This window comes from Streptosporangium sp. NPDC050855 (assembly GCF_044456585.1).
Lineage (GTDB): Bacteria > Actinomycetota > Actinomycetes > Streptosporangiales > Streptosporangiaceae > Streptosporangium > Streptosporangium longisporum.
In genome coordinates this window covers 57672-114963 of sequence record NZ_JBITFY010000024.1, presented here as the reverse complement: position 1 = coordinate 114963, position 57292 = coordinate 57672, and the positions used below count along the sequence as shown (strand labels likewise).

The 57292-nt window shown below is 71.9% G+C and carries 49 protein-coding genes and 2 pseudogenes (1 of these 51 running past the window's edge); 6 read left to right on the top strand and 45 right to left on the bottom strand.

Translation table 11 applies throughout. The annotated features are described in order from the left end of the window. Positions 1–383: 383 nt before the first annotated feature. The 10 genes from tyrS to argC form a co-directional block, all read right to left on the bottom strand. The gene (gene tyrS / locus ACIBCT_RS35010; RefSeq protein WP_399196093.1) at positions 384–1652 is read right to left on the bottom strand and encodes a tyrosine--tRNA ligase; all 1269 of its coding nucleotides are present in this window, start codon (positions 1650–1652) and stop codon (positions 384–386) included. 288 nt (positions 1653–1940) lie between these two features. After that, complete coding sequence (locus tag ACIBCT_RS35005) at positions 1941–2627, bottom strand: DNA-3-methyladenine glycosylase (protein ID WP_399196091.1); 687 nt, start codon at positions 2625–2627, stop codon at positions 1941–1943. Between the two features lie 62 nt (positions 2628–2689). After that, entirely contained in the window at positions 2690–4108 is a 1419-nt protein-coding gene (gene argH / locus ACIBCT_RS35000; protein ID WP_344903569.1) for an argininosuccinate lyase, read from the bottom strand. 41 nt (positions 4109–4149) lie between these two features. Next, on the bottom strand, positions 4150–5349 hold the full coding sequence (locus tag ACIBCT_RS34995) for an argininosuccinate synthase (RefSeq protein ID WP_399196089.1): 1200 nt from the start codon (positions 5347–5349) through the stop codon (positions 4150–4152). Continuing rightward, positions 5342–5926 carry an arginine repressor gene (locus tag ACIBCT_RS34990; protein ID WP_399196087.1) on the bottom strand — a complete coding sequence of 195 codons (585 nt, stop codon included), beginning with the start codon at positions 5924–5926 and terminating at the stop codon, positions 5342–5344. Before ACIBCT_RS34990 ends, ACIBCT_RS34995 begins: the two co-directional genes overlap by 8 nt. Continuing rightward, on the bottom strand, positions 5923–6939 hold the full coding sequence (gene argF, locus ACIBCT_RS34985; protein WP_399196085.1) for an ornithine carbamoyltransferase: 1017 nt from the start codon (positions 6937–6939) through the stop codon (positions 5923–5925). Before argF ends, ACIBCT_RS34990 begins: the two co-directional genes overlap by 4 nt. After that, a complete protein-coding gene (locus ACIBCT_RS34980) occupies positions 6929–8080 on the bottom strand; it encodes an acetylornithine transaminase (RefSeq protein ID WP_399196101.1) in 1152 nt (383 codons plus the stop codon). The genes argF and ACIBCT_RS34980 overlap by 11 nt, the downstream gene beginning before the upstream one ends. 56 nt (positions 8081–8136) lie before the next feature. After that, positions 8137–9099, bottom strand: a complete 963-nt coding sequence (argB, locus tag ACIBCT_RS34975; RefSeq protein WP_399196083.1) for an acetylglutamate kinase — start codon at positions 9097–9099, stop codon at positions 8137–8139. Next, the gene (gene argJ, locus ACIBCT_RS34970) at positions 9096–10250 is read right to left on the bottom strand and encodes a bifunctional glutamate N-acetyltransferase/amino-acid acetyltransferase ArgJ (protein WP_399196081.1); all 1155 of its coding nucleotides are present in this window, start codon (positions 10248–10250) and stop codon (positions 9096–9098) included. The genes argB and argJ overlap by 4 nt, the downstream gene beginning before the upstream one ends. Further along, positions 10247–11269 (bottom strand): N-acetyl-gamma-glutamyl-phosphate reductase, encoded by a 1023-nt coding sequence (argC, locus tag ACIBCT_RS34965; RefSeq protein WP_399196079.1) that lies wholly within the window; start codon positions 11267–11269, stop codon positions 10247–10249. Before argC ends, argJ begins: the two co-directional genes overlap by 4 nt. A 257-nt stretch (positions 11270–11526) precedes the next feature. Between argC and ACIBCT_RS34960 the strand changes: the two genes are divergently transcribed. Together ACIBCT_RS34960 and ACIBCT_RS34955 are read left to right on the top strand one after the other, a co-directional pair. Next, complete coding sequence (locus ACIBCT_RS34960) at positions 11527–13188, top strand: class I adenylate-forming enzyme family protein (protein WP_399196077.1); 1662 nt, start codon at positions 11527–11529, stop codon at positions 13186–13188. A 94-nt stretch (positions 13189–13282) separates the two neighbouring features. After that, positions 13283–14563, top strand: a complete 1281-nt coding sequence (locus ACIBCT_RS34955; protein ID WP_399196075.1) for an MFS transporter — start codon at positions 13283–13285, stop codon at positions 14561–14563. 10 nt (positions 14564–14573) lie between these two features. Here ACIBCT_RS34955 and ACIBCT_RS34950 read toward each other — a convergent pair whose 3' ends face one another. From ACIBCT_RS34950 to ACIBCT_RS34870, 17 genes and pseudogenes are all read right to left on the bottom strand, one after another. Then, on the bottom strand, positions 14574–14819 hold the full coding sequence (locus ACIBCT_RS34950; protein WP_399196073.1) for a hypothetical protein: 246 nt from the start codon (positions 14817–14819) through the stop codon (positions 14574–14576). A gap of 209 nt (positions 14820–15028) precedes the next feature. Further along, positions 15029–17632, bottom strand: coding sequence for a phenylalanine--tRNA ligase subunit beta (locus ACIBCT_RS34945; RefSeq protein ID WP_399196071.1), 2604 nt, complete (start codon positions 17630–17632; stop codon positions 15029–15031). After that, positions 17632–18681, bottom strand: a complete 1050-nt coding sequence (gene pheS / locus ACIBCT_RS34940) for a phenylalanine--tRNA ligase subunit alpha (protein ID WP_399196099.1) — start codon at positions 18679–18681, stop codon at positions 17632–17634. The genes ACIBCT_RS34945 and pheS overlap by 1 nt, the downstream gene beginning before the upstream one ends. Before the next feature lie 121 nt (positions 18682–18802). Further along, complete coding sequence (locus ACIBCT_RS34935) at positions 18803–19840, bottom strand: ATP-binding protein (RefSeq protein ID WP_344904457.1); 1038 nt, start codon at positions 19838–19840, stop codon at positions 18803–18805. A 101-nt stretch (positions 19841–19941) separates the two neighbouring features. Further along, positions 19942–20778, bottom strand: coding sequence for a TrmH family RNA methyltransferase (locus tag ACIBCT_RS34930; RefSeq protein ID WP_399196069.1), 837 nt, complete (start codon positions 20776–20778; stop codon positions 19942–19944). Between the two features lie 85 nt (positions 20779–20863). Continuing rightward, entirely contained in the window at positions 20864–21247 is a 384-nt protein-coding gene (gene rplT / locus ACIBCT_RS34925; protein ID WP_012892552.1) for a 50S ribosomal protein L20, read from the bottom strand. A 24-nt stretch (positions 21248–21271) separates the two neighbouring features. Next, the gene (rpmI, locus tag ACIBCT_RS34920; RefSeq protein ID WP_030920046.1) at positions 21272–21466 is read right to left on the bottom strand and encodes a 50S ribosomal protein L35; all 195 of its coding nucleotides are present in this window, start codon (positions 21464–21466) and stop codon (positions 21272–21274) included. A gap of 298 nt (positions 21467–21764) precedes the next feature. Further along, positions 21765–22277, bottom strand: a pseudogene (gene infC, locus ACIBCT_RS34915) (translation initiation factor IF-3); the annotation flags it as partial. Between the two features lie 394 nt (positions 22278–22671). Beyond that, positions 22672–23496 (bottom strand): shikimate dehydrogenase, encoded by an 825-nt coding sequence (locus tag ACIBCT_RS34910; protein WP_399196097.1) that lies wholly within the window; start codon positions 23494–23496, stop codon positions 22672–22674. After that, entirely contained in the window at positions 23493–24668 is a 1176-nt protein-coding gene (gene mltG / locus ACIBCT_RS34905) for an endolytic transglycosylase MltG (RefSeq protein WP_399196067.1), read from the bottom strand. Before mltG (ACIBCT_RS34905) ends, ACIBCT_RS34910 begins: the two co-directional genes overlap by 4 nt. 163 nt (positions 24669–24831) lie before the next feature. Continuing rightward, positions 24832–25869 (bottom strand): endolytic transglycosylase MltG, encoded by a 1038-nt coding sequence (mltG, locus tag ACIBCT_RS34900; protein WP_399196065.1) that lies wholly within the window; start codon positions 25867–25869, stop codon positions 24832–24834. Positions 25870–26009: 140 nt separating this feature from the next. Next, a pseudogene (ruvX, locus tag ACIBCT_RS34895) lies at positions 26010–26465 on the bottom strand (Holliday junction resolvase RuvX); the annotation flags it as partial. A 49-nt stretch (positions 26466–26514) separates the two neighbouring features. After that, positions 26515–29184 (bottom strand): alanine--tRNA ligase, encoded by a 2670-nt coding sequence (gene alaS, locus ACIBCT_RS34890; RefSeq protein ID WP_399196062.1) that lies wholly within the window; start codon positions 29182–29184, stop codon positions 26515–26517. Between the two features lies 1 nt (position 29185). Beyond that, positions 29186–29452 (bottom strand): hypothetical protein, encoded by a 267-nt coding sequence (locus ACIBCT_RS34885; protein ID WP_344903605.1) that lies wholly within the window; start codon positions 29450–29452, stop codon positions 29186–29188. Continuing rightward, positions 29449–29841: a DUF948 domain-containing protein gene (locus ACIBCT_RS34880; RefSeq protein WP_399196060.1), complete on the bottom strand. Its 393-nt coding sequence runs from the start codon at positions 29839–29841 to the stop codon at positions 29449–29451. Before ACIBCT_RS34880 ends, ACIBCT_RS34885 begins: the two co-directional genes overlap by 4 nt. A 248-nt stretch (positions 29842–30089) precedes the next feature. Beyond that, positions 30090–31400, bottom strand: a complete 1311-nt coding sequence (locus ACIBCT_RS34875; RefSeq protein ID WP_399196058.1) for a replication-associated recombination protein A — start codon at positions 31398–31400, stop codon at positions 30090–30092. 30 nt (positions 31401–31430) lie between these two features. Continuing rightward, positions 31431–31892, bottom strand: a complete 462-nt coding sequence (locus ACIBCT_RS34870) for a hypothetical protein (protein ID WP_399196056.1) — start codon at positions 31890–31892, stop codon at positions 31431–31433. Positions 31893–32091: 199 nt separating this feature from the next. Here ACIBCT_RS34870 and ACIBCT_RS34865 point away from each other — a divergent pair, with 199 nt between their 5' ends. Both ACIBCT_RS34865 and ACIBCT_RS34860 read left to right on the top strand, forming a co-directional pair. Next, on the top strand, positions 32092–32973 hold the full coding sequence (locus ACIBCT_RS34865; RefSeq protein ID WP_399196054.1) for a peptidylprolyl isomerase: 882 nt from the start codon (positions 32092–32094) through the stop codon (positions 32971–32973). Between the two features lie 472 nt (positions 32974–33445). Beyond that, on the top strand, positions 33446–34687 hold the full coding sequence (locus tag ACIBCT_RS34860) for a cytochrome P450 (RefSeq protein ID WP_399196052.1): 1242 nt from the start codon (positions 33446–33448) through the stop codon (positions 34685–34687). Between the two features lie 147 nt (positions 34688–34834). On the opposite strand, the gene aspS is transcribed toward ACIBCT_RS34860, so the two are convergent. Genes aspS through ACIBCT_RS34845 form a run of 3 tightly spaced genes read right to left on the bottom strand, consistent with a single transcriptional unit; the run spans position 34835 to position 38564 of the window. After that, positions 34835–36571 carry an aspartate--tRNA ligase gene (gene aspS, locus ACIBCT_RS34855; RefSeq protein WP_399196050.1) on the bottom strand — a complete coding sequence of 579 codons (1737 nt, stop codon included), beginning with the start codon at positions 36569–36571 and terminating at the stop codon, positions 34835–34837. Then, positions 36568–37833, bottom strand: coding sequence for a histidine--tRNA ligase (gene hisS, locus ACIBCT_RS34850; protein WP_399196048.1), 1266 nt, complete (start codon positions 37831–37833; stop codon positions 36568–36570). Before hisS ends, aspS begins: the two co-directional genes overlap by 4 nt. Before the next feature lie 2 nt (positions 37834–37835). Next, positions 37836–38564: an MBL fold metallo-hydrolase gene (locus tag ACIBCT_RS34845; RefSeq protein WP_399196046.1), complete on the bottom strand. Its 729-nt coding sequence runs from the start codon at positions 38562–38564 to the stop codon at positions 37836–37838. A gap of 147 nt (positions 38565–38711) precedes the next feature. On the opposite strand from ACIBCT_RS34845, the gene ACIBCT_RS34840 reads away from it, so the two are divergent. After that, positions 38712–39575, top strand: a complete 864-nt coding sequence (locus ACIBCT_RS34840) for a peptidylprolyl isomerase (RefSeq protein WP_399196044.1) — start codon at positions 38712–38714, stop codon at positions 39573–39575. Between the two features lie 38 nt (positions 39576–39613). Further along, positions 39614–40864: a DUF349 domain-containing protein gene (locus tag ACIBCT_RS34835; protein ID WP_399196042.1), complete on the top strand. Its 1251-nt coding sequence runs from the start codon at positions 39614–39616 to the stop codon at positions 40862–40864. Positions 40865–41098: 234 nt separating this feature from the next. On the opposite strand, the gene ACIBCT_RS34830 is transcribed toward ACIBCT_RS34835, so the two are convergent. The 15 genes from ACIBCT_RS34830 to ACIBCT_RS34760 form a co-directional block, all read right to left on the bottom strand. Next, complete coding sequence (locus ACIBCT_RS34830; protein ID WP_399196040.1) at positions 41099–43294, bottom strand: RelA/SpoT family protein; 2196 nt, start codon at positions 43292–43294, stop codon at positions 41099–41101. 239 nt (positions 43295–43533) lie between these two features. After that, positions 43534–44052 (bottom strand): adenine phosphoribosyltransferase, encoded by a 519-nt coding sequence (locus ACIBCT_RS34825; protein ID WP_399196039.1) that lies wholly within the window; start codon positions 44050–44052, stop codon positions 43534–43536. 225 nt (positions 44053–44277) lie between these two features. Next, positions 44278–45375: a protein translocase subunit SecF gene (secF, locus tag ACIBCT_RS34820; RefSeq protein WP_399196036.1), complete on the bottom strand. Its 1098-nt coding sequence runs from the start codon at positions 45373–45375 to the stop codon at positions 44278–44280. Continuing rightward, positions 45372–47168 (bottom strand): protein translocase subunit SecD, encoded by a 1797-nt coding sequence (gene secD / locus ACIBCT_RS34815; protein WP_399196034.1) that lies wholly within the window; start codon positions 47166–47168, stop codon positions 45372–45374. Before secD ends, secF begins: the two co-directional genes overlap by 4 nt. 84 nt (positions 47169–47252) lie before the next feature. After that, positions 47253–47633 carry a preprotein translocase subunit YajC gene (yajC, locus tag ACIBCT_RS34810; protein WP_399196032.1) on the bottom strand — a complete coding sequence of 127 codons (381 nt, stop codon included), beginning with the start codon at positions 47631–47633 and terminating at the stop codon, positions 47253–47255. 252 nt (positions 47634–47885) lie between these two features. Beyond that, complete coding sequence (gene ruvB, locus ACIBCT_RS34805; protein WP_399196030.1) at positions 47886–48941, bottom strand: Holliday junction branch migration DNA helicase RuvB; 1056 nt, start codon at positions 48939–48941, stop codon at positions 47886–47888. A gap of 34 nt (positions 48942–48975) precedes the next feature. Further along, positions 48976–49596 (bottom strand): Holliday junction branch migration protein RuvA, encoded by a 621-nt coding sequence (ruvA, locus tag ACIBCT_RS34800; protein WP_399196029.1) that lies wholly within the window; start codon positions 49594–49596, stop codon positions 48976–48978. Continuing rightward, entirely contained in the window at positions 49593–50189 is a 597-nt protein-coding gene (gene ruvC / locus ACIBCT_RS34795; RefSeq protein WP_399196095.1) for a crossover junction endodeoxyribonuclease RuvC, read from the bottom strand. Before ruvC ends, ruvA begins: the two co-directional genes overlap by 4 nt. Before the next feature lie 129 nt (positions 50190–50318). Beyond that, positions 50319–51545, bottom strand: coding sequence for an enhanced intracellular survival protein Eis (gene eis / locus ACIBCT_RS34790; protein WP_399196027.1), 1227 nt, complete (start codon positions 51543–51545; stop codon positions 50319–50321). A 70-nt stretch (positions 51546–51615) separates the two neighbouring features. Then, positions 51616–53031, bottom strand: a complete 1416-nt coding sequence (locus ACIBCT_RS34785) for a cation:proton antiporter (protein ID WP_399196025.1) — start codon at positions 53029–53031, stop codon at positions 51616–51618. Between the two features lie 85 nt (positions 53032–53116). Beyond that, positions 53117–53869 carry a YebC/PmpR family DNA-binding transcriptional regulator gene (locus tag ACIBCT_RS34780; protein ID WP_399196023.1) on the bottom strand — a complete coding sequence of 251 codons (753 nt, stop codon included), beginning with the start codon at positions 53867–53869 and terminating at the stop codon, positions 53117–53119. Positions 53870–53872: 3 nt separating this feature from the next. After that, positions 53873–54463, bottom strand: coding sequence for a pyridoxal 5'-phosphate synthase glutaminase subunit PdxT (gene pdxT, locus ACIBCT_RS34775; RefSeq protein WP_399196022.1), 591 nt, complete (start codon positions 54461–54463; stop codon positions 53873–53875). Between the two features lie 259 nt (positions 54464–54722). Next, complete coding sequence (pdxS, locus tag ACIBCT_RS34770; RefSeq protein WP_399196021.1) at positions 54723–55637, bottom strand: pyridoxal 5'-phosphate synthase lyase subunit PdxS; 915 nt, start codon at positions 55635–55637, stop codon at positions 54723–54725. 153 nt (positions 55638–55790) lie between these two features. Further along, positions 55791–56810 carry a DUF3048 domain-containing protein gene (locus ACIBCT_RS34765; protein WP_399196020.1) on the bottom strand — a complete coding sequence of 340 codons (1020 nt, stop codon included), beginning with the start codon at positions 56808–56810 and terminating at the stop codon, positions 55791–55793. 105 nt (positions 56811–56915) lie between these two features. Beyond that, positions 56916–57292, bottom strand: partial view of a hypothetical protein gene (locus ACIBCT_RS34760; RefSeq protein ID WP_399196018.1) — the 3' portion only. The gene runs 160 nt beyond the window's last position; the window shows 377 of its 537 coding nt (coding positions 161–537); the start codon falls outside the window, past its right edge; the stop codon is at positions 56916–56918.

The window sequence follows — 57292 nt, the reverse complement described above, 5'->3', positions numbered from 1 at the left end:
GCGCCCCTCGGGACATCGTCAAATCAAGAGCCGTGGACAAAACCGCAGGTCAGAGCCCTGCATTGGAAGAACGGGCCACCTTCGCTACCGGAATGTTACGCCGTGGGGCCACCGGCGCCCCGGCCGTGACCGGGGCGTCGGCACATCCTGAACATCTCATCGACCTGGCCGGATCCGATCTACCCGGCGTTGCCGGTGCGACGGCCGGAACCCACGCGGAGACGATGACCGCGTCCGGCGCGAACACGTGGAACACCCGCGCCGGGACCCCTCGGAGAAGACTCCCGGAGCGTCGGGAGCACCCGCGCCGAGACCTCTCGGAGAAGATTCCGGAGCCCCGGGCGGACCCGTGCCGGGAACCCCGGGACTCCGGAACGTCGAGGTCAGGCTCCGACGATCTCGACGCCGCCGACGGAACGCTTGCCCCTGCGCAGTACCAGGAAGCGCCCGTGAAGCAGGTCGTCGGCCGACGGCACGTACGTCTCGTCGGTGACCTTGGCGTTGTTCAGGTAGGCGCCGCCCTCCTTCACCGCCCGGCGCGCCTCGGACTTCGACTTGACCAGGCCGCTCTCGGCGAGCAGGTCGACGAAGGACGCCCCCAGCCCGGCCACCTCGGCACGCGGCACCTCGGCCAGGGCCTCCCCCAGCGTCCGGGCGGGCAGCTCCTCCAGGGACCCCTGGCCGAACAGCGCCGCCGAGGCCGCGATCACCGCGGCGCACTCGTCCGCGCCGTGCAACAGCGTGGTGAACTCCTCGGCGAGCGCTCGCTGGGCCTCGCGGGCGGCCGGCCGCTCGGCCGCGGCCTTCTCCAGCCCTTCGATCTCCTCGCGGGACCTGAAGCTGTAGATCTTGAGGAACTTCACCACGTCCCGGTCGTCCGCGTTCAGCCAGAACTGGTAGAACGCGTACGGCGAGGTCATCTCGGGGTTGAGCCAGACCGCGCCTCCGGCGGTCTTGCCGAACTTGGTGCCGTCGGCCTTGGTGATGAGCGGCACGGTGAGGGCGTGCACGTGGCCGCCCGTCACCCGGCGGATGAGGTCGGTTCCGGCGGTGATGTTGCCCCACTGGTCGCTGCCGCCGATCTGCAGGGTGCAGCCGTGGCGCCGGTTCAGCTCCAGGTAGTCGTTGGCCTGCAGGATCTGGTAGCTGAACTCGGTGTAGCTGAGTCCCTCCCCTCCCAGCCGCGCCGAGACCGACTCGCGGGCGAGCATCCGGTTGACCGGGAAGTGCTTGCCGACGTCGCGCAGGAAGTCGATCGCGGACATGCCCTCGGTCCAGTCGAGGTTGCTGACCAGGATCCCGCGCTTCTCGTCGGAGAAGTCGAGGAACCTCTCCACCTGGACGCGGATCCGCGCGACCCACTCGGCCACCACGTCGGAGGAGTTGAGCGAGCGTTCGGTGCTCCGGCCGCTGGGGTCGCCGATCAGGCCGGTCGCGCCGCCCACCAGCCCGATGGCCCGGTGGCCCGCCCGCTGCAGGCGGGTCAGGGTCAGCAGCGGGACGAGGTTGCCGACGTGCAGTGAGGGGGCGGTGGGGTCGAAGCCGCAATAGACCGTGATCGGACCCTCGGCCATCGCCGCCCGCAGGGCGTCGATGTCGGTGGACTGCGCGATCAGGCCGCGCCAGGCGAGGTCATCCAGAATGTCGGTCACGATCCTTGCTTTCCAATGCTCGAAGGGACTTTCGGGGCTTCGTACACACCCTGCCCGATCACCACCGGGTCGCGCCACCCGGATCCCCCTTCGCGCCCCCAGTCGACCAGCGGGTACGCGGCCTGCGGGACGCGAAAACGGCGCGAAAACGGCGGGGAAGCGGCGGGGACGGGCACGGGACCCGCCCCCGGGACCGGTGGCGGGAGACCCTCCGGCGGCAGAGGGGCCTCCAGGAGACCGGCCGGCGGCAGAGGACCCACCCCAGGAGACCCGCCGACGGCAGAGGACCTACCGGCGGCGCGGGACGTGCGGCCGGTGGGGCGAGACCGTGGGGTCGGCGTCGATCCAGAAGCGCCACGGCGTCTCCTGGGCCGACGACACCCCGGTCCGCGGCCCCGACCTGATCGACGAGGGCACGGCCGGCTCCCCCTCCAGCACCGAGAGCTCAAGGATCTCCGACATCCCCGGGCTGCCCGGGCTCTCCGGAAGCGGCCCCGGGGCGCAGGCGTCGAGGCCGTTGTGCTCGCGGGTGAAGCCGAGCGCCACCGCCAGCCGGGCCGGGCCCTTGGCGAGGTCGTCGTGCTTGACGACGCGGCAGCTCCCGGCGGTGCGTCGGGCCAGGGCCTGCTCGGCGCCGGAGATCACCTCTCCGGCCCGGAGCAGCACGCCGGAGCCGATCCCCTCGGGCAGGCAGGTCAGGTTGGCGCAGAAGTGCATGCCGTACGTGAAGTACACGTACAGGTGGCCCGGCGGGCCGAACATCACCGCGTTGCGCGCCGTCCGGCCGCGGTAGGTGTGCGACGCCGGGTCCTCGCCGGGCACGCCGTACGCCTCGGTCTCGGTGATGCGGAGCGCGACCGGCCCGTGCATCAGCACCCGTCCCAGCAGGTCCGGGGCGACCTGGTGCGCGGGACGGTCGAAGAAGTCCCGTTCCAGCCTCGCCGGAGCGGGTGTGAGGTCCCGTGCCGGCCTCACCGGGGCGGGGGTCCGCCCGCCCCGCTCGTCATCGGGGGTCGGCCGCGTCACCGTCACGGGCCTCAGTTCCCGCTCGCCCAGCTCGCCTGCCCGTCGACGATGTCGCGCAGCGCGATGAGCTGGTCGCGGACCCGGTCGGGCGCGGTGCCGCCGTGCGCCTTGCGGGCCGCCAGGGCGCCGGGCACCGAGAGCACCTCGCGGGAGTCGGGGGTGAAGTGCGGCGAGACCTTGGCCAGCTCGTCGTCGGTGAGCTCGCCGAAGTCCTTGTCGTTGACCTGGCACCAGACGACCAGATGCCCGACCGCCTCGTGGGCCTCGCGGAACGGCACGCCCCTGCGGACCAGCAGCTCGGCCAGGTCGGTGGCCAGCGCGAACCCGTCGGGGGCCGAGGCCTCCAGCTTGGCGGTGTTGACGCGCATGGTCGCCACCAGCCCGGCCATCGCGGGGAGGACGAGCAGCAGGGTGTCGACGGAGTCGAACACCGGCTCCTTGTCCTCCTGCAGGTCGCGGTTGTAGGTCAGCGGCAGGCCCTTGAGCGTGGTCAGCAGTGCCATGAGGTTGCCGATGAGGCGGCCGCTCTTGCCCCGGGCGAGCTCGGCCACGTCGGGGTTCTTCTTCTGCGGCATGATCGACGAGCCGGTGGAGTAGGCGTCGTCCATCTCGATCCAGCGGAACTCCTGCGAGGCCCACAGGACGATCTCCTCGCCCAGCCGGGACAGGTGCACGCCGATCATCGCCGCGTCGAACAGGAACTCGGCGGCGAAGTCGCGGTCGGCGACGGCGTCCATCGAGTTGGGCGCGGCGGAGTCGAAGCCGAGCTCCCCGGCCACGGCCCGCGGGTCCAGCGGCAGGGAGGACCCGGCCAGGGCTCCGGAGCCGAGCGGGGAGACGGCCGCGCGGCGGTCCCAGTCGCGCAGCCGGTCGATGTCGCGGGCGAAGGCGTGCACGTGCGCCAGGAGCTGGTGGCCGAAGGAGACCGGCTGGGCGTGCTGCAGGTGGGTCATGCCGGGCGCTGCGGTCTCGGCATGTTCCTCGGCCTGGCTCATCAGCGCGGTCTCCAGCTCCACCAGCCGGGAGACGATGTGCCTGACGTGGTCGCGGAGGTAGAGGCGCAGATCGGTGGCGACCTGGTCGTTGCGGCTGCGACCGGCCCTGAGCTTGCCGCCGAGCGTGCCGAGGCGTTCCAGCAGCCCGCGCTCCAGCGCGGTGTGGACGTCCTCGTCGGCGACGGTCGGCCGGAACTCGCCCGCCTTGCAGGCTCGCTCCAGGTCGTCCAGGGCGGCGATCATCCGCGCCAGCTCGTCGTCGGTCAGCAGGTTCGCGCGGTGCAGCACCCGTGCGTGCGCGCGCGAGGCCAGCAGGTCGTACGGTACGAGCCGCCAGTCGAAGTGCACGCTCACCGAGAGCCTGGTCAGCGCGTCGGCCGGACCTCCTTCGAACCGGCCGCCCCACAGCCGCATCGGCTTGCCACCATCAGTCACCGTCGTTCTCCCTCCCCATTCAATTCGCGACCCTAGCCCAATCAGGACAGCCGGGCGTCCCGGGCCGAGGCAATCTTGGAGGGCAGGCTCCACAGCTCGACGAAGCCCCGGGCCAGGGACTGGTCGAAGGTGTCGCCGGTGTCGTAGGTGGCGAGGTTGAAGTCGTACAGCGACGCCTCGGAGCGACGGCCGGTGACCGTGGCCCGGCCGCCGTGCAGGACCATCCTGATCTCGCCGGTGACCTGCTGCTGGGCGTCGGCGATGAAGGCGTCCAGGGCCTTCTTGAGCGGGGAGAACCACAGGCCGTCGTAGACGAGCTCGCCCCAGCGCTGGTCGACCGAGCGCTTGAACCGGGCGAGGTCGCGCTCGACGGTGACGTTCTCCAGCTCCATGTGCGCGGTGATCAGCGTGATGGCGCCCGGCGCCTCGTAGACCTCGCGCGACTTGATGCCCACGAGCCGGTCCTCGACCATGTCGAGGCGGCCGACGCCCTGGGCGCCCGCGCGCCGGTTGAGCTCCTCGATGATCTGGAACGGGGTCAGGTGCCGCCCGTCCAGGGCCACCGGGACGCCCTTGACGAAGCTGATGATGACCTCGTCGGCCTCGCGCGGCTGGGCCGGGTCGGCGGTGTAGGCGTAGACGTCCTCGACGGGGCCGTTCCAGATGTCCTCCAGGAAGCCGGTCTCGACGGCCCTGCCCCAGATGTTCTGGTCGATGGAGTACGGGTTCTTCTTGCTGGTCTCGATCGGGAGGTTCTTCTCCTCGGCGTAGGCGATCGCCTTGTCCCGGGTCCAGGCGTAGTCGCGGGCCGGGGCGATGACCTTGAGCTCGGGGAAGAGCGCGGCCAGGCCGGCCTCGAACCGGACCTGGTCGTTGCCCTTGCCGGTGCAGCCGTGCGAGACGTGGGTGCCGCCGAACTCCTTGGCCGCGGCGGCCAGGTGCTTGACGATCAGCGGGCGCGAGAGCGCGGAGACCAGCGGGTAGCGGTCCATGTAGAGGGCGTTGGCCTGCAGGGCGGGCACGCAGAAGTCGGTGGCGAACTCCTCGCGGGCGTCCACCACGACGGACTCCACGGCGCCGCACTCGATGGCCCGCTTGCGGATGGCCTCCATGTCCTCGCCGCCCTGGCCGACGTCGACGGCCACCGCGATGACCTCGGCGCCGGTCTTCTCGGCGAGGAAGGGAATGGCGACGGAAGTGTCGAGGCCGCCGGAGAAGGCGAGTACGACCCGGTCAGTCATGATTGGTATCTCCAGGTTCTTCGTTCGTCACGGGTGTCAGATGCTGCCAGGGACCGCCCGCCTGAGCGGGCTGAATACGTCGGTCGGCGTGCCTGAGCAGCGCCTCGGCGACCGACGCCCCGCCCGTCGGGTCCCGGCTGATGACGAGGATGGTGTCGTCTCCGGCCACGGTGCCGAGGATGGACTCCCAGTCGGCGTGGTCGATGGCGGAGGCGAGGAACTGCGCGGCCCCGGGGGGCGTGCGGACGATGACCAGGTTGGCGGAGGCCTCGGCGGAGACGAGGAGCTCCTCGGCGAGTCTGCCCAGGCGCGCGGCCGGGGACTCTCCGGTGCCGACCCTGGCGCGCCGTATCCGGTCGCCGCCTTCGCCGGGAAGGGCGTAGACCAGGGAGCCGTCCTCGGCGCGCAGCTTGAGGGCGCCGAGTTCGTCCAGGTCGCGGGACAGGGTGGCCTGGGTGACCTCCACCCCGCTCTCCAGCAGCAGCTTGGCCAGCTCGGGCTGGGACCTGATCGGCTGCCGCTGGAGCAGGTCGGCGATGCGCGCCTGGCGGGCGACCTTGGTCATCGGGATCGTCATGCCGGGCCCCCTCCGCGGGAGGAGGCCGGCGAGCCGGTGCCGTGGCCGGTCGTCGCCGTGACCAGCCAGTGCAACAGGGCCTTCTGGGCGTGCAGCCGGTTCTCCGCCTGGTCCCACACCACGCTCCGCGGCCCGTCGAGGACCTCGGCGGTGATCTCCAGGTCGCGGTAGGCGGGCAGGCAGTGCAGCACGACGGCGCCGGGGGCGGCCCGGCCGACGAGCGCGGCGTTGACCTGGTAGGGCGTCAGGTCGGCGATCCGCTGTTCCCTGCCGTCCTGGCCCATCGAGACCCAGGTGTCGGTGGCGAGCACGTCGGCGTCCGCGGCGGCCTGGGCCGGGTCCGCGAGGACGGTGGCCGACCCGCCGGTCGTCTCGGCGATCTCGGCGGCCCGGCGGACGACCTCCGGGTCGGGCAGGTAGCCCTCGGGGGCGGCGATCCGCACGTGCATGCCGGCCAGCGCCCCGCCGAGCAGGTAGGAGTGGGCCATGTTGTTGGCCCCGTCCCCGAAGTAGGCCAGGGTCAGGCCGGCGGTCGTGCCGAAGTGCTCCCTGACGGTCTGCAGGTCGGCGAGGATCTGGCAGGGGTGGAACTCGTCGGTGAGGGCGTTGACCACCGGTACCGAGGAGGCCGAGGCCATGGCCTCGATCCTGTGCTGGCCGGAGGTGCGCCACACGATGGCGGCGACCTGGCGCTCCAGCACCCGGGCGGTGTCCTCGATCGACTCGCCCCGGCCCATCTGGGAGGAGCCCGCGTCGAGGATCAGCGGGAGGCCGCCGAGCTCGCCGATGCCGACCGCGAACGAGATGCGGGTACGGGTGGAGTGCTTGTCGAACAGGACGGCGACGGTCTGCGGGCCGGCGAAGGGCCGGTGGCCGTGGCGGTCCTTCTTCATCGCCGCGGCCAGGTCGAGGACCTGCTCCTGCTCGGCGGGTGAGAGGTCGTCGTCCCGCAGGAAGTGCCTGACGGGCGCCCGCGGGGCCGGGGGCCGCGTGCCGAGGGGGTCACCGGTCATCGGAGGCTCCGTCCAGGATGGCCGGGAGCGCGGCGGTGAAGGCGGCGACGTCGGCCGAGGTGATCACGAGCGGGGGCGCGATCCGTACCGCGTCGGGCTGGAGGGCGTTGACCAGGAACCCGGCCCGCTGCGCGGCGGCCTGGACGGCGGCCGCGCGGTCGGCGGTCAGCACGATCCCGAGCCACAGGCCCCGGCCGCGGACGCCGGCGAGCAGCGGGTGCTCGACGGCGGCGATGCCGCCGGAGAGTTCGGCGCCGACGGCGCGGACGTGCTCCAGCAGGCCGTCGCGGTCGATGGTGTCGAGCACGGCGAGCGCGGCGGCGGCCGCGACGGGGTTGCCGCCGAAGGTGGAGCCGTGGTCGCCCTTGGCGAAGAGGGTCCCGGCCTCGCCCAGGCCGATACAGGCTCCGATCGGCAGCCCGCCGCCGAGGCCCTTGGCCAGGGTGAGCACGTCGGGCAGGACGCCCTCGTGCTGGTGGGCGAACCAGTGGCCGGTACGGCCGATCGCCGACTGGATCTCGTCGGCGACCAGCAGCGCGCCGGTGGCGTCGCAGACGTCCCTGGCGGCGCGGAGGTACCCCTCGGGCGGGGGCACGACCCCGGCCTCGCCCTGGGTGGGTTCGAGGAAGACCGCGGCGCAGCGGTCGTCGACGGCGCTCTTGAGGGCGTCGGCGTCGCCGTAGGGGACGAACGTGACGTCGATCGGGAACGGGCCGAACTGGTCGCGGATGGAGCGCTTGCCGGTCAGCGAGAGCGCGCCGAGGGTGCGGCCGTGGAAGCCGTTCTCGGCGGCCACGAAGCGGGGGCGGCCGGTGGAGCCGCCGTACTTGAGGGCGAGCTTGAGGGCGGCCTCGTTGGCCTCGGTGCCGGAGTTGGACAGGAAGACCCTGGCCGGGGCGCCGAGCAGGCCGAGCAGGCGCTCGGCGAGCAGCACCTCGGGCTCGTGCAGGAAGAGGTTGCTGGTGTGGGCGAGGGTGGCGACCTGGCGGGAGACGGCCTCCACCAGGGCCGGGTGGGCGTGGCCGAGGGAGCTGACCGCGATGCCGCCGATCATGTCGAGGTACTCGTTGCCGTCGACGTCCCAGACCCTCGTGCCCTCGCCGCGGGCCAGTGCCACCGGGGGCACCCCGTAGTTGGGCATGAAGGCGGCCTCGAAGCGCCTGGCGAGCGCCTGTCCTGCGGGATCGTGCTGCGGGCTCACTGGTCGTTCCCCTTCGGCTGGGCGGCGGCCGTCGGCCGCGCCGTGAGCTGGTCGGGTGCGTGCGGCGTCCCGGGGACGTCCGGCAGCACCATGGTTCCGACGCCCTCGTCGGTGAAGATCTCCAGCAGCACCGAGTGGGGCACCCTGCCGTCGAGCACGTGCGCCCGTGGCACGCCGCCCCGGACGGCGGTCAGGCACGCCTCCATCTTGGGGATCATGCCGCTGGACAGGGAGGGCAGGAGCTTCTCCAGCTCGGTGGCGGAGAGCCGTTCGATGATCTCGTCCTCGCCGGCGTCGGGGCGCCAGTCGCGGTACAGGCCCGCGACGTCGGTCAGGACGATGAGCTTGGACGCCCGCAGCGCCACGGCGAGCGCGGCGGCGGCGGTGTCGGCGTTGACGTTGTAGACGGTGCCGTCGTCGCTGCGCGCCACCGAGGAGATCACCGGGATGCGCCCGTCGTCGAGCAGTGCCCGTACCGCGCCGGCCTCGACGCCGACGATCTCGCCGACCTGGCCGATGTCGACGCCGACACCGTCGACGACGGCGTGCTTGCGCACCGCGGTGAACAGGTGGGCGTCCTCCCCGGACATGCCGATCGCGAACGGCCCGTGCCGGTTGATCAGGCCGACCACGTCGCGGTTGACCTGGCCGACGAGGACCATCCTGACGACCTGCATGGCCTCGGGGGTGGTGACCCGCAGGCCGGCGGTGAAGGTGGACTCGATGCCGAGCCGGTCGAGCTGGGCGTTGATCTGCGGGCCCCCGCCGTGCACGATCACCGGCCGCAGGCCGGCGTAGCGCAGGAAGACGACGTCCTCGGCGAACCGCTCGCGCAGTCCCTCGTCGGTCATCGCGTTGCCGCCGTACTTGATGACGACGGTGGTGCCGTGGAAGGTGGCCAGCCACGGCAGGGCCTCGATCAGCGTGGCGGCCTTGGCCAGGGCCTCGGCGCGCCTCATGAGGAGTACGCCGAGTTCTCGTGGACGTACGCGGCGGTGAGGTCGGTGGCGTGGATCGTCGCGGTGTGCGGACCGGCCGACAGGTCGACGGTGATCGTCACGTCGCGCGGGGTGAGGTCGACCTTGGAGCGGTCGTCGCCCACGGCGCCGCCCCGGCAGATCCAGATGCCGTTGACGGCCACGTTGAGCCGGTCGGGCTCGAAGGCGGCGTCGGTGGTGCCGACGGCCGAGAGCACCCGTCCCCAGTTGGGGTCCTCGCCGTGGATGGCGCACTTGAGGAGGTTGGAGCGGGCGACGGAGCGGCCGACGGTCACGGCGTCGTCCTCGGAGGCGGCGCCGACGACCTCGACGGCGATCGCCTTGGAGGCGCCCTCGGCGTCCAGCAGCAGCTGGCGGACGAGGTCGGCGCAGACGGCCAGCAGGACCTGCTCGAACTCGGCCAGGTCGGGGACGGTGCCGCTGGCGCCGCTGGCCAGCAGGAGCACGGTGTCGTTGGTGGACATGCAGCCGTCGGCGTCGAGCCGGTCGAAGGTGACCCGGGTGACCCTGCGCAGCACCTCGTCGAGGAGCTCGGCGGGCAGGTCGGCGTCGGTCGTGATCACCGACAGCATGGTGGCCAGGCCGGGGGCGAGCATGCCGGCGCCCTTGGCCATGCCGCCGACCATGTAGCCGCCCTCGCCCCTGCGGAAGGAGATCTTCGAGACGGTGTCGGTGGTGCGGATGGCGTCGGCCGCGGCCAGTCCGCCGTCCCGGGCGAGCTGGGAGACCGCGAGGTCGACCCCGGCCAGCAGCGGGTCCATCGGCAGCCGCTCGCCGATCAGGCCGGTGGAGCAGACCGCGACCTCGCCGGCGGAGTCGTCCAGGGCCCGCGCGACCTTCTCGGCGGTGGCGTGGGTGTCCTGGAAGCCGAGCGGGCCGGTGCAGGCGTTGGCGCCGCCGGAGTTGAGGACGACCGCGTGCACCCTGCCTCCGGACAGCACCTGCTGTGACCACAGGACCGGGGCGGCCTTCACGCGGTTGACGGTGAAGACGCCCGCGGCGGCGCGGGAGGGGCCGTCGTTGACGATCAGTGCCAGGTCTCGGGCGCCGCCGGCCTTGATTCCGGCGGCGATGCCCGCGGCCCGGAAGCCGAGGGGTGCGGTCACGCTCATGGGGCGACTCCGTTGAGAGGAAGGCCGAGCTCTTCCGGCAGGCCGAGGGCGAGGTTGGCGCTCTGGATCGCGCCTCCGGCCGTGCCCTTGGTCAGGTTGTCGATGGCGATGACGGTGACGACGCGGCCCGCGCGCTCGTCCAGGGCGACCTGGAGGGCGGCGGTGTTGGCTCCGAGGGTCATGGAGGTCGAGGGCCACCGGCCCTCGGGGAGCAGCCGCAGGAACGGCTCGTCCTTGACGGCGGCCTCGTAGGCCTCGCGCAGCCGGGCGGGGGTCAGGCCGGGCCCGGCGGGCGCGCTGCAGGTGGCGAGGATGCCGCGGCTCATCGGCGCGAGCACCGGGGTGAAGGAGACGGTGACCTTCTCCCCCGTCAGCGAGGAGAGGTTCTGCTCCATCTCGGGGGTGTGGCGGTGGACGCCGCCGACGCCGTACGCGCCGGCCGCCCCCATCACCTCGCTGCCCATCAGGTTCGGCTTGGGCGCCCGTCCGGCCCCGCTGGTGCCGCTGGCGGCGACCACCACCACGTCGGGCTCGACGAGGCCGGCGGCGAAGGCGGGGAACATGGCCAGGGTGACGGCGGTGGGGTAGCAGCCGGGGACGGCGATCCGCCGGGCGGCGCGCAGCTCCTCGCGGCGGCCGGGCAGCTCGGGCAGGCCGTAGGGCCAGGTGCCGGCGTGGGTGCCGCCGTAGAAGTGCTCCCAGGCGGCGGGGTCGGAGAGCCGGAAGTCGGCGCCGCAGTCGACGACCAGGGTGGCGTCGCCGAGCGACTCGGCGACGGCGGCCGAGGCGCCGTGCGGCAGGGCCAGGAAGACCAGGTCGTGGCCGGCGAGGTTGCCGGGGGTGGTCTCCAGCAGGATCCGGTCGGCCAGCGGTGCCAGGTGCGGCTGGTGCTCGCCGAGGGCGGTGCCGGCGCTGGAGGCCGCGGTCAGCGCGCCGATCTCGATGCCGGGGTGGGACAGCAGCAGGCGCAGGAGCTCGCCCCCGGCGTAGCCGCTGGCGCCCGCGATCGCCGCTCTCATCCGTCCCCCCGATGACTGCATGTTCATTCAGTGAACCTCATGACCTTACCGTGAAGATTATGCACGCGACGGGATTTCCATGCAAGTCGATAGGAGTCTCGCGGCGCGGCGAATACGGACAGAAGGGACGGAAAGGGAGTTCTCTCATCGCGACATCGGCCGGCAGGGCATTCGGTCGTGTTTCGGCACTGTTGCACGTACCTACCGGTCGGTATCGTGGCGATCGCCGGTCCCTCCTCTCCCGGGAGTACGAACGTATGAGCATCACCCATGACGACGTCCAGGCACGGCTCACCGCTCCCGGGCAGCTCTTCGAGCTGGAGGAGGTCGCGAGCCACGGCGGGACCGTCAAGACCTGGAAGCACGCGCCCAAGGACTTCCGGGCACTGCTGGAGATCAGCCGGCTCCACGGCGACAAGGTCTTCCTCACCTACGAGGACGAGCACGTCACCTACGAGGAGCACTACCGGCGGGCCTGCACCCTGGCCCGGCGCCTGGCCGACGAGTACGGCGTGGCCAAGGGCGACCGGGTGGCCATCGCCATGCGCAACTACCCCGAGTGGGTGATCTCCTTCTCGGCCGTGCTGGCCGCCGGGGCGATCGCCGTGCCGCTCAACGCCTGGTGGACCCCGCAGGAGCTGGAGTACGGCCTGTCCGACTCCGGGGCCAAGGTGCTGATCGCCGACGGCGAGCGAGCGGCCGGTCTGGCCGGCGTGGCGCCCGCGCTGATCGTGACCCGCGGCGAGGCGCCCGAGGGAGCCCGCTCGTTCGCCGACGTGCTGGGCGAGGTGGCGCCGGACGTCACGCCCCCGCCGGTGGAGCTCTCCCCCGAGGACCCGGCCACGATCTTCTACACCTCGGGCACCACGGGCCGACCCAAGGGCGCCCTCGGCAGCCACCGCAACCTCGGCCAGGCCCCCATGACCGTCGCCTACGGGATGTACCGCGTCATGCTCAGGTCGGGCGCGGACCCGGGCGCGGCGGCGGGCCAGCGCCGCGTCACCCTGCTGACCGTGCCGCTGTTCCACGTCACCGGCTGCTTCGCGGTGATGACCACCACCATGTTCACCGGGGGCGGCCTGGTCCTGATGTACAAGTGGGACCCGGGCCGCGCGCTGGAGCTGATCGAGCGCGAGCGGATCACCGGCCTCACCGGCGTGCCGACCAACGTGTGGCAGCTGCTCTCCCACCCCGACCTGGAGAAGTACGACATCTCCAGCCTCAGCGCCCTCGGCTACGGCGGCGCCCCCGCCCCGCCGAAGCTGCTGGAGCGCATCACCGAGCAGCTGCCCAGCCGCGCCCCCTCCAACGGGTACGGCATGACCGAGACCACCGCGCTCGCCATCAGCAACGCCGGCGCGGACTACCTGGCCAAGCCCGACAGCATCGGCCTGCCGATGGCCGTGGTCGAGGTGAAGATCGCCGATCCGCTCCGCGCCGAGCTGCCGCCCGGCGCGGTCGGCGAGCTCTGCATGCGCGGCCCCAATGTCATCCTGGGCTACTGGAACCGCCCCGAGGCCACCGCGGAGACCTTCGTCGACGGCTGGCTGCACACCGGCGATCTGGCCAGGATGGACGAGGAGGGCTTCGTCTTCATCGTGGACCGGGCCAAGGACATGGTCATCCGCGGCGGCGAGAACGTCTACTGCGCCGAGGTGGAGGCCGCCCTGTTCGAGCATCCCGCGGTACAGGACGCCGCGGTGATCGGCATCCCCCACGAGGAGCTGGGCGAGGAGGTCGGCGCGGTGGTGCGGCTGTCGTCGCCGGTGCCGGCCGAGGAGCTGCAGGCGTTCCTGCGCGAGCGGATCGCGCCGTTCAAGGTGCCGGTCACGTTCTGGACGCGCGAGACCGAACTGCCCCGCAACCCCGGGGGCAAGATCCTCAAGACCAGCCTGCGCAGGGAGGTGCTGGGAACCTGAGCGGGACCCGGCCGTGAGCAGGCCGTAAATCGATTGCCTTCGGATCGTCCAGCGTCGAGACTGGCTGTCCGTGTCGGAAAATCCTGATCGGTCGATGAGAACGCTCCTGCGCCGGCTGTCGATGGACCTCAGCCCGCTGCGCGACTCCCGCGACTTCCGGCTGCTCTTCGGATCCGGCGTGATCACGATGTTCGGGACCTTCCTGACCCTGGTCGCGGTCCCGCTGCAGATGAAGGAGCTCACCGGCTCCTACCTCGCGGTCGGCCTGGTCAGCGTGGCCGAGTTCGTCCCGATGGTGGTCTGCGGCCTGTGGGGCGGGGCGATCGCCGACGCGCTCGACCGGCGCAAGATCATCATCTACACCGAGGTGGGACTCTGCCTCACGGTCCTCGTCCTCACCGTCAACGCGCTGCTGCCCGATCCGCAGGTCTGGGTGCTGTACGTGGTGGGCGCCCTGTCCGCGGGGCTGGGCAGCCTGCAGCGGCCCAGCCTGGAGTCGCTGCTGCCGCGCGTGGTCAGGCACGACCAGCTGACCGCGGCGGCCGCCCTGTCGGCCTTCCGGTGGAACCTGGGCGCCATCGTCGCCCCGGCCCTCAGCGGCCTCATCGCGTCCTGGTTCGGCGTCGCGGTGGCGTACGGGATCAACGTGGTGACCTTCCTGGCGTCCCTGGTCCTGCTCTGGGCGGTACGGGCCCAGCCCCGGTCCGAACAGGCTCCCCCGGCGTCGCTGAGCGCGCTGGTGGACGGGGTCCGCTACGCGGTGCGCCGCCCCGACCTGATGGGCACCTACCTGGTCGACATCGCCGCGATGATCTTCGCCTTCTCCACCGCGCTCTACCCGTTCCTCGCCGACGAGGTCGGCGCCCCCAACGCGCTGGGGCTCTTCTTCTCCGCCTCGGCCGTCGGCTCGCTGATCGCCTCGGTGACCTCCGGCTGGACCCGGCACGTGCACCGGCACGGCCTCGGCGTGATCATCGCGGCGGCCGTGTGGGGGGTCGCGGTGGCGCTGGCGGCGCTGATGCCGACCGTCTGGGGCATCTTCGCCTTCCTGGCGCTGGCCGGGGCCGCCGACATGATCAGCGGTGTGTTCCGCTCCACCATCTGGAACCAGACCATCCCCGACGAGTTCCGCGGCCGCCTGGCCGGCATCGAGCTGCTCTCCTACATGAGCGGCCCGATGCTCGGCAACGCCAGGGCGGGCCTGATGGCCAACCTGGGCGGGACCCGTTTCTCGCTGGGCGTCGGCGGCCTGCTCTGCGTGGGGGCGGTGGCCGCGATGGCCGCGCTGCTCCCCGCCTTCCGCCGCTACGACGCCCGCACCGACGAGTACGCGCTCAGGGAACGCGCCCGTCGCGAGAAGACCGCTCCCGCCTGACCCGCCTGACTCATCCGGTCTCGCGCCAGCCCTCGTACTCCTCGGCCAGCGCGTCCAGGCGGGTCACGCCCTCCGGCGGCAGTGTCCCGGAGGGGTCCTCGACCACCACGAGCCACTGGGCGTCCTCGGCGTCGTCCTCGCCCGCGAGGGTCTCCCTGACCACCGCGGGCACGCCCAGCGCCGGGAACTCCCCGGCCACGACCTCGGCGACCTCCTCGGCGTCGTCGCGCCCGGCGAACACCAGCAGGTGCCTCATCGTCCCCTCCCTGGTCCTTCGCGGGGCGGGAACGGCTTCCCGCCCCGGGTGAGCGGCCCGCGGGTACGTCGTCGTCGCCTCCCGGGGAAGGCCCACCGGGAACGCGGGACCCCGGCCGGAAGGAACGGGTCCCGGTGAGGACCGCGAGGGGCCCGGGGCATGCGCCCCGGGCCCCGGTGAACCCGTGAACCCGTGAACCCGTGAACCGGTCAGGCGCCGCGCATCCGGGCGCCGGTGCGCTCGGCGGCCAGGGCCACGGCCGCGTCCCGGGCCGCGGTGGTCTCCTCCACCGTGAGCGTCCGGTCCGGTGCCCGGAAGCGCAGGGCGTAGGCCAGCGAGGTACGGCCCTCACCGATCTGGGCCCCGGTGTAGACGTCGAACAGCCGGATCGACTCCAGCAGCTCGCCCGCGCCCTCGCGCAGCGCCGCCTCCACCGCGGCCACCGGCGTCGTCGCCTCCACCACGAGCGCGACGTCCTGGCTCGCGACGGGGTAGCCCGAGATGGACGGCGCCTGCGGTGGGCCGGCCATCAGCGGCTCCAGCCGGGTCAGCTCCAGCTCCATCGCGCAGGTGCGCGGGGGCAGGCCGTAGGCCTCGACCACGCGCGGGTGCAGCTCGCCGGCGTGGCCGACGAGCACGTCGCCGGCGTACAGCGCGGCGCAGCGGCCCGGGTGCCAGGGCTCGTGGCGGTCCGCGCGGACCTCCAGGGTGACGCCCGCCTCGGCGGCCACCAGGCGGGCGGCCTCCACGGCGTCCGCCCAGTCGGCCGGCCGTCCCCTGCCCCACCAGCCGGACGGTTCGAACTCCCCGGCCAGCACGACCCCGACCCGGAGCGGCTGGGCCGGCAGCGCCGACTCGATCGAGGCCAGCTCCTCGGGGGTCGGCCTGCGGTCGACGCCCAGCACCGGGGCGGTCGCGGGCGCGTCCGGGGAGGGCCGGTAGACCAGCCCCATCTCGAAGATCGCCACGTCGCCCGCGCCCCGGCCCACGTTGCGCACCAGCGTCTTGAGCAGGCCGGGCAGCAGGGTGGTGCGCATCAGCGGCTCGTCCTCGCTGAGCGGGTTGGCCAGCCGTACGGCCGCCCGCCGCGCGTCGCCGGCGGGCAGCTGCAGGCCGTCGAAGTCGCGCTCCCCGTTGAACGGGTAGGCGAGGGTCTCGACGTAGCCCGCGGCGGCCAGCGCGCGGCCCACCCGGCGGCGCAGGCGCTGGCTCTCGGTGAGGCCGGCGCCCGCCGGGGCGGTGGGCAGGATCGAGGGCAGGTTCTCGTAGCCCTCCAGCCGGATGACCTCCTCGGCGAGGTCGTTCGGGTCGGTCAGGTCGGGCCGCCACGAGGGCGGGGTGACCAGCAGCATGTCGTCACCGGTGACCGCGAGCTTGGCGGCGATCCCCCCGGTGGCGGCGTCGCCGGTGGCCGCGGTGCCGGCGGCCGGCCCCTCACCCGGGGTGCCCTGCACGGAGCCGTCCGGGGACGGGGCCCCGGCGAGGCTCTCGACCGCGCAGCCGACCTGCTCCAGCCTGCGGATCACGGTCTCGCGGTCGTAGACGATGCCCGCGACCCTGCCCGGGTAGCCGCTCGGGACGGCGATACGGACCGGTTCGACGTCCACCTCGGCGTGGGTGACGCCCGGCTCGATCGTGCCGCCGCCGAGCTCGGCCAGCAACCGGGCCGCGCGCCAGGACGCCTGCAGCGGGAGCTCCCGGTCGACGCCCCGCTCGAAGCGCTTGGAGGCCTCGCTGACCAGGTTGTGCCGGCGCGACATGCGCGCGACGCCGCTGGGCGAGAAGTGGGCGGCCTCGATCACGACGTCGGTGGAGGCGTCGGAGATCTCGGTGTTCAGGCCGCCCATGGTGCCGGCCATCGAGATCGCGCCGGAGGCGTCGGTGATCAGGACGTCCTCGGGGTGGAGCGCGCGGGTCACGTGGTCGAGCGTCTCCAGCGTCTCGCCGGGCTCGGCCCTGCGCACCACGATCTCGCCGGTCAGCCGGGCCGCGTCGAAGGCGTGCAGCGGCTGGCCGAGCTCCAGCATGACGTAGTTGGTGACGTCGACCGCGAGCGAGACCGGGCGCACGCCCGCGCGGACCAGCCGGGCGCGCAGCCACAGCGGACTCGGCGCCGACGGGTCGAACCCGCGGATCCGCCGGAGCACGAACCGGTCGCAGGCCGAGGGGTCGGCGATCGAGGCCGGGTAGGAGGTGCCCGAGGGCACCCCGCCCTGCTCCGGCGGGGAGACGTCGGCCGGGTCGGCGAACGCCGAGCCGAAGGCGGTGGCGGCCTCCCGGGCGACGCCCCGGACGGAGAGGGCGTAGCCGATGTCGGGGGTGATCTCCAGCTCGATCACGTCGTCGCGCAGGCCGAGCAGCTCGACCACGTCGGCGCCGATCGGGGTGCCCTCGGGCAGCACGAGGATGCCGGGCGAGGACTCGGCCACGCCGAGCTCGGACTCCGAGCAGATCATGCCGTCCGACAGCCGCCCGTACGTCTTGCGCGAGGCGATCTCGAAGCCGCCGGGCAGCACGGCGCCGGGCAGCGCGACCGGGACGCGGTCACCGGCCGAGAAGTTCGTGGCACCGCAGACGATCTCGCGGGGGGCGGCCTCGCCCACCTCGACCCGGCAGTGGCGGATGGGCTTCTTGAAGCCCTCGAGCGTCTCGATGGAGACGACCTCGCCCACGACGACGTTCTTGATGTCGTGGCCGTAGGAGACGACCGACTCGAGCTTGAGCCCGGCCGCGGTGAGCTTCTCGGCGATCTCGTGCGCCGTGACGGCGGGCAGATCGACGTACTCCCGCAGCCATGAGATCGGGACCTTCATCAGATCTCCATTCCGAAGGGGAGCGTGAAGCGGACGTCTCCCTCGACCATGTCGCGCATGTCCTCGGCGTTGTGGCGGAACATCAGGGTGCGCTCGACGCCCATGCCGAAGGCGAAGCCGCTGTAGCGGGCCGGGTCGACGCCGCAGGCGATGAGCACCCGCGGGTTGACCATGCCGCAGCCGCCCCACTCGATCCACCCCTCCGATCGGCAGGTGCGGCAGGGCGGGTTGCCGGGCGTCGCCGAGGCGCCGCGGCAGACGAAGCAGCGCAGGTCCATCTCGGCGGAGGGCTCGGTGAACGGGAAGTAGTTGGGCCGGAACCGGGTGGTGATGCCCTCGCCGAACATGACCTCGGCGAACCGGTCCAGGGTGCCCTTGAGGTGGGCCATGGTCAGGCCCTCGTCGATCGCCAGCCCCTCGATCTGGTGGAAGACCGGGGTGTGGGTGGCGTCGAGCTCGTCGGTGCGGAACACCTTGCCGGGCGAGATCACGTAGACCGGGAGCGGCCTGCCGAGCAACGCCCTGATTTGGACCGGGGAGGTCTGGGTGCGCAGCACCTTGCCGGAGTCGACGGACTCCACGAAGAAGGTGTCGTGCTCGGAGCGGGCGGGGTGGTCGGCGGAGATGTTGAGGGCGTCGAAGTTGAACCACTCCCCCTCCAGCTCGGGACCCTCGGCCACCTCGTAGCCCATCGCGACGAAGGTGTCGGCGATGCGCTCCTGCAGGGTGGTCAGCGGGTGCCTGGCGCCCCGGGAGGCGCGGCCGGTGGGCAGCGTGACGTCGACGGTCTCCTCGACGAGGACCCGCTCGTCGCGTTCGGCCTCCAGCTCGGCCTGCCGCCGCGCCAGGGCCTCGGCGACGGCCTTGCGGGCGCCGCCGATGCGCTTGCCCGCCTCGGCGCGGGCCGCCGGGGGCAGGACGCCGATCTCGCGGTTGGCCAGGGCGATCGGCGAGCGGTCGCCGGCGTGCGCGAGGCGCACCCGCTTCAGTTCTTCGAGGTCACGCGCGGCCTTGACGGCCTCCAGCGCGTCGGCCTGCATGCGCGCCATCTCGTCGGCGTGCAGCGGGGTCACCTCGACCGGGTCGTAGTTTGACACAAGAGGGCTCCGAATCCAGGGCTTGAGCGGCCATGAGTCTAGTCGGGTGAGCCCACCGGGCCGACATCCGCGCTCAGGCGAAGTCCGGGGTGCCGGTGGGCACCATAAATCGGAACTCGGCTCCGCCGTCCGGCCCGCGCTGCACGGAGATGGTGCCGCCGTGCGCCTCGATCAGCCCCTTGACGATGAACAGGCCGAGCCCGGTGCCGCCGCGGCGGCGGGCGTTGCCCCGCCAGAACTGCCGGAAGACGCGCGTGACCAGCTCGGGCGGGATGCCCTCTCCCTGGTCACGGACGGACACGGCCACTCCCCACTCGCTTGGTTCGACCACTATTGTCACCGTACCGCGCCCGTGACGCACCGCGTTTTCCATCAGGTTGGCGAGCACCTGATCGATCTTGTCCTGGTCGAGCCAGGTCTCGGGCAGCTCGCCGCGCACGTCGAGCACGAAGCGGTCCCCGGGCTCGCCCGCGGCCACCCGGCCCGCGATGATCCGGGAGATCCTGGCCGGGATGTCGACCACCTGGCGGTGGATCTCCAGCCGTCCCGACTCGATGCGCGAGACGTCCAGCAGCTCGGTGATCAGCCGGGTCACCCGGTCGGCGTCGGCGTTCACCGTCTCCAGCATGACCAGCTTCTGGTCGTCGGTGAAGCGGGTCCACTTGGCCAGCAGGGTCGCGGTGAACCCCTTGACGCTGGTCAGCGGGGAGCGCAGCTCGTGGGCGACGGTGGAGACCAGGTCGGCGCGGCTGCGTTCCAGGCGGGCTCGGGCCCCGGCGTCGCGGAGCGTGATGACGACCCGGACGACCCTGCCGCCCCGCGCGGGTTCGCGCACCAGGCGGGCGGCCACCAGCATCTCCTGCCCGCCCGGGGTGCGCAGCGGCAGCTCGGGCTGGCGGGAGCGGGTGGGCAGGCCGCCGTAGGTGTCGAGCCACTTCCACCAGTCGCGCCCGTCCTGGTCGCGGAAGGAGAAGACGTCGCGCAGGTGGCGTCCGGTGGCCCGCTCGCGGGTGACCCCGGTGAGGCGGGTCGCGGCCCGGTTGACGGTGAGCACGTGGCCGTCCCCGTCGGCCACCACGAGACCGTCGGGGAGCTCGTCAGCGTCGATCATGGGAACGGGATCGGCGCTCCGCCCACCGGTGTGTTCGCCGTGCACGACCCCGCCTCCTCGACGCTACATGGCCGACAATAGCGGGTTTCCCGTACCACCGGTCAGCCCGCGGGCGCCGGTCGCCGGACGCTGGCGGGAGCGGTGCGCTGAGATCGGGCAGATGCGTACAGACAGACCGCGGCGGCGGTCGCCAGGTTCAGGCTCTCGGCCCGCCCGTGGATCGGCACCCTGACGACCTCGTCGGCCAGGGCCAGAATGTCCTCGGGCAGCCCCCACGCCTCGTTGCCGAAGATCCAGGCCGTCGGGCCGGACAGGTCCACGTCGTCCAGGGTGAGCTCGCCCGCGCCGTCGGCGGCCAGCACGCGCAACCCGGAGTCCTTGAGGTGCCGTGCCACCTGCCCGGCCCCGGCGCCGGTGGTGACCGGCAGGTGGAACAGGCTGCCCGCGCTGGCCCGTACGCACTTGCCGTTGTAGGGGTCGACCGAGGCGTCGGTGAAGACGACCGCGTCGGCGCCCGCGGCGTCGGCGGTGCGCAGCACGGTGCCGGCGTTCCCGGGGTCGCGCACGTGGGCGAGCACGGCCACCAGCGCGGAGCCGGGCGTCACCGCGGTCTCCAGGGGCACGTGCACGAAGCGGCACACGGCCAGCAGGCCCTGCGGGGTGACGGTCTGGGCCAGCTCGGCCATGACCTCGCCGCTGGCCCGCAGCAGCGGCACCCCGGCCGCGGTGGCGGCGGCGACCAGGTCGGCGTGGCGCGCCTCGGCCTCGGCGGTGGCGAACAGCTCCACCACCACGCCGTCCAGCGCCAGCGCCTCGCGGACCGCCTGCGGCCCCTCGGCCAGGAAGGAACGGTCGCGGTCCCGGAAGGCCCGCTTGGTCAGCCTCCGCGCGGCCTTGACCCGCGGTGACTTGATGTTGGTCAGCTCAGACCCGGCCATGCCCGTCCCCCAAGAATGCGAACGCGGCCCGCAGCAGTGAAGCTGCGGGCCGCATCGTCGTCAGTGCCCTGCTCGACCGGCTGGCTCAGCCGGCGACCGGCGCGTTCACGTCGGCCGGGAGCGCCTTCTTGGCGGCCTCGACCAGCGTCGCGAACGTGGCGGCGTCGTTGACCGCGAGGTCGGCGAGGATCTTGCGGTCGACCTCGATGGAGGCGAGCCGCAGGCCCTGGATGAGCCTGTTGTAGGTGATGCCGTTCTGGCGGGCGGCGGCGTTGATCCGCTGGATCCAGAGACGACGGAAGGTGCCCTTGCGGTCCTTGCGGTCGCGGTAGGCGTACGTCATCGAGTGGAGCATCTGCTCCTTGGCCTTGCGGTACAGCCTGGAACGCTGACCCCGGTAGCCCTTCGCCCGCTCGAGAACGACCTTGCGCTTCTTCTTGGCGTTGATCGCCCGCTTCACGCGTGCCATGTGTATCTATCTCCCCGGGGGCGGTTACTTAGCGAGCAGCTTCTTGATCTTCTTGGAGTCGGCGTCGGAGAGCACGACCTCGGGCTTGAGACGACGCGTCAACGTGGACGGCTTGTGCTCGTTGTAGTGCGCGCGGTTGGCGCGACGACGCACGAGCTTGCCGGAACCCGTGAGCCTGAACCGCTTCTTCGCACCGCTGTGCGTCTTCATCTTCGGCATTTCGGCCGTCTCTCCCTCGATCGCGCCGATGTCCCGGGCCGGTAACCCGAGTCAAGGGCATGCCTGACTGCGAGACCGGACCCGGTCTCGGCTTGATCTCGCGACTACCTGAAAATCCAGGCTATGCGAGTTACTCCTGCGGGGCCGCCACCGCTCCGCCGACGGAGACCGGGCTGCCGGCGTCGTCGGCGTTGCCGCCGTCGCCGGCCTGCGTCTCGTCCGCGGACCGGGACGCGTCACCGGAGGCGTCCTCGTCATGCCGCGCCTTGGCCGCCGCCTTCTCGGCCTTGGCCTCTGCCTTCTTCTTGTGCGGGCCGATCACCATGATCATGTTACGGCCGTCCTGCTTGGGCTGGGACTCGACGAAGCCGAGCTCCGTCACGTCCTCGGCCAGCCGCTGCAGGAGCCGGAAGCCCAGCTCGGGCCGGGACTGCTCCCGGCCGCGGAACATGATGGTGACCTTGACCTTGTCCCCGGCCTTGAGGAACCGCACCACGTGACCCTTCTTGGTCTCGTAGTCGTGCGGGTCGATCTTCGGCCGGAGCTTGATCTCCTTGATGATGGTGTACGCCTGGTTGCGGCGCGCCTCACGTGCCTTCATCGCGGACTCGTACTTGAACTTGCCGTAGTCCATGAGCTTGCACACTGGCGGGCGAGCCGTTGCCGCGACCTCGACCAGGTCGAGGTCGGCTTCTTGAGCCAGCTTCAAGGCATCGCCGATGGAGACGATGCCCACCTGTTCGCCGTTCGGGCCGACGAGGCGGACCTCGGGCACACGAATGCGGTCGTTGATGCGGGGCTCGGCGCTGATGGGGCCTCCTAGGTTGCGATCCGCGACCTCCCGGCAGGAGGCCGCAACATGCTCGATCGTGCCGGGAGGTCGCGGACGCGCACCCTTTGCCGAGGGTGTCGAACGCAAGATGCCCCGCACGTCACGCATGCGGGGTCACATGAACCGAGGGCTTCACGCCGTAAGCTCTCCGGGAGTCACCCGGTGTGATCCTGACCTGTCAGCCTTGCGGCCGACGAGGTGGGAGGGCGACCTCCGCTTGCGCGTCCAGCAGGCACGCCGGACCGATCGAGTCGTTACTCTACCACAACCGCGTGCTCACTCAGAATCATCCCGCTCCACGCCGCGACGTCCGCTTCTCCGTGACCTCGGGAGACCCGAAGACCCGAAGACCCGGAGACGCCGGCGGGCCCGGTCACTCGGCCGGGGCGGCGCGCCTGACGATCTCGGCCTTGCCCGCCTCGCGCATGGCCTCCACCGGCACGTCCGCGCGGCCGGTCATCAGCTCGACCTGCCGGACCGCCTGGTGCAGGAGCATCGGGAACCCGCCGACGACGCTCCCGCCCCGGCCGGCCACGGCCGCCGCCAGCCGGGTGGGCCAGGGGGCGTAGACCACGTCGAACAGGGCGGGCACCCGCTCCAGCGTGCCGGCCAGGTCGTCGGCGGCGCCGGAGGGCAGGGTCGAGACGACCAGGTCGACCTCCAGCGCCGCCTCGAGTTTGTCGAAGGACTGCACGGTCAGGTTCACGCCCAGCCGCTCGGCCGCCTCGGCGGTCGTGGAGGCCCTGCCCGGGTCGCGGACCACGAGGGTGGCCTCCCCCAGGCCGAGGCGGCGAAGGGCCGCCAGGGCCGAGGAGGCGGTCGCGCCGCCGCCCAGGACGGTCGCCGCGCGGGGCGCGGTCACCCCGGCCTCGGCCAGCGCCTCGACGATGCCGTACACGTCGGTGTTGTCGCCGTGGCGCCCGTCCTCGGACAGGATCACGGTGTTGGCCGCGCCCACCTGGAGGGCGAGCTCGGAGACGGTGTCGAGCAGCGGCAGCACGGCCCGCTTGAGCGGCATGGTCAGCGACAGCCCGCGCCAGGTGCCGTCCAACCCGGCGATCAGGCCGGGCAGGGCGGCCTCGTCGCACTCGATCGCCTCGTAGTGCCAGTCGTGCAGGCCCATGCCACGGTGGGCCGCGCGGTGCAGGTACGGGGAGAGCGAGTGGACGATCGGGGATCCGAGCACCGCCGCCTTCAGCACCCGTTCACCTTGTTCCGCTCGTACTCGGCCTTGAGCGCCAGGAAGTCCGACTCCAGCGAGGCGAACTTGGTGATGCGCTTGCCCGGACAGGTGGTGACGAACCACACCCAGTCGCCCTTGGTGGGGTTGAGCGCCGCCTGGATGGCGTCGTCGCCGGGGTTGGCGATCGGGCCGGGGGGCAGCCCCTCGAACCTGTAGGTGTTGTAGGGCGAGGTGCTCTCCAGGTCCCTGCCGGAGGACTCGATGCCGTACTTGTTGAGCCCGTACATCACCGTGCTGTCCATCTCCAGCTTGCGGCGGGGCGTGCCGTCGAGGCGGTTGTAGATGACGCGGGCCACCTTGCCCATGTCCTCCTGGGTGCCGGACTCGGCCTGCACGATGCTGGCGATCGTCATGATCTCGTGCGGGGTGTGACCGAGCTCCCTGGCCTTGGACTGCAGGTCGTCCTTGTCGGCGGTCTGGTTGAAGCGGTCGACCATCGCGGTCAGGATCTCCGAGGCCGTCATCTTCGGCCTGATCTCGTAGGTGGCCGGGAAGGCGTAGCCCTCCAGCCTGCCCCTGGCGTACGCCGGCAGGCCGAGCTCCTCGCCGTTCTTGGCCGCCTGCTGGAACTCCCTGAGCGGTTTACCGGTCTGCTTGGACAGCTGCTTGAGGGTGTCGGCCAGGCGCAGCCCCTCCTTGAGGGTGACCCGCTCCAGCAGCCGCTTGCCCGGGTCGAGCAGCTTCACGGCCTCGGCGGCCGACATCTGCTTGCGCATGGTGTACTCACCGGGCTGCAGCGAGGAGCTCTTGCCCGCCTGGCCGACGGCGTCGACGAAGGCCCTGGCGCTCTTCACCACACCCTGGTCCTGCAGGGTCTGCGCGATCTGGGAGGCGCTCTGGCCGTCCTTGATCTCCACGACGATCTCACCGGAGCCCTTGCCGGTGTAGTCGTCGGGGGTCATCACGTCGCGCACCCAGGTGTAGCCGTAGAAACCCGCGGCGCCGATCCCTCCCAGCAGCACGATGATCGCCAGCATCGGGGCGAGGAACCGGCCCCGGCTGCGGCGGCGCCTGCGCCGGCGTCCCCGCCGCTCGCCGGGCTCGCGGCCCGAGGACGCGCGGGAGCCGCGGCGCGACCGACCTTCGTCGTCGGAGCCGACCAGGAAGTCCATATCGAGATCGTTCATAGAGACGCTGGCCAATCTCCCGCTGAGGACGGCATGGCGTCAAGTGAGTCCGCCAAACCGGAGAGGGGCATCCTGCCGGACGTCCCGCCGCTGCGGGAACCGCCGTCCGGTCCGGGGACGCGGGACGCCGCTCGCCGCGGAACGGGGGGTGTTCCGCCGGGCATCAACGCTTCCCGAGGTATCTGTTCAGCTGTTCCCGGTATCTCACAAACTCACTCTCTTTGTCAGTGAATTTCGTGATTCTATGCTCCGGATTGGTGGTCACAAACCAGAACCAATCACCTTGATCTGGCTGGAGAGCCGCGATCAATGCCTTCTCCCCGGGGTTGGCGATGGGCCCGGGCGGCAGGCCGGGACGGAGATAGGTGTTGTACGGCGACCTCATCTCGGTGTCCTTCTGGGACACCTCCAGGGTCCTGCGCCGCTGCGCGTACAGCACCGTGGTGTCCAGCTGGAGGGGCGTCCCGGCCCTGATCCGGTTGTAGATCACTCTAGCGATCTTCGGGTAGTCCGGGTCCCGGCCCCCCTCGGCCTGGACGATGCTGGCCACGGTGACCGCCTGCAGCGGCGTCAGCCGCCTCCGCTCGGCCCGGTCCTCCAGGTCGATGGCCTCGGCGACCTGTTTGTAACGTTCCACCATCGCGGCGAGCAGCTCGGGCGCGGTGGTCCCGGCCTCGATCTCGTAGGTGGCCGGGAACAGGAAGCCCTCCGCGCTCCCGGCGTACCGGGGAAGGTCCAGCGCCTGCTCGTCGGCGGCGGCCCTGACCAGGTCGGCGCGGCGCAGGTCGGTGTCCTCGGCGAGCCGGTCGAGCAGCTCGGGCAGGCGCAGCCCCTCGGGGATCGTGACGGTGCGCACCATGCGCGACCCGGGCGCGGCCAGCAGGTCGAGCGCGGCCGCCGCCTCCATGCCCCTGCGCATCCTGAAGCGGCCCGGGTGCAGTGTGTCGGTCCTGTCCTGCTCCTCGGCCCGCCTGACGAACGCCCTGGCGCTCGCCACCACCCCGGCGTCGGCCAGCGTCCGCCCGATCTCGGCGGCGCTCGCGCCCCGGGGGATCTCCACCACGACCTGGCCGGACCCCTGTCCCTCGAAGTCGGCGGGCGCCAGGTAGGGCCGGACCACGATGAGCCCGGCGGCCCCCGCGGCGACCACGAGCGCGCCCGCCCCGGCCAGCAGCGGCCACATCGGCCGCGGGCCGCTCATCGGACGGCTCCGCCGGCCGATCCGCGACCGGACGTCTCACCGGCCCCGCTCCCGGGGCCGCCCATGACGTCCCGGTCCCCCGGACCGGCGGCGCTCTCCTGCCCGGCGCCGCGGGCCGCCCCGCCGCGTGGCGTCCCGTCGCGTGGCGGCGTCACGGGGGCGCCGGGGGGCCTGCCGGTGGCGCGCTCGGCGTCCAGCGCCGCCTGGAGCAGGACGATCGCGGCGGCCTGGTCCACCACCGCGCGCTGGTTCTTCGCCCGCACCCCGCTGGCCCGCAGGCCCTGCTGGGCGGTGACCGTGGTCAGCCGCTCGTCGAACAGCCGGACCGGGACCGGGGCCAGCCGCGCCGCGATCCTGCCCGCGAAGTCGCGGGCCGCCTCGGCGGCCGGCCCCTCCCGCCCGGAGAGCGAGGTCGGCAGGCCGACCACCACCTCGACGATCTCGTACTCGGCCGCGATCTCCGCGAGCCGGTCGAGGTCGCCCCGGCCGCGCCGGACGGTCTCCACCGGCGTGGCCAGCACCCCCGAGGGGTCGCTGCGCGCCACGCCGATACGGACCGAGCCGACGTCGACCCCGAGCCGAACGCCGTTCCTCATCATCGTCTCCACCCTCCTGCCGGATGCGGCGTGAGGGTGTCGTACCCCGTCAGGAGAGCGTCTGCGCGATCGTCCGCTCGACGGCGGCGAGTGCCTCGCCGATCTCCTCGGGGCGGACCCCGCCGCCCTGTGCGACGTCGTCCTTGCCGCCACCACCACCTCCGAGCGCCTTCGCGGCGACGCCGACCAGCAGGCCCGCCTTCAGCCCTCGGTCGCGTCCCGCCTCGTTCACCGCGGCGATGACGACCGGCCGGTCGCCGGGGACACCGGCGATCACGACGACCGCGGCGCGGTCGCCCGGCAACCGGCCGCGTACGTCCAGGGCGAGCTTACGCAGATCGTCCGGAGAAGTGCCATCAGGCGCGCGGTGGGTGACGACGGCTGCTCCGTGCAGATCACGGGCACTTTCCGCCATCTGTCCCGCTCCGGCGAGCGCCTGGGCCGAGCGCAGACCGGCCAGTTCCTTCTCCGCCGAGCGCAGCCGGGTCACGATGCCCTCGATGCGCTCGGGCAGTTCCTCCCTGCGGGCCTTGAGCTGCTCCGACAGCTGGGCGACCAGCACGCTCTCCTTGGCGAGGAAGCGGAAGGCGTCCAGCCCGACCAGGGCCTCCACGCGGCGCACGCCCGCGCCGATCGAGGCCTCGCCCAGCACCTTGACCAGGCCCAGCTGCCCGGAGCTGGCCACGTGGGTGCCGCCGCACAGCTCGCGGGAGTACTCGCCGACCTCGACGATGCGGACGGTGTCGCCGTACTTCTCGCCGAACAGGGCCAGGGCGCCCATCGCACGCGCCTCCGCCTGGGAGGTGTGGAAGGCGTTGACCTTGAGGTCGTTGATCAGCACGGCGTTGACCTCGTCCTCGACGTCGCGCAGCACGCTGGGCGGCACCGCGCCCGCGGCGGTGAAGTCGAAGCGGAAGCGGCCCGGCGAGTTCTCCGAACCGGCCTGCGCGGCGGTCTCGCCCAGCGCGTTGCGGAAGCCGCGGTGCACCAGGTGGGTGGCGGTGTGGCTGCGGGAGATCGCCCGGCGCCGCTCGACGTCGATCTCGGCCTGGGCCTGGTCGCCCACGCGGATCTCGCCGGAGCGGACCTTGCCGCGGTGCACGACGACCCCGGGGACCGGGGACTGCACGTCCACGATCTCCACCTCGGCGCCGCCGGTGCGGATCACGCCCTGGTCGGGGAGCTGGCCGCCGCCCTCGGCGTAGAACGGGGTGCGGCCCAGCACCACCTCGACCGACGTGCCCGCGCCCGCGGCGGGCACCGAGGCGCCGTCCACCAGCAGGCCGATGACCTCGGCCTCGGCGGTCACCTGGTCGTAGCCCAGGAACTCCACCTTGCCGGTCTTCTCCAGGATCGTCCCGAAGATGGAGATGTCGGCGTTGCCGGTCTTCTTGGCGGCGGCGTCGGCCTTGGCCCGGTCGCGCTGCTCCTTCATCAACCGGCGGAAGCCCTCCTCGTCGACCTGCAGCCCTTGCTCGGAGGCCATCTCCAGGGTCAGGTCGATCGGGAAGCCGTAGGTGTCGTGGAGCTGGAAGGCCTGGTCGGCGGCGATCGCGGCGCGGCCCTTGCGCTTGGTCTCCTCGGCGGCCACGTCGAAGATCGCGGTTCCGGTGCGCAGGGTGCCCAGGAAGGAGGCCTCCTCGGCGTCGATGACGCCGTGGATCTGCGGGGCGTCGGCCTTGAGCTCGGCGTACTGCTCGCCCATCACCTCGACGGTCACCGCGGTGAGCTCGTGCATGTAGCGCTCCTCGCCCGCGCCGAGCAGGCGCAGGTTGCGGATGGCGCGGCGCAGGATGCGGCGCAGCACGTAGCCCCGGCCCTCGTTGGAGGGCAGCACCCCGTCGGCGACGAGCATCACGCCGGTCCTGACGTGGTCGGCGACCACGCGCAGCGACACGTCGGCACGCTGGTCGCGGCCGTAGCGCGTCCGGGTGAGCTCCGCCGCCCGGTCGAGGATCTTGTACGTGGTGTCGATCTCGTAGATGTTGTCGACGCCCTGCAGGATCGCGGCCATGCGCTCCAGGCCCATGCCGGTGTCGACGCTCTTGGCGGGCAGCTCTCCGGCGATGTCGAAGTCGATCTTGCTGCGCACCGCGCTGAGCTGGAACTGCATGAAGACGTTGTTCCACACCTCGAGGTAGCGGTTCTCGTCGGCGACCGGGCCGCCCTCGCGCCCGTACTCGGGGCCGCGGTCGTAGTAGATCTCGCTGCACGGGCCGCCCGGGCCCGGCACGCCCATGTGCCAGTAGTTGTCGGCCAGGTCGCGGCGCTGGATGCGCTCGGCCGGCACGCCGGCCTTCTTCCAGATCTCGGCGGCCTCGTCGTCGTCGAGGTAGACGGTGGCCCACAGCCGGTCCTCGGGGAAGCCGAAGCCGCCATCGGACTCGGGCCTGGTCAGCAGTTCCCAGGCGAAGGGGATCGCCTGGTCCTTGAAGTAGTCGCCGAAGGAGAAGTTGCCGAGCATCTGGAAGAAGCTGGCGTGCCTGGTCGTCTTGCCGACCTCGTCGATGTCGAGGGTCCGCACGACCTTCTGCGCGCTGGCGGCCCGCCTGTAGGGCGGCTTCTGCTGCCCCAGGAAGTAGGGCTTGAAGGGCACCATGCCCGCGTTGACCAGGAGCAGGGTCGGGTCCTCGGCGATGAGGCTGGCCGAGGGCACGACGGTGTGCCCACGCTCCTCGAAGAAGCGCAGGAAGCGGCGGGCGATCTCTGCCGAATCCATGTCAGCGGCCATCCTTTACGTCGGTGTGATAGGGGTTTTCCACGGCGCTCTCCACGGTGTCGAGTCCGAACCGCGATCGCAACTCTGTTTCCCGCTCGGCCGCGCCACGCCGGGTCTCACCGGCGAGCTCGCGCACCTGCTCCAGCGCGCCGGCGGCACCGTGCACGGCCCGGCGGGCCAGGTGGTCGGGGTGCAGCGCCTGCAGCTTGCGCATGACCCACACGGCGCCGAACGCGCCCAGGCCCATGTAGAACAGCCTGCGGATCATCGCCGCCGCCTCTCCAGCGCCGGCCGGGCGGTCACCGGGCGACGGCGGGCGCCCAGCGCCCGGCGCAGGCCGTGGGTGAACGCCGCGACCTTGATCATCGGCCCGGTGACGAGGTTCTGGGTGACGTCGCTGACCCGGGCGACGTGCCCGCTGACCTGCTTGACGTCCTTGGTGATGGCCTCCAGGGCCACCAGCTGCCGGTTGGTCTCGCCGACGGCCGCCGAGACGTCCTCCAGCAGCGGCACGACCCGGTCGCCCAGCTGGGAGACCATCTTGGTGGTCTCGGTCAGCAACCGGATCAGCCGGACCAGGGCGACGGCCATGAAGCAGACCAGGATCGCCCAGGCCATCGCGGCGATCAGCCCGGCGACCTCTCCTGCGGTGAGCATTGCGGACCCGTCCCCTCATAGGTGACCCCGGCCGTGGTCGGGTGGAATGGCAAAACCCTATCGTGCCCGAGGTCACCGCTCTCCGCTCACCGCACGTCACCGGACGCGCCGGGCACGGCGGCGCGGTGCGGGTCCTGGGCGCGCGGGGACGGACGCGCGGGACCGTACGCGGGCCGGACACCGGCCGGGTGCCAGACGGGCACGGGACGGGCAGGGGACGGGCAGGGGACGGGCGCGGTGCGGGCGGGTCACTCCCCGCGCAGGAAGGCGCGGATCCTGGACCACCGGTCGGCGAAGGCCGCCTCGGCGCCGTGCCGGGTGGGCTTGTAGTAGCGCCGGTCCCGCAGCTCCTCGGGCGCGTACTCCTGCCGGACCAGCCCGTGCTCGAAGTCGTGGGGGTAGCGGTAGCCCTCACCGTGCCCGAGCTTCCCGGCCCCGGCGTAGTGGGAGTCGCGCAGGTGCGCCGGGACGTGCCCGATGGCGCCGCGCCGCACGTCCGCCGAGGCCTCGCCGATGGCGCTGATCACCGCGTTGGACTTGGGGGCGAGCGCGCAGTGGATGACGGCCTGGGCCAGGTTGAGCCGCCCCTCGGGCATGCCGATGAGCTCCACCGCCTGGGCCGCGGCCACCGCGATCTGCAGGCAGGTGGGGTCGGCCATGCCCACGTCCTCGGAGGCGAAGATGACGATCCTGCGGGCGATGAACCGGGGGTCCTCCCCCGCCTCGATCATCCGGGCCAGGTAGTGCAGCGCGGCGTCGGCGTCGGAGCCCCGCATGCTCTTGATGAAGCCGCTGATCACGTCGTAGTGCTGGTCGCCCTGGCGGTCGTAGCGGACGGCGGCCTTGTCCACCGCCCGTTCCACCACCTCGACCGTGACCTCGCCGTCGGCGATCAGCGCGGCGGCCTCCAGGTAGGTGAGCGACCTGCGGGCGTCGCCCCCGGCCAGCCGGACCAGGTGCTCGGCGGCCTCGGGCGCCAGGCGGACCCTCCCGTCCAGGCCGCGCGGGTCGGCGACGGCGCGCTCCAGGACCGCGCGGATGTCGTCCTCCGTCAGCGCCTGCAGGGTCAGCAGCAGCGAGCGCGACAGCAGCGGCGAGATGACGGAGAAGAACGGGTTCTCGGTGGTGGCGCCGATGAAGGTGACCCAGCGGTTCTCCACCGCGGGCAGCAGGGCGTCCTGCTGCGCCTTGTTGAAACGGTGCACCTCGTCGACGAACAGGACGGTCTGGCGGCCGGACATGCCCAGGTCGCGGCGGGCCTGCTCGATGGCCGCGCGGACCTCCTTGACCCCGGCCGACACCGCCGACACCTCGACGAAGCGCCGCTTGGTGACGCCGGCCACCACGTAGGCCAGGGTGGTCTTGCCGGTGCCCGGCGGGCCCCACAGGAACAGCGACATCGGCGCCTCGGCCTCGACCAGGCGGCGCAGCGGCGTGCCGGGGCCCAGCAGGTGCCGCTGGCCGATCACCTCGTCCAGGCCGCGGGGGCGCATCCGTACCGCCAGGGGCTCCTGGCCGCGGTGCGCCTCCTCGGCCGCCGCGTCGAACAGGCTGTCCACGCCTGAGACAGTACCGCCGCCCGGCGGGCCTCAGCTCCCCCAGACGGCGACGGCGCCGCTGTGCCCGGCCCGGACCACGTAGTACAGGGCCACCACCGCCAGGATCACGGTCAGCGCCGAGACCACCGTCACGAGCGGACGCCCGAACCGGTCGCCGCGGCAGACGTAGACCAGGGCCGCGGACGCGATCCCCAGGCCGAGGGCGACCAGCAGCAGGGGGGTGCCGAAACCGGCGTGCTCGGTGATGCGCTCCCCGAGCTCCCCGCTCGCGGAGGAGAAACGGCCCTCGTTCAGGGCGTCACCGCTCTGCTTGGCCGCGAACACGCTCACCGGCACGATCGGGGCGAGCCCGGCCACCGCCCAGGTGAGCACCGGCCGGGTGCGCGGCGCCAGCGCGTACACGGTGGCGAGCACCGCCAGCAGCGGCGTGAGGATCACGGCGGCGTGGACGATCAGTGGGTGCTGGGGCAGGCCGAGGATCTCGTCGAACATAGGGTGCTCCGGTGGTGCGTGGTTCATCATCGATTGACGCGAATCCCACCATGGGCCGGTTATGGGGAGCGTGAAGATTCAACTTTCTCCCCTGTGGCACCAATGGACGAATTTCATCACTTACGTGCAGCACACGTCGAGGCCGGTACTCTTTCGGCCAGTCAGACATCATGCAACAGCAATCCTGGAGGACATAGCGGTGAGCGCCGAGGACCGCCAGAGCCGGCTGGCTCGGGAACACAGGGAGCGGCAGGCGAAGCGTGCTGAGCAGACGAGCACGTCGAAGCGGAACGCCGTCATCGGAACGGTCGCCGCGCTCGTCGTCGCCGGCGGACTGGTGGCCGGCGTGACCCTCCTGGGAGGCGATGACGACGAGAGCAAGCCGGTCGCCGCCACGAGTTCGCCGAGCCCGTCGAACACCCCCGCGGTGACGCCCAGCATCACCACGCCGGCCGCGCCGGCCGGCACGCGCTGCTCCTATCGCAAGGACACCAGCGGCAGCCCGATGAAGTACGTGGGCATGCCGCCGAAGAAGCCCGACCTGAAGCTCAAGACCATGACGATCACCACCAACCACGGTGACGTCACGATCGAGCTGGCGACCCCGCAGGCGCCGTGCACGGTCAACTCCTTCGCCTTCCTGGCCAAGAAGAACTTCTTCGACGGCATCAAGTGCCACCGCCTGGCCACCCCCGAGAACTCCGGGGTGGGCCTGCTGCAGTGCGGCGACCCGCAGGCCAAGGCCGACGGCAAGAACCCCACCGACGGCCAGGGCAGCGCGGGCTACGTCTACGACAACGAGAACATGGAGGGGGCCGCGTACCCCAAGGGCGTGGTCGCCGTGGCCCAGGCCCCCGACGCCGTCAACCAGAACGGCAGCCAGTTCTGGATCTCACTGGCCGACGACACCAACCAGGTGGAGAAGGCCTACACGCCCTTCGGCGTCGTCACCGAGGGCATGGACGTCCTGGAGAAGATCTACACGGGCGGGTGGATCCAGAACCCCGACGACATCACCGGCGACGGCGGCTCCACCGCCCCCAAGCTGCCGGTGATCATCAAGGACGTGAAGCTCTCCTAGCGCGCCGTGCGGCGACGCGCCGCCACCGGGACGGATCTCCGTCCCGCGCATCACGGACACCATGGGCGCCCCGGAGGCCGGAAGGCCGGCTCGGGGCGTTCTCGCGTCGCCACCTCCCTCGTCGTGTCGTCATGCCGGTGCGTCGTCATGCCGGTGCGTCGTCGTGCCGGCGGCTCGCGCCCTCGAACCCGGCCGCGGAGCGGGACCCGGCCCCCGGTACGGAGCGCTCAGAGCGTCCGTACGGCACGGGTGGGGTCCGCCGGGCACAGTGGGGCCGCGAGGCGCGTCCGGGGAGCCCGGGGCGTTCTGGGCGGCCTGAGGGGTCATGCGGGGTCCACCGGGACGCCCGGGTCGTGAACCTGAGAAAATCGTGATCACCGAAAGGCCGTGATCCCCGTCACAGTCGCCCGGTGCCCTCCCTCCCGCGGCCAGACTCGAAACGGATCCCGTCCACCTCACGAGGGAGCACCCGATGGCGGAGCGACTGAGCGGCGAGTTCGTGTTCGATCCCGAGTTCGGCCGGAACCCCTACGCGACCTACGCCGCGCTCCGCGAGAAGGGGCCCGTGCACGCCGTGCGGTCCCACACCGGCAGGGACGACTTCCTGATCGTTGACTACGAGCACGGCCGCGCCGCGCTCGCCGACCCCAGGCTGGCCAAGGACTTCAGGCACGGCGCCGCCTCGCCCCAGCGGCGCGGCGACACCGGTGACACCGGCGACACCGGCGACACGGCCACGAGCAACCCGCTGCTCGACAGGAACCTGCTCAACTCCGACCCGCCGGACCACACCCGGCTGCGCCGCCTGCTCTCCCGGGCCTTCACCCCCCGCCGTGTCGAGAGCCTGCGACCCCGGATCCAGGAGATCGCCGACGGGCTCGTCGACGACATGGCGGGCAGGGGACACGCCGACCTGCTCGACGAGTACGCCTTCCCGCTGCCCATCGTGGTGATCTGCGAGCTGCTGGGCATCCCGGCCGAGGACCGTGACGACTTCCGCGCGTGGTCCACCACGCTGGTCGGCGCGACCCTGACCGAGGAGGACGCCCGGCGCCGGGTCGCGGCGAACCAGGACATCCGCGCCTACTTCGCCGGGATCATCGCCGCGCGCCGGGCCGAGCCCCGGGACGACATGGTCAGCGCGCTGGTCTCCGCCCGCGACGAGCGCGAACTGCTCAGCGAGCCGGAGCTGATCGCCGCGCTCACGCTGCTGCTCATCGCCGGGCACGAGACCACGGTCAACCTGATCGGCAACGGCACGCTGGCCCTGCTGACCCATCCCGGGCAGCTGCGGCTGCTGCGGGAGCGGCCCGAGCTGCTGCCCTCGGCGATCGAGGAGTTCCTGCGATACGAGGGCCCGGTCGAGCGGGCCACCCTGCGTTTCGCCGCCGAGGACGTGGAGATCGGCGGCGTGACCGTCCCGCGGGGCTCCGTGGTGCACGTCGCCCTCGGGGCGGCCGACCGGGATCCGCGGGCCTTCGGCGACCCCGACGTCCTCGACATCACCCGCGGCGACAACCACCATCTGGCCTTCGGGCACGGCATCCACTTCTGCCTGGGCGCGCACCTGGCCCGCCTGGAGGGCCGGATCGCCTTCGAGACGCTGCTGCGCCGGCTGCCCGGCCTCAGGCTCGCGTGCCCGCCCTCCGAGCTCTCCTGGCGCGGTAACGGCACGATCATCCGCGGTCTGCGGAGCCTGCCGGTCTCCTTCTGAGCATGTGAAGCCCGGCCGCGTGAACCCCGGTGGCGGGGGCCCTGGCCGCGGGAGACCTGGGAGAACGCGCGGGGCCCGGCCCGGCCCGCGAGGGGACGGGCCGGGCCCCGGAAGGCGCCGGGACGGAAGGCGCCGGGTCGTGCCGGGTCAGGCGCCGGTCTTGGGCCTGCCGTCGACGCCGGCCTCCTTGCGCTGCGCGGCCGTGATCGGGGTCGGCGCGCCGGTCAGCGGGTCGAAGCCGGAGGCCGTCTTGGGGAAGGCGATGACGTCGCGGATGGAGTCGCCGCCCGCGAGCAGCATGCAGATCCGGTCCCAGCCGTAGGCGATGCCGCCGTGCGGCGGCGGGCCGTAGGTGAACGCCTCCAGCAGGAAGCCGAACTTGTTCTCCGCCTCCTCCTTGGAGATGCCGAGCACGTCGAAGACGCGCTGCTGCATCTCGGCGCGGTGGATACGGATCGAGCCGCCGCCGATCTCCATGCCGTTGCAGACCATGTCGTAGGCGTAGGCCAGGGCCTCGCCCGGACGGTCCTGGAAGGTGTCGGCCCACTCGGGCTTGGGGCCGGTGAAGGGGTGGTGGACCGCGGTCCAGCCGCCCTCGCCGTCCTCCTCGAACATGGGGGCGTCGACGATCCACAGGAAGTTCCACGCGGACTCGTCGATCAGGCCGCAGCGGCGGCCGATCTCCAGGCGGGCCGCGCCGAGCAGGTCGCGGGAGGCGGAGGGGGCGCCGGCCGCGAAGAAGATCGCGTCACCGGGCGCGGCGCCCACCTCGGCGGCCAGGCCGGCCGCCTCGGTCTCCGACAGGTTCTTGGCGACCGGGCCGCCCAGCGTGCCGTCCTCGCCCACCAGGACGTACGCCAGCCCCTTGGCCCCGCGCGACCTGGCCCACTCCTGCCAGCCGTCGAGCTCCTTGCGGGTCTGCGAGGCGCCGCCCGGCATGACCACGGCGCCCACGTACGGGGCCTGGAAGACCCGGAAGGTGGTGTCGGCGAAGAAGCGCGTCATCTCCACGAGCTCCTGGCCGAAGCGCAGGTCGGGCTTGTCCGAGCCGTAGCGGGCCATGGCGTCGTGGTAGGTCATCCGGGGCAGCGGCACCGGCAGGTCGTGACCGACGGTCTCCTTCCAGATGCGCCCGATCAGCGCCTCGCCCAGGGCGATGACGTCGTCCTGGTCCACGAACGACATCTCGACGTCGATCTGGGTGAACTCCGGCTGCCGGTCGGCGCGCAGGTCCTCGTCGCGGTAGCACTTGGCGAGCTGGTAGTAGCGCTCCAGACCGGCCACCTGCAGCAGCTGCTTGAACAGCTGCGGCGACTGGGGCAGGGCGTACCAGCTGCCGGGCTGCAGGCGGACCGGGACCAGGAAGTCGCGGGCGCCCTCCGGGGTGGAGCGGGTCAGCGTCGGGGTCTCCACGTAGGTGAACCCGTGCTCGTTCATCACCTCGTGGGCGAGGTAGGTCGCCCGGGAGCGGATGCGCATAGCGTGCGCGACCTGCGGGCGGCGGATGTCGAGGTAGCGGTACTTGAGCCGGGCCTCCTCCGAGACGCCGGAGCCGCCCTCGATGGGGAACGGCAGCGGCGCCGACTCGCTGAGCACCTCGACCTCGGAGGCGACGACCTCGATCCGGCCGGTGGCCAGGTCGGGGTTCTCGTTGCCCTCGGGGCGGACCCGCACCTCGCCGACGACCTTGACGCAGTACTCGGCGCGCAGGCCGTGGGCGTCGTCCTCCTCGCGGAAGACCACCTGCGCGGAGCCGGAGGCGTCCCGCAGGTCGATGAAGACCACGCCGCCGTGGTCGCGGCGTCGCGCCACCCATCCGGCGAGCGTCACCGGCTGCCCGGCGTGCTCCTCGCGCAGTGATCCCGCTTCGTGCGTGCGGATCATTTGTCCAGTCTCTCCTTCAGCATGGTGACGATCTCGGCGAGCGGCACGGCGGCCTGGTCCCCGCTGACCAGGTCCTTGACCTGCGCGACCCCCTCGGCGATGTCCCGCTCACCGAGGATCACCGCGTGGCTCGCCCCGGAGCGGTCCGCGCCCTTCATGGCGCCCTTGACGCCCTTGCCGCCGAACGCCATGTCGGCGGCCAGACCGGCCCGGCGCAGCTCGGTGACGAGAAGGAACATCCGGCGGCGCGCCTCCTCGCCCAGCGGCACACCGTACACCTGGACGCGCGCCTCGGCGCTCTCGCCCCCGAGCAGCCCCTCGGCCTCCATGGCCAGGACCGTGCGGTCGACGCCGAGCGCCCAGCCGACGCTGGGCAGGGCCGGGCCGCCGAGCATCTCGCTCAGCCCGTCGTAGCGTCCCCCGCCGCCGACCGCGGACTGCGCGCCGAGCCCGTCGTGGACGAACTCGAACGTGGTGCGCGTGTAGTAGTCCAGGCCGCGCACCAGCCGGGGGTCGTCGGTGTAGGGGACGCCGGAGGCGGTCAGCAGCGAGCGGACCTCCTCGTGGTAGGCCTTGCACGCCTCGCACAGGTGGTCGACGACCAGCGGCGCCCCGGCCAGCCGCGCCTGCACGTCGGGGCGCTTGTCGTCCAGGACGCGCAACGGGTTGATCTCGATCCGCTGCCGGGTGGGCTCGTCGAGGTCGAGGCCTCGCAGGAACTCCTGGAGCGCGGCCCGGTAGACCGGGCGGCACTCCTTGTCGCCCAGCGTGTTGACCAGCAGCCGGACCCCGGTGAGCCCCAGGCCGGCGTACCCGTCGACGGCCAGCAGGATCAGCTCGGCGTCCAGCGCCGGGTCCTCGGCGCCCAGCGCCTCGGCGCCGACCTGCGAGAAGTGACGGTAGCGGCCCTTCTGGGCCCGCTCGTAGCGGAACTGGCTGCCCGAGTACCACAGCTTCACCGGGAGCTGCCCGTTGTGCAGGCCGTGCTGGAGCACCGCCCGCACCACCGAGGCGGTGCCCTCCGGGCGCAGCGTGATGGAGCGCCCGCCCTTGTCCTCGAAGGTGTACATCTCCTTGGAGACGATGTCGGTCGACTCCCCCACGCCCCGGACGAAGAGCGCGGTGTCCTCGAAGACCGGGGTCTCGATGTAGCCGTAGCCCGCCCGGCGGGCGGGGGCGATCAGTGTCTCGCGTACCTGCAGCGCTCGTTCTGAGCGCGGCGGAAGCCAGTCGAAGGTGCCCTTGGGCGCCTGCAAAGTCATGTCTAGAGTCCCCTGCCGGGGCCGCCGTCGTGCCGGATCTCCGCGGGACCTGCGCCCGCGGCCTTCTTCGCCTCCGCGAGGTAGGGGTTGGTGGCACGCTCTTGGCCGATGGTGGTCTGTGGTCCGTGCCCGGGCAGCACGACCGTCTCCTCCGGCAGCGGCAGGCACTTGGCCGCCAGGCTGCGCAGGATGGTCGGGTAGTCGCCGCCCGGAAGGTCTGTGCGGCCGATGGAGCCGGCGAACAGCAGGTCGCCCGAGAACATCACATCCGGGATCTCCTCGGCGGCGGGCAGCCTGAACGTCACCGACCCCCTGGTATGGCCCGGGGTGTGGTCGACGGTGAGCTCCAGCCCCGCCAGCCGCAGCACCTCGCCGTCGGCGAGCTCGCGCACGTCGTCGGGCTCGGTGAAGGTCATCCCGCCGAAGAGCTGCTGCCGGGTCGACAGCGACAGCCCGCGGCCCGGGTCGGAGAGCAGCTCACGGTCCTCCGGGTGAATCCACGCCGGGACGCCGCGCGCCCCGCAGACCGGGGCGACCGACCACATGTGGTCGACGTGCCCGTGGGTGACCAGCACCGCGACCGGCTTGAGCCGGTGCTCGCGCAGCAGGTCGTCGAGGTCGCCGACGGCGTTCTGACCGGGATCGACGACCACGCACTCCTCTCCCGCGGCGGGAGCGACGACGTAGCAGTTGGTCTGGAAGGCCCCTGCGGGAAAGCCGGCGATGAGCATCTGCCTCAGCTGATCTCGTCAAGAATGCGGATGGGAATGTAACCGAAGGGTACCGGTGCGGGTCGGCGGGCTGCGAACCATTACCCATTGGCCGATACGATTCGCCCACCTCATTAAGTACTACTCGGCACTCGGGAGGGCGAAGCGGTGAGCGGCGGCAAGGAGCGTCAGAAGCAGTTGGCGCGCGAGCACTACGAGCGGCAGATGCAGCGGCGTCTCGAACGCGAGGCCAGGGGCAAGCGGAACGCGATCATCGGCACCAGCGTGGCCGCCGTGGTGGCCGTGGGAGGTGTGATCGCCGCGACCACCCTACTGGGCGGTGACTCCGACACGACCGCCACCTCCGACCCGGCCCCGTCCGCCAGCGCGTCGGCGTCCGCCTCGGGGGCCGCGGAGGCCAAGCCCGCGGCGTTCGACCCGGCCGCGGGCACCTGTGGCTACGCCGCCTCCCCCGGCGGCGCGGTCAAGGACGTCGGCCTGCCCCCGGCGAAGGTCGACAAGAGCCCCAAGAAGATGACCCTCAAGACCAGCCAGGGCGACATCGTGATCGAGGTGTCGGCGGACAAGACGCCGTGCACGGTCAACTCCTTCGCCTTCCTGGCCAAGAAGAAGTACTTCAACGGCTCCAAGTGCCACCGGCTGGGGTCGGCCCAGTTCCCCATGCTGCAGTGCGGCGACCCGCTGGCCAAGGCCGACGGCAAGAGCCAGACCGACGGCCAGGGCGGCCCCGGCTACCGCTTCGTCAACGAGAACCTGGAGGGGGCCAAGTACAGCCGCGGCGTCGTGGCCATGGCCAACAGCGGTCCCGACACCAACGGCAGCCAGTTCTTCATCGTCTACGGCGACGCCCCGCTGACGCCGGACTACACACCGTTCGGTACGGTCACCAAGGGCCTGGAAATCCTTGACAAGGTGAACAAGGCGGGGGTCATCACCCCGGGACCCGACGGCACCGGCGCACCAAAGGAAACCGTCGAAATCAAAGACGTGACAATGTCCAGCAAGAGCTGACGTAATACATACAAGGGGCGGCAAGTCCCGAAAGGCTGATGAAAGTGCGGGAGGACACGGTGAGCACCGACCCGTGGGGCCGGGTAGACGACGACGGCACCGTCTACGTACGTACGGCTGAGGGAGAACGGGCCGTCGGGTCCTGGCAGGCCGGCGAACCGGAGGAGGCCCTTGCCTACTTCCGTCGCAAGTTCGACGAGCTGGCCGGGCAGGTCGCCCTGCTGGAGCAGCGGGTCCGCGGCACCGACCTGCCGCCCGCCCAGGCCGAGGCGACCATCGTCAAGCTCCGTGAGGCGATCACCGACGCGCACGCGGTCGGTGACCTGGACGCGCTGCTGGCACGCCTGGGCGCCCTCACCGAGCTGGTCGCCCGGCGCCGGGAGGAGGTCAAGGCCGCCCGTGACGTGGCCAGGGCGGAGGCCAAGGGCATCAAGGAGCGGATCGTCGCCGAGGCCGAGCGGATCGCCGAGGACACCACCCACTGGAAGACGGGGGGTGAGCGGCTGCGCCAGCTGATCGAGGAGTGGAAGGCCGCCGAGCGCATCGACCGGGTGACCGAGGCGGCCCTGTGGAAGCGCCTGTCGGCGGCCCGCACGGCCTTCGCCAAGCGGCGCAAGGCCTACTTCGCCGGGCTGGACGAGCAGCGCGAGGGCGTGCGCTCGGCCAAGGAGCGCATCGTGGCCGAGGCCGAGGAGCTGGCCTCGTCCACCGACTGGGGGACCACCGCGTCGGCCTACCGCGACCTGATGCAGCAGTGGAAGAACGCGGGCCGGGCCTCCCGCGAGGTGGAGGACGAGCTCTGGGGTCGCTTCAAGGGCGCCCAGGACCGGTTCTTCCAGGCGCGTTCGGCCGTCTTCGCCGAGCGCGACGCCTCGCTGGCCGCCAACGCCGAGATCAAGGAGCAGCTGCTGACCGAGGCGGAGAAGATCCTCCCGGTCACCGACGCCCGGGCGGCCCGGAGCGCCCTGCGGGGTCTCCTGGAGCGCTGGGAGGCGGCCGGCGCGGTCCCGCGCGAGCAGCGCGACCGCCTGGAGGGCGGCCTGCGCAAGATCGACGAAGCGGTCCGCAAGGCCGAGGAGGCGGAGTGGAAGCGCTCCAACCCCGAGGCCCGCGCCCGCGCCCAGAACACGGTCGACCAGCTGCGCAAGTCCATCGCCCAGCTGGAGGCCCGCCTGGCCAAGGCGCAGGAGGCCGGTAAGGACAAGGACGTCAAGGACGCCGAGGAGGCCCTGGCCGCCCGCCGTTCCTGGCTGGAGGAGGCCGAGCGCACGCTCGCCGAGTTCTCCTGAGCCACCCCTCCGGCGCCGCGTCCCGCGGGCGCGGCGCCGGAGGAGCCTTCCGGGGAGCCGGGACCTACGTTCCCGGCGTGACGCCGCGGGGCCGTTCGGGCATGAGGCCGCGGGAAGACCGGGACGTCCGTTCCGGGAGACCGTTCCCGGCGTGACGCCGCGGGAGCCGGGCCCCCGTTCCGGTGGACCGCCCCCCTTGCGGGAGGCATTCCGGAGCCGGTCAGGCGGGTGTTCTCAGGAGCCGGCTCCGCTGACCCGGTAGACGTCGTACACGCCCTGGATGTTGCGGACCGCCTTCAGCACGTGCCCCAGGTGCTTGGGGTCGCCCATCTCGAAGGTGAACCTGCTGATCGCCACCCTGTCCCTGGACGTCGTCACCGACGCGGACAGGATGTTGACGTGCTGGTCGGAGAGCGTGCGGGTGACGTCGGAGAGCAGGCGGGGCCGGTCCAGCGCCTCGACCTGCAGGGCGACCAGGAAGACCGAGTCGTCCGCGGCGGACCAGGCGACCTCGACCAGGCGGTCGGGCTCGGAGGTGAGCTGGTCCATGTTCGGGCAGTTGGTGCGGTGCACCGACACGCCGTGCCCGCGGGTGACGAAGCCCACGATCTCGTCGCCCGGCACCGGGGTGCAGCACCGCGACAGGCGTACCCAGACGTCGGAGTCGCCCGCGACGACCACGCCGGCGCCGCCGCTGCCACGCGGCCGGCCGCGCAGCTTGGTGGGCACGGAGGTCTCGGCGATGTCCTCCTCGGCGCCCTCCACTCCCCCGATGGACGTCACGAGCTTCTGCACGACCGTCTGCGCGGCGACGTGGCCCTCGCCGACGGCCGCGTACAGCGCGGAGACGTCGGCGTAGCGCAGGTCCCTGGCCAGGGCCAGGAGGGACTCTCCCGACATCAGGCGCTGCAACGGCAGGCCCTGCTTGCGCATGGCGCGGCCGATCGCCTCCTTGCCGGCCTCGATCGCGGTCTCGCGGCGCTCCTTGGAGAACCACTGGCGGATCTTGTTACGGGCCCGGCCGGACTTGACGAACTTCAGCCAGTCGCGCGAGGGTCCCGCGTCGGGCGACTTGGAGGTGAAGATCTCCACGGTGTCGCCGTTGCCCAGCCGTGACTCCAGGGGCACCAGGCGGCCGTTGACCCGGGCGCCGATGCAGCGGTGGCCGACCTCGGTGTGCACGGCGTAGGCGAAGTCGACCGGCGTCGCGTTCTCGGGCAGCGCGATCACCTGGCCCCGGGGCGTGAAGACGTACACCTCGGAGACCGACAGGTCGAAGCGGAGCGACTCCAGGAACTCGCCCGGGTCGGCGGTCTCCTTCTGCCAGTCGAGCAGCTGGCGCAGCCAGGCCATGTCGCTGGCGGGCTTCAGCTTCGACCCCGCGGGACCGGAGGTGGTCGTGTCCTCCTTGTACTTCCAGTGCGCCGCCACGCCGTACTCGGCCCTGTGGTGCATGCCGTTGGTACGGATCTGCAGCTCGACGGGCTTGCCCTCGGGGCCGATGACCGTGGTGTGCAGCGACTGGTACATGTTGAACTTGGGCATCGCGATGTAGTCCTTGAACCGGCCGGGCACCGGGTTCCATCGCGCGTGAATCGTTCCCAGCGCCGCGTAGCAGTCGCGGACGGTGTCGACCAGGACCCGGATGCCCACCAGGTCGTAGATGTCGTCGAAGGCGACGTCCCTGGCGATCATCTTCTGGTAGACGGAGTAGTAGTGCTTGGGGCGGCCCTTGACGGTCGCGCGGATCTTGGCGTCGCGCAGGTCGCCGGAGACCTTCTCGATGACCTCCTGCAGGAACAGGTCCCTGCGGGGGGCGCGCTCGGAGACCATGCGGGCGATCTCGTCGTAGCGCTTGGGGTAGAGCATGGCGAACGCGAGGTCCTCCAGCTCCCACTTGATGGTGTTCATGCCCAGCCGGTGGGCGAGCGGCGCGAAGATCTCCAGCGTCTCGCGGGACTTCTGGTGCCGCTTGTGCTCGGGCAGGTAGCGCATGGTGCGCATGTTGTGCAGCCGGTCGGCGAGCTTGATCACCAGCACCCGGATGTCGCGGGACATGGCCACGACCATCTTGCGCACGGTCTCGGCCTCGGCCGCGTCGCCGAACTTGACCTTGTCGAGCTTGGTGACGCCGTCGACCAGCAGCGCGATGTTGTCGCCGAAGTCCGAGCGCAGCTCGTCCAGGCCGTAGGCGGTGTCCTCGACGGTGTCGTGCAGCAGCGCGGCGCAGAGCGTCTCGTCGTCGGTGCCCAGCTCGGCGAGGATCGTCGCCACCGCCAGGGGGTGGGTGATGTAGGGGTCGCCGCTCTTGCGCTTCTGGTCGCGGTGGTGGTGGGCGGCCACGTCGTAGGCGCGCTCGATGAGTCTCAGGTCCGCCTTGGGGTGGGTCGCGCGGACCGTACGGAACAGCGGCTCCAGAACCGGGTTCATGCCGCCACCCCACTGCCCCCCAAGACGCGCGAGCCTTCGCCTTACCGCCGGCTTCTCCTCGGCGGATCCGGACATGGTGGAACCGGCATCGCCTGCGGGGGCGGTCGTCTCGGGACCACCGCCGCCGCCGGCGGTCGTGTCGGGGACGACCACATCACGGGGCACTCAGACTCCCTACGTTCGAGTCCAGATTCTTCAGTGTATCCAGACCGAGTTGTGTGCATTCGTCCGCGGGTGGGTCAAACGACGACCAAGGAGCGCACCTCGACGTCGGTCAGGCGCTCGCGCCCCCTGAGGAAGGCCAGCTCCATGAGCACGGCGAGGGCGACGACATCGGCGCCCGCCCTGCGGACCAGCTCCACCGCCGCCCGTGCCGTGCCGCCGGTGGCGAGCACGTCGTCGACGATCAGGACCCGCTCTCCGGGGACGAACGCGTCCCGGTGGACCTCGATGACGGCGGAGCCGTACTCCAGATCGTAGGACTCCTCAAGCGTCTCAGAGGGCAGTTTGCCTTTCTTGCGTACCGGAACGAAGCCCGCGCCCGCCCGGAGGGCGGCCGGGGCGGCCAGGATGAAGCCGCGCGCCTCGATTCCCACGATCTTGTCCACCTCGTACATCCCGGCCAGTTCGTCGGTCACGGCGGCGAACGCGACCGGGTCGGCCAGCAGCGGGGTGATGTCCTTGAACAGCACGCCGGGCTGCGGATAGTCGGGCACGTCGCGGATGCGGTCGAGGATCAGGCTGCTGAGCTCGGTCATGACGGTACTCCTGGGGCGGGGCGGCGAACGGGGCGGCGAACGGGGCGGCGAGACGGCGGGCGAGGCGGGCGGTACGGGCGCGACGGGCAGGACGACAGGGCGGCGGAGGAGGGGCGGGAGGGAGGGGCCGGGGCGAGCCGGACGGGTGGGGGCGAACCGGACGGGTGGGGGAAGACGAACGCCTCCGCTCCCTGCGCGGGGAGCGGAGGCGCTGACTGCCCGGAGCTACCTCTTCTTGCGTTTGTCGCCGGACGGCGTGGCCGTGCGGGTGGCCCCGCCACGGGCTGCGGCGGTCGTGCCGCCGCCCCCGCCGCCCCCGCCGCCCGTGGCTCCGGCGGTGACCGGCTGACGCGCCGCCGCCTTCGTCCCGGAGGTGCCGTGCGAGGAGAGCCTGCGGGCGATCGCCTGGTAGCGCGGCTCGCGCTCCTTCAGCGTGACCAGCAGCGGCGTCGCCACGCAGAGCGAGGAGTAGGTACCGACGATCATGCCGACGAACAGCGAGAGCGACAGGTCCTTCAGCGTGCCGGCGCCGAACAGCGTGGTGCCGATGAACAGGATGGCCGCCACCGGCAGGATCGCCACCAGGGTGGTGTTCAGCGACCGGATCAGCGTGTGGTTCAGCGCGTTGTTGGCGGCCTCGGTGTAGGTCATCTTGGAGGTCGTGCCGAGCTTGGCGGTGACCTCCTTGATCATGTCGAACACGACGACGGCGTCGTAGAGCGAGTACCCGAGGATCGTCAGGAAGCCCAGCAGGGTGGCCGGGGTGACCTCGAACCCGGACCAGGCGTAGACACCGGCGGTGATCACCAGGTCGTGCAGCAGTGCCACGACCGCGGCCAGCGCCATCTTCCACTCGAAGGCCATCGTCAGATACAGGATGATCGCCAGCATGAAGACGATCAGTCCGATGATGGCCTTGTTGGCCACCTGGCCGCCCCAGGAGCCGCCGATCACCTGCAGGGTGACGTCGTTCTGCCGGAGCCCGAACTCGCTCGCCACGGCCTTCTGCACCGCGGTGACCTGCTCGGCCGGGAGGCTCTCGGTGGTGACCCGCCAGCCGTTGTTGGTCGTCTGGGCGATGACCTGGTGGGCGCCGGACTCGGCGAACGTGCCGCGGACCTGCTCGATCGTGGCGGTCGGGGCCTTGAACGAGAAGACCGAGCCGCCCTTGAACTCCACGCCCAGGTTGAGGCCGTTGATGAGCAGACCGGCGATGGAGATCGCCAGCAGGATGCCGGAGAGGCTGTACCAGAGCTTCTGGCGGCCGACGAAGTCGACGTTGACCTCGCCCCGGTACAGCCGGCGCGCGATGCCGGACATCATGCCTCCTGCGGAACGGTCTTGGGGGCGAGGGCGGTCTCGCTCATGCGCTCGGCGTCGAGGCCGGAGAGCTTGTGCCCCCTGGCGAAGAACTTCATCTTCGCCAGCAGCGCGATGAACGGCTTGGTGAACATGAACACCACCGCGATGTCGATGAGGGTGGTCAGGCCCATCGCGAAGGCGAACCCGGCCACACCGCCGACCGCCAGGAAGTACAGCACCACGGCGGCGATGAACATGACGGCGTCGGCGATGAGGATGGTGCGCCGGGCGCGGACCCAGGCGACCTCGACGGCCGCGCGCAGCGAGCGCCGGCCCTCCTTCATCTCGTCACGGATGCGTTCGAAGTAGACGATGAACGAGTCCGCGGTGATACCGATCGACACGATCAGGCCGATGATGTGCGGCAGCGAGAGGCGGAAGCCCGCCAGCGCGCCGAGCAGCACCACGGACTGGTAGGTGACGAGCGAGGCCACGAGCAGGCTCAGCACCGAGACGATGCCGAGGCCCCGGTAGTAGAGCATCGAGTAGACCACGACCAGCAGCAGGCCGATCGCGCCCGCGATGAGGCCGCCGCGCAGCTGGTCGGCGCCCAGCGTGGAGGAGACCTCCTCGATGGAGCTCTTCTCGAACTTCAGCGGCAGCGCGCCGAACTTGAGCTGGTTGGCCAGCTCGTCGGCGGTCGCCTGGGTGAAGCTGCCGGAGATCTGCGCCCGGCCGCCGGTGATGGGCTCCTGGATGACGGGAGCGGAGATGACCACGCCGTCGAGGACCATGGCGACCTGGTTGCGCGGGGCCTGCGAGTTGAAGGCGGTGGTGGTGACCTTCGACCACTGGTCGGGACCCTGGCCCTTGAAGGAGAGCTGGACGAGCCACTCACCGGTGGTCTGGTCGACGCCCGAGGAGGCGGAGTCGATCGAGGTGCCGGTCACGGCGGCCTTCTCCAGGATGTACTTGGCGCTGCCGTCGCTGCTGCAGCCGACGTACTGCTTGTCCGGGGCGTCCTGGGCTCCCTTGCCGGCGTCCTTGGCGCAGTCGAGCGTCTCGAACTGCTTCAGGGCCGCCGGGTCGATGCCGGTGGTGTCCATGCCCGCCGCCGGGTCCTGGGGCGCGGTGGGCATGGTGCTCGGCTGGGTGGTGGGCGGGGCGCTGGCACCGGGGCTCGCTTCCGGCTTGGCCGACCCGTTGCCGCTCGGCTCGGCCGAGGGAGAGGTCGCGGGGGCCGGGGTGGCGCCGGTGAGCGCCGACGACAGGGCGCGACCGGCCGGCGTGGCGCCGGTGTCGGGCGCGGCGGTCGTGCCGGGCTTCGGGGTCGTGCCGGGCCTGGGGGTCGTGGACTCCGCGGGCTCGGCCTTCTTGTCGCCCTTGTCGCCCTTTTCACCCTTGCCCGAGGCCGTGGGCGACGGCGACGGGGTCGGCGCCTTGGTGGACAGCTGTCCCGGGGGCGCGGGCGAGCCGGGCCCGACCGCCAGCACCTGGCGGAACCTCAGTTCCGCGGTGGTGCCGACCAGCTTGACGACCTCCTCCTGGCCCGCGCCGGGGACGGAGATGACGATGTTGTCACCGGACTTGGCGACCTCGGCGTCGGAGATGCCGGTGCCGTTCACCCGATCCCGGATGATGTTCACGGCGAGGTCGAGGCTCTCCTCGGTGGGAGCGGTCCCGTTCGGCGTGATGGGCGACAGCGTCACTGTCGTGCCGCCGGCGAGGTCGAGGCCGTACTCGGGGGTGTACGCCTTGTTGAGGAGCATCGCCCCGCCCATGGCGAGAATGATCGCCAGGAGCAACAGGAGCATGCGCCCCGGTCTGCTCTGGCTGCTGGTCGGTCGGGCCACTGGTCGTCAGTTCTTTCGGCTATAGGGGACTGATGGGGATCCTGCTCACGGTTTCCTGATCGTCGAGTCCTGGTCCTCGCCCCGCTGCTCGGCGGTCTTCGGCGCGTCCTGGACGACCGGGGTGGCCGGGGTCGCCGGGTCGGCGGTGTACGTGGTGTCGACGGCCTTGAGGTCCTCCTCCGCGTCGTCGACGGGGACCAGGACACGGCCGATCGCCGCCTTGACCCACCGGGTCTCGACTCCGGGGGCGATCTCCAGGATCACGTCGTCGGCGTCGATGGCCACCACGGTCCCGAAGAGACCCGTCGTGGTCATCACGCCGGTGCCGGGGGTGAGACTGTTCTGCATCTTGGCCTGTTCCTGCTGCCGCTTGCGCTGCGGGCGGATGAGCAGGAAGTAGAACACCACGACCATGAGAGCGATCATGATCAAACTCGAATAGCTGTCGCCCACGGGGCCGCTCCCTCTCTTGAGAATGACCGGCGGAAGCCGGACGTCTTGTACGGCCACGCCACTCAGCACGTCAGCCTACACAGCCGGCCAAGCCTAGGAGTTTAGGCGAGCTGTTAGGAGCGCGGCAACGAGGTCACGTTTCGGCGCACGAGGAAGTTCCCATTTCGATACTCTTGTCATTGATCTGTGATCAATCCCGTACGTTCTCCCTACCGATTCCACACGCTATATCTTCCCGGGCTCGTCCCCGAGCCCGACCAGGAACGAGGCGCCGAAGGCGTCCGGCGGGGGGGTCAGCCCCAGGTGGGTCCAGGCCGCGGCGGTCGCCACCCGGCCCCTGGGCGTACGGGCCAGCAGCCCCTGGCGCACCAGGAACGGCTCGGCCACCACCTCGACCGTCTCCGGCTCCTCCCCCACCGCGACCGCCAGCGTCGACAGCCCCACCGGCCCGCCGCCGAACTTGCGCAGCAGCGCCCCGAGCACCGCCCGGTCCAGCCGGTCGAGCCCCTCGGCGTCGACCTCGTAGAGGTTGAGCGCGGCCGAGGCGATGTCCTTGGTCACCACGCCGTCGGCGCGGACCTCGGCGAAGTCGCGGACCCTGCGCAGCAGGCGGTTGGCGATACGGGGCGTGCCGCGCGAGCGCCCGGCGATCTCCTGGGCGGCGTCGGCGGGAAGGGTGACGCCCAGCAGCCGCGAGGAGCGGTGCAGCACCTGCTCCAGCTCGGCGACCCCGTAGAAGTCCATGTGCGCGACGAAGCCGAAGCGGTCGCGCAGCGGAGCGGGCAGCATGCCGGCCCGGGTGGTGGCCCCGACCAGGGTGAACGGGGCGATCTCCAGGGGGATGGCGGTCGCCCCCGGCCCCTTGCCCACCACGATGTCGACGCGGAAGTCCTCCATCGCGAGGTAGAGCATCTCCTCGGCGGGCCTGGCCATCCGGTGGATCTCGTCGATGAACAGGACCTCGCCCTCCGACAGGGTCGACAGGATCGCCGCGAGGTCACCGGCCCGTTCCAGTGCGGGCCCGGAGGTGATCCGGAGCGGCACCGAGAGCTCGGTCGCGATGATCATGGAGAGGGTCGTCTTGCCGAGTCCCGGGCCGCCGCTCATCAGCACGTGGTCCGGCGGCCGGTTGCGCCGCAGCGCGCTCTGCAGCACCAGCGAGAGCTGCTCGCGCACCCGCGCCTGGCCGATGAACTCGTCCAGCCGCTTGGGCCGCAGCGCCGCCTCGATGTTCTGCTCGTCGTCCTCGGCGTCCGGCGACACCAGGTCCCGCTCGCTCACGCCCGTCCGCCTTCCCTCGCCGGCCACAGGTCCGTCATCGCACGCTCAGCACCCGCAGGGCGGCCTTGAGCAGGGCCGCCACCGGCGGGGTGCGGCCCTCGGCCAGCGCCGTGTCGGCCTGGGGTGCGACCGCGGCGACGGCCTCGTCGGCGTCGCGGGCCGAGTAGCCGAGCCCGACCAGGCCGGAGTGGACCTGGTCGCGCCAGACGGGCACCGGGGCGTCGCCGTTGAGCGCGGCGGTGACGGCCTCCTCGGGGGTGCCGAGCTTGTCCTTGAGGTCGACGATGATCCGCTGGGCGCCCTTGGGGCCCACCCCGGGGACCCTGGTCAGCGCCTTGACGTCGGCGGCGGCCACGGCCATCCGGAGCGCGTTGGGGGTGTGCACCGCCAGCATCGCCAGCGCGACCTTGGGGCCGACCCCGCTGGCCGCCTGGAGCATCTCGAAGATGCCGCGCTCGTCGTCGGTGGCGAAGCCGAAGAGCGTCAGCGACTCCTCGCGGACCACCAGCGAGGTGGCCAGCCGCACCTCCTCGCCCTGCCTGAGCGTCGCCAGCGTCGTCGGGGTGCAGTGCACCCGGACGCCGACGCCGCCGACCTCGACGATCGCCCCGTCGGGCGCGATCGCGGTCACCTGTCCCCGAACCGAGGCGATCACGTGCTGGTTCCTCTCGAGTATCCGGCCGTCCCGCCCCGGCCGCGGAAGTAGGCCGCGGCGGTCGTCTTCGGGCCGCTCGCCGCCCTGGCCTTGGCCGCGGCCTCGGCCAGCCTGTTCTGAGCGCCGCCCCGCCAGACGTGGCAGATGGCCAGGGCGAGCGCGTCCGCGGCGTCGGCGGGCTTGGGCATGGCGTCCAGCCGGAGCAGGCGGGTGACCATCGTGCCGACCTGCTGCTTGTCGGCCGTGCCGCTGCCGGTGATCGCGGCCTTGACCTCGGACGGCGTGTGCAGCGCCACCGGCAGCCCCCGGCGGGAGGCGCACAGGATCGCCACCGCGGAGGCCTGCGCGGTGCCCATCACGGTCCTGAGGTTGTGCTGGGCGAAGACCCGCTCCACGGCCACCGCGTCGGGTTCGACCTCGTCGAGCCACTGCTCGATGCCGGCCTCGATCGCCACCAGCCGGGCGCCGATCTCGTCGTCGGCGGGGGTACGGACCACCCCGACCCTGACCAGGTTCAGCGGCGCCCCGGGCCGCCCCTCGACCGCGCCGAGCCCGCATCGGGTCAGCCCGGGATCGACCCCCATCACCCGCAGCTCGGGCACCCGCACCGACACGCCTCCGCTCGCCGAACACCTGTTCGGTGGCAGACTCTACCGCGTGCGGGCACGGCGCGCACGGCTCTCGCGGGCCCGGCGGCCGGTGTCAGCCGGGGTCAGCCGGGGTCAGAAGGAGTCGAGCATGTACGGGGTGGCGCGGAAGGCCGTCTCCAGGACCCCGAGGACACCTGCGACATCCGCGGCACCCGCGGCATCCGGGGCGCCCGTGACACCGGTGGCGTCCGGGGATGCGGTGCCGGAGGGGACGGTGAGCGCCCCCGAGCGGTGCAGGGTGGCCGCCGGGACGCCCGCGAACAGCGCGGAGAAGCCCCCGGCGGTGAGGACCGGCACGGAGCCGGGCGGGGCCTCGGCGGGACGGGCCTCGCCGGCGCCACCGCGGACCGAGAGCCGCCAGGCGCCGGAGTTGGCGGGGCGGTGGGGATCCTCGACCCGGACGACGGTGTCGAGGGTGACGCCGTCGGGGAAGCCCCGGCCGGCGACGGCGGCGGGCAGGTCGACCACCCGGAACATCCAGCGGGTCTGGGTGACCTCGTCCTTCTTGCGTTCACCGATCAGCCAGAAGACCGGGTCGTCGGGGGCGACGATGGCGCGGACCGACGTGGCGATCGAGGACGAGGAGCCGATCAGCGACCACAGGGTGCGGGCGGTGGCCTCGGAGCCGGCCAGCAGGGCGTCGACCTCGATGTCGTCGCCGTCCCAGCGGTAGATCACGAACCCGTCGTCGGCCAGGTAGAGGAAGTCGTCCTCCTCCTCCAGCCACAGGCGCCAGGTCGGCTCGTCCCAGCAGATCGGGCCGGAGGCGCGGGCGCCGGCGTGCACCCGCCCCATGATCTCGATCACCTCGGCGGCGTCGCCGGGCCCCATCCGGCGGACCGGGGACCGCTCGGCGGGCCCGATCGCGCGCAGCGCCTCGGCCGGGAAGGTGGCCCGGTGCAGGGCTCCGGCGTGTTCCCAGCCGAGCGAGCGGTAGACGCGGGTCGCGGCCGGATAGAGCGCCGAGACCGGGTGCCCCAGCTCGGCGCAGCGGTCCACGGTGGCCCGCAGGAGCATCCGGCCGACGCCGCGCCCGCGGTCCTCCGGGGCGACCGTCACCGAGGCGACGCCGCCCATGGAGATCGGCCTGCCGTGCCACCACTGGGTGAAGTCGTTGATCCTGCTGGTGGCGATCAGCCGGGGGCCGTCGGCGACGCCGAGATACCTGCCGGCCTCCAGGACCGGGACGACCTGTGCCCGCCAGTCCTCCAGGTCACCGGACGGGATGATCCCGAAGGCGCGCCTGCGGTTGTCGAGCACCGCGTCGAGGTCGTCGGCGGTCAGGGGGCGTATCTCCACGAGCGGACAAGATAGTCGGCCGCCTCCCCGCCGGGCCAACCCTTTTTCGCGGCCCCCGGTCCCGCCGCCCTCAGAGGTGCTGGGTGGCGGGGTCGGCGTCCCGGGCGCGGCCGACCCGCTCGCGGAGCCGGTCCAGGCGAGTCATCACCGGCGTGGCCGAGATGCCGTGCACGACCAGGGAGGCCAGCACCGTGAAGGCGACCACCGCCCACAGCTCCGCGGCCGGTACGCCGAAGTCGGCCTGGCCGAGGGCGTAGGCGAGGTAGAACAGCGAGCCGATGCCGCGGATGCCGAAGAACGCGGTCGCGATGCGCTCGCGCGGACCGGCCCGTCCGCCCAGTTCGGCCAGCCATCCGGTCAGTGGCCGGATCACCAGGATCAGCAGCAGGCCGACGGCGGCGCCCCGCCAGGTGAGCGCGTTCAGCCCGCCGGTGGCGATGAACCCGCCGAGCAGGACGATCAGCCAGGCGGTGAACAGCCGCTCGATCTGCTCGATGAAGCCGTGCAGCACCCCGTTGTAGCCGTGGTCGCGCTCGGCGGCCCTGATCGTGCAGGCGGTCACGAACACCGCGATGAAGCCGTACCCGTGCACCAGCTCGGTCAGGCCGTAGGCCAGGAACGTCGCGGCCAGCGCCACGAAGCCGTCGCGGTGCTCGGCCAGCCGCAGGTCGGAGGCGCGGGCGCGGAAGAAGAGCCGCCCCAGCAGCTTGCCTATCAGCAGGCCGCCCACCACGCCGGCGCCGCACCGGTAGAGCACGTCCACCAGCGCCCACTCGCCCAGCCAACCGGCTCCCCCGCTGACGGCCAGCGCGATCGCGGCGTACACCAGGGGGAAGGCCAGGCCGTCGTTGAGACCGGCCTCGGACGTGAGGGTGAAGCGGACCTCGTCGTCGTCCTTCTCCGCGGCACCGTCCTTCCCCGCGTCGTCGTCCTTCCCCGCGTCGTTCTTCCCCGCGTCGTCCTTCTCCGCCTCGTCGTCCTTCCCCGCCTCGCGAGGCCTCTCCTGGCCGTCGGGGTTCTCCGACTCCTCGGCCTTCTCCGAGTCGACGGGCTCGCCGACCTGCACGTCGGAGGCGAGCACCGGGTCGGTCGGGGCGAGCACGGCGCCCAGCAGCAGCGCCGCCGCCAGCGGCCAGCCGAGCAGGCCGTAGGCGGCGGCGGCCACGCCGAGGACGGTCAGCGGGAGCGTCCAGCCCAGCAGGCGCCAGGTCGACGACCAGGAGTGCCGGCCGAAGGGACGGTTGATGGCCAGCCCGGCGCCCATCAGGGAGATCAGCACGCACACCTCGGTGGCGTGCTCGACCATGGCCCGGTGGGCGATCGGGTCGGCGTCCGGGAGATCGAGCGGTAGTACGTACAGGAGAACGCCGAACAGCAGGCAGGCCAGCGGAAGGGAGAAGGGACGTCGGTTCAGGAGCTGCGGCAGGGTGGCCGCGAGCAGCGCGGCGACACCGGCCACGGCAAAGATCAGATCAGGATTGCCCATCGTCCGCGTGATATGCCCCTGACCAGAAGGGCAAACATCGCAGATGAGGTGAGATCAACCTAAAATCACCGGGTGGCCGGGGCCGTCAGGCGTCCAGCTTCTCCATGACCTCGTCGGAGACGTCGAAGTTGGCCCAGACGTTCTGCACGTCGTCGCTGTCCTCCAGGGCGTCGATCAGCCGGAAGACCTTGCGGGCGCCGTCCTCGTCGAGGGGGACGTTCAGCGTCGGCATGAAGCTCGACTCGGCCGAGTCGTAGTCGATCCCGGCGTCCTGCAGGGCCTTGCGGACCGGGACGAGGTCGGTGGCCTCGGAGACCACCTCGAACTGGTCGCCCAGGTCGTTGACCTCCTCGGCGCCCGCGTCCAGCACGGCCGACAGCACGTCGTCCTCGCCCAGGTCGCCCTTGGGGACGAGCACGACGCCCTTGCGGTTGAACATGTAGGACACCGAGCCGGGGTCGGCCAGCGAGCCGCCGTTGCGGGTCAGCGCGACGCGGACCTCGGAGGCGGCGCGGTTGCGGTTGTCGGTCAGGCACTCGATCAGCACCGCGACGCCGCCGGGGGCGTACCCCTCGTACATGATGGTCTGCCAGTCGGCGCCGCCGGCCTCCAGGCCGCCGCCGCGCTTGCGGGCGCGCTCGATGTTGTCGATCGGCACCGAGTTCTTGCGCGCCTTGGTGATGGCGTCGTACAGCGTCGGGTTACCGTCGGGGTCGGGGCCGCCCGTCCGTGCCGCCACCTCGATGTTCTTGATGAGCTTGGCGAACAGCTTGCCGCGCTTGGAGTCGAGCGCGGCCTTCTTGTGCTTCGTCGTCGCCCATTTGGAGTGGCCGGACATCGCCTAGAGCTCCCTCACCATCTCAGCGAAATATGAATGCACGCCGACATCCCCGGTGATCTCCGGGTGGAAGGACGTGGCGAGCAGCGGTCCCTGACGGACCGCGACGATCCTATCCCCAGGTTCGGCCAGCGCCAGCACTTCGACCTCCGAACCCACGGATTCCACCCAGGGGGCGCGGATGAAGACCGCCCGCATCTCCCCCCGGCCGGCGAAGTCGATGTCGGCCTCGAAGGAGTCGACCTGGCGGCCGAAGGCGTTGCGGCGGACGACCATGTCGATGCCGCCGATCGTCTGCTGGCCCTCGATCCCGTCCTCGATCCGGTCGGCCAGCATGATCATGCCGGCGCAGGAGCCGTAGGCGGGCATGCCGGCCTTGATCCGCATGCGGAGCGGTTCGAGCAGCTCGAAGGTCTCGGCGAGCTTCCACATCGTGGTGGACTCCCCGCCCGGCACGACGAGGCCGTCGACCTCCTCCAGCTCCCGGGGCCGCCGCACGGCGACCGCCCGGGCGCCCACGGCCTCCAGGGCGCGCATGTGCTCGCGCACGTCGCCTTGGAGCGCGAACACGCCGATCGTGGGGGCGTTGGTCACCGGTGGTCCTTCCAGAGCGGGTGGGTGCCTCTTCAGGGTATGACCAACGCCTGGATCATCCCAAAACGACCTCTCGTCGCCCCCACCCGCCCCCGCCGGGGTTCCGGTGGGAGCGGGGTGGATCGCGTCGGGCCGCCCGGGACGGGGCCGCGCGGGGAGCGGCGACCCGCACGGGCCGGTGCGGGGCCGTACGGAGGGCGGCGGCCACATCCGGCCACATCCGGCCGGTCCGGCCGTCCGGCGCGGGGCCGTGCGGGGACTACCAGCCGCGCTCGGCCAGGCGGTGCGGGGCCGGGATCTCGTCGACGTTGATGCCCACCATGGCCTCGCCCAGGCCGCGGGAGACCTTGGCGATGACGTCGGGGTCGTCGTGGAAGGTGGTGGCCTTGACGATGGCCGAGGCCCGCTCGGCCGGGTTGCCGGACTTGAAGATGCCCGAGCCGACGAACACGCCCTCGGCGCCGAGCTGCATCATCATCGCCGCGTCGGCCGGGGTCGCGATGCCGCCGGCGGTGAACAGCACGACCGGCAGCTTGCCGGCCCTGGCGACCTCGGCGACCAGCTCGTAGGGGGCCTGGAGCTCCTTGGCCGCCACGAACAGCTCGTCCTCGGGCAGCGAGGACAGCCGCTTGATCTCGCCGCGGATCTTGCGCATGTGCATGGTGGCGTTGGACACGTCGCCGGTGCCCGCCTCACCCTTGGAGCGGATCATCGCCGCGCCCTCGGTGATGCGGCGCAGCGCCTCGCCCAGGTTGGTCGCGCCGCAGACGAAGGGCACGGTGAAGCGCCACTTGTCGATGTGGTTGGCGTAGTCGGCCGGGGTGAGGACCTCGGACTCGTCGATGTAGTCGACGCCGAGCGACTGCAGGACCTGGGCCTCGACGAAGTGGCCGATACGGGCCTTGGCCATGACCGGGATCGAGACGGCGGAGATGATGCCGTCGATCATGTCGGGGTCGCTCATCCGGGAGACGCCGCCCTGGGCGCGGATGTCGGCGGGCACCCGCTCGAGCGCCATGACGGCGACGGCGCCGGCATCCTCGGCGATCTTGGCCTGCTCGGCGTTCACGACGTCCATGATGACGCCGCCCTTGAGCATCTCTGCCATGCCGCGCTTGACCCGGGCGGTTCCGGTGACGGTGGTCTCGCTGACTTCGGGCGTGCTGCTGGACACGGGCTCTACCTCACGACGTCTGGCTGCGGGGCACGGGCCGCCCCGGAGGGCGACCGCTGACGTCTCCATCGTAGGCGCAGGGCGGCCTCTCCCCTCACACGCCACCTTGTCACTGTCGGCGGACCGTCTTGGACATCGTGTAAGGGTCGCCCGTCAGGGGATGACGGGCTTGGCCGAGGCCAGCACGACCCAGACCTGTCCGGGGGCGAAGTTCATCGGATCCCCGGCCTCGGTGGTGAAGACCGTGCCCTTCTTCTCCGAGGGCCGCGACCAGCGGGCCTTGAACGCCTGGCCGTCGCGGAGCACGACCGCCCTGCCCTTGCCGGTGGTGTGCACCAGCGGGGTGTAGCTCTGGTTCTTGTCGTGGAACTGCGAGCGCTCGGTCTTGGTGTACTGCACGACGATCGTGGGGGCGCCGAGCTGGCCTCCCTCGGCGGCCATGTTCTTCTTGCCGTCCTGCCAGATCAGCCATTTCTCCGCCGCCTGGGACCAGACGAACCCGAAGCGGGCCGCCGGGTAGCGCACGGTGTAGGTCTTGCGCGGCACGCCCCCTTCCGGGGCGTCGCCGAAGGTGAACCCGATGTCCTTGGCCTTGGACGCCTTGGGCGCCCCGGCCAGCAGCCGCCGGGTCTCGGCGAAGAGGTTGTAGGGGGCGAAACGGCCGGGCTGGCGGAAGTACGCGCCCGGCTGCCTGCTGTCGGAGACGTCGAACAGCGGCGCCTCTGCGATGAAGGGCAGCATCTTGGTCTGCGCGCCCGAGTAGGCGAAGGCGGGCCTGCCGAACTGCGGGACGATGTGCAGGTCGGAGATGCGGGCGCTGCGGACCGGGCCGACCTTGGCCGGGAGCTTCGAGGAGAAGATCGCCATCAGGCGGGTCAGCCCGGCCTCGACCTGCTCGACGTAGACGACGTCGGCGCTCTTGAGGCCGAGCTGCGGCTTGCCCGCCGCGGTGTTCTCGATCTTCACCGCGACCACCGGCCTGCGGGCCGCGCCCGGCATGCCGGTGAAGGGGTGCGTCGGCTCGGGCTCCGGGGTCGGGGTCGCGCCGGGCTCGGCGCCCGAACCCTGGGCGTTGCCCGCGGGGGCCGCCGGCTCGTCGGAGGAGCAGGCGGCGGCCGGCGCGAGGAGCGCGACTCCCGCCACCGCGGCGGTGATCATCCGGGGCACCCGCACGACTCGTCTCCTCCAGGTAGGCCTCTGGCGCGAACGCCATGAGCCTACCGGTGTCCGACTTATCAGATACGTGGGTTTATGCACCGCCTATTAGGCGTATTTGGGCTATTCGGCGGCGAGCGCCTTGGGCGGCGCGTCGTCGATCTCGAAGAACTCCGGGTAGGCGGTGTGCCCGGCCAGCCGCAGCGTGCGGGCCAGCCAGCGGCGCTGCGCGGTACGGGTCACGCCCACCGCGTTGTTGTAGAACCGGCGGGCGTAGAGGACCTTCGCCACCGCGGCGCCCAGCTCCTCCAGCAGATCGGACCCGGCCCGCGTGCCGGCCAGCCGGTCCCGGAAGCGCTCCTGGTCGACGACGGCCCGCAGGGTGCGCGACAGGTCGCTCTCGGCGTGCTCACGCTCCTCAGGGCCCGCGGTACGGGCCTCGTGGGCGGCGGCGGCCAGCACCAGGCTGGTCGCCGGGTCCAGCATCCGGGAGGCCGCCA

Coding starts and splice junctions, on each gene's coding strand:
- ACIBCT_RS34995 (WP_399196089.1), bottom strand. CDS start 5,349: ATGACTGACCGGGTCGTACTCGCCTTCTCCGGCGGCCTCGACACTTCC.
- ACIBCT_RS34990 (WP_399196087.1), bottom strand. CDS start 5,926: ATGACGATCCCGATGACCAAGGTCGCCCGCCAGGCGCGCATCGCCGAC.
- argF (WP_399196085.1), bottom strand. CDS start 6,939: ATGACCGGTGACCCCCTCGGCACGCGGCCCCCGGCCCCGCGGGCGCCC.
- ACIBCT_RS34980 (WP_399196101.1), bottom strand. CDS start 8,080: ATGCCCAACTACGGGGTGCCCCCGGTGGCACTGGCCCGCGGCGAGGGC.
- argB (WP_399196083.1), bottom strand. CDS start 9,099: ATGAGGCGCGCCGAGGCCCTGGCCAAGGCCGCCACGCTGATCGAGGCC.
- argJ (WP_399196081.1), bottom strand. CDS start 10,250: ATGAGCGTGACCGCACCCCTCGGCTTCCGGGCCGCGGGCATCGCCGCC.
- argC (WP_399196079.1), bottom strand. CDS start 11,269: ATGAGAGCGGCGATCGCGGGCGCCAGCGGCTACGCCGGGGGCGAGCTC.
- ACIBCT_RS34960 (WP_399196077.1), top strand. CDS start 11,527: ATGAGCATCACCCATGACGACGTCCAGGCACGGCTCACCGCTCCCGGG.
- ACIBCT_RS34955 (WP_399196075.1), top strand. CDS start 13,283: ATGAGAACGCTCCTGCGCCGGCTGTCGATGGACCTCAGCCCGCTGCGC.
- ACIBCT_RS34950 (WP_399196073.1), bottom strand. CDS start 14,819: ATGAGGCACCTGCTGGTGTTCGCCGGGCGCGACGACGCCGAGGAGGTC.
- ACIBCT_RS34945 (WP_399196071.1), bottom strand. CDS start 17,632: ATGAAGGTCCCGATCTCATGGCTGCGGGAGTACGTCGATCTGCCCGCC.
- pheS (WP_399196099.1), bottom strand. CDS start 18,681: ATGGCGCGCATGCAGGCCGACGCGCTGGAGGCCGTCAAGGCCGCGCGT.
- ACIBCT_RS34935 (WP_344904457.1), bottom strand. CDS start 19,840: ATGATCGACGCTGACGAGCTCCCCGACGGTCTCGTGGTGGCCGACGGG.
- ACIBCT_RS34930 (WP_399196069.1), bottom strand. CDS start 20,778: ATGGCCGGGTCTGAGCTGACCAACATCAAGTCACCGCGGGTCAAGGCC.
- rplT (WP_012892552.1), bottom strand. CDS start 21,247: ATGGCACGCGTGAAGCGGGCGATCAACGCCAAGAAGAAGCGCAAGGTC.
- rpmI (WP_030920046.1), bottom strand. CDS start 21,466: ATGCCGAAGATGAAGACGCACAGCGGTGCGAAGAAGCGGTTCAGGCTC.
- mltG (WP_399196067.1), bottom strand. CDS start 24,668: ATGAACGATCTCGATATGGACTTCCTGGTCGGCTCCGACGACGAAGGT.
- mltG (WP_399196065.1), bottom strand. CDS start 25,869: ATGAGCGGCCCGCGGCCGATGTGGCCGCTGCTGGCCGGGGCGGGCGCG.
- alaS (WP_399196062.1), bottom strand. CDS start 29,184: ATGGATTCGGCAGAGATCGCCCGCCGCTTCCTGCGCTTCTTCGAGGAG.
- ACIBCT_RS34885 (WP_344903605.1), bottom strand. CDS start 29,452: ATGATCCGCAGGCTGTTCTACATGGGCCTGGGCGCGTTCGGCGCCGTG.
- ACIBCT_RS34880 (WP_399196060.1), bottom strand. CDS start 29,841: ATGCTCACCGCAGGAGAGGTCGCCGGGCTGATCGCCGCGATGGCCTGG.
- ACIBCT_RS34870 (WP_399196056.1), bottom strand. CDS start 31,892: ATGTTCGACGAGATCCTCGGCCTGCCCCAGCACCCACTGATCGTCCAC.
- ACIBCT_RS34860 (WP_399196052.1), top strand. CDS start 33,446: ATGGCGGAGCGACTGAGCGGCGAGTTCGTGTTCGATCCCGAGTTCGGC.
- aspS (WP_399196050.1), bottom strand. CDS start 36,571: ATGATCCGCACGCACGAAGCGGGATCACTGCGCGAGGAGCACGCCGGG.
- hisS (WP_399196048.1), bottom strand. CDS start 37,833: ATGACTTTGCAGGCGCCCAAGGGCACCTTCGACTGGCTTCCGCCGCGC.
- ACIBCT_RS34845 (WP_399196046.1), bottom strand. CDS start 38,564: ATGCTCATCGCCGGCTTTCCCGCAGGGGCCTTCCAGACCAACTGCTAC.
- ACIBCT_RS34835 (WP_399196042.1), top strand. CDS start 39,614: ATGAAAGTGCGGGAGGACACGGTGAGCACCGACCCGTGGGGCCGGGTA.
- ACIBCT_RS34830 (WP_399196040.1), bottom strand. CDS start 43,294: ATGAACCCGGTTCTGGAGCCGCTGTTCCGTACGGTCCGCGCGACCCAC.
- ACIBCT_RS34825 (WP_399196039.1), bottom strand. CDS start 44,052: ATGACCGAGCTCAGCAGCCTGATCCTCGACCGCATCCGCGACGTGCCC.
- secF (WP_399196036.1), bottom strand. CDS start 45,375: ATGATGTCCGGCATCGCGCGCCGGCTGTACCGGGGCGAGGTCAACGTC.
- secD (WP_399196034.1), bottom strand. CDS start 47,168: ATGCTCCTGTTGCTCCTGGCGATCATTCTCGCCATGGGCGGGGCGATG.
- yajC (WP_399196032.1), bottom strand. CDS start 47,633: ATGATCGCTCTCATGGTCGTGGTGTTCTACTTCCTGCTCATCCGCCCG.
- ACIBCT_RS34785 (WP_399196025.1), bottom strand. CDS start 53,031: ATGGGCAATCCTGATCTGATCTTTGCCGTGGCCGGTGTCGCCGCGCTG.
- ACIBCT_RS34780 (WP_399196023.1), bottom strand. CDS start 53,869: ATGTCCGGCCACTCCAAATGGGCGACGACGAAGCACAAGAAGGCCGCG.